Raw genomic sequence first — 53975 nt, forward strand, 5'->3', positions numbered from 1 at the left:
CGACCACGCGCATATCGGCGTGCTCAATCGCCCGGGCATCGAGGTGGAATGGTCGATGGAGCTGACGCTGGAAATTCTTCCGCGTCGCGTCGACGATCCCAAGCTTTTACACCAATTGCCGGCAGGCAAGGTGATCGAGCTGTCGGTGACGCCGCTGGAAATTTCCGCTACGCGTATTCGCGAGTTGCTGGCGGAAGGTCGTGACCCGCGCTATCTGTTGCCCTGCGGCTTGTTTGACGACCCTTCCGTGCTCGCTCCCTACCGCAGCAAACCGTCACTGTAGGGGCGCACTTGTGCGCGACCGCAGGCTGGCAGTCTGACGTAATGCAGGGTTGTCGCGCATAAGTGCGCTCCTACAGGTCTGTCTTGTTCACGATCTGCGCGACTTCATGATATGACCTCACGGCCGGCTTCTTTGTGGGAGCCCACCCTGTGGGCGACAGCCCCATGATCGCTCCATGGCCTCGTTTGCCAGTCGCGCACAGGGTGCGCTCCCACGAAGGGACTCGTTCGTCCAAGCGGCTTATGTTCTTGGCACAAACCGCAATGCCACTGAATTCATGCAATAGCGCAATCCCGTCGGTGGCGGGCCATCGTCGAATACATGGCCAAGATGTCCATCGCAGCCGGCACAACTGACAGCCGTTCGTTCCCAACCAAAACTCGAGTCACGCGTCTCGATCACATTCGGCTTGGCGATGGGTTGCCAGAAGCTGGGCCAGCCAGTTCCCGAATCAAACTGCGTGGCCGCATCGAACAGCGCGGTATCGCAGGCAGGACAACGATAAAGGCCCGGTACCGCCGGCTTCTCGTGCGCACCACTGAAAGCCCGTTCGGTGCCGGCGCGGCGCATGACGTAATACGCATCGTCACTCAGCCGCTGATGCCATTGCGCATCGTTGAGCACGAGCTTGCGCACATGGCATGGGCCAAGTCGGCGAACATCGTCGGCAAAGCATTCCAGCAACACGTCGGCACCTTGCGTGGCGGGTGTGGCGGCCATCGCGGTGCTGATTGCCGGACCATGGCCAAACAGCCTCGGCCACAACCAACCACCCGTCACCACCACGGCGCTACCCGTAAGTAGCGCGCGCAGGAAGCGTCGACGGTCTTGAATCACAATGTCCTGCGTACGGGACATGGCAACCTCCATCACGTCCGAAGTCGCGAATCAACCGAAGGTGAAAGCGTAGGCCTGCACGCCCGGATCGAGGAAAGTGATCTCGAAAGTACGTTCGCCCGAGCCATGCGCTTGGCGAACCAGTTGATAGAGGCGCTGCGATGTCACCGTGCCGTTACCGCCGACGTCGGTATCCATGCCGTGATCGTCGCCAGGCGCTTTGCCGTCTACGGTGACGCGGAAGCGCACCGGCTTACCGTCATGGCCCGGGCCCAGCACAAGATGCAGGTCGCGGCCCCGAAAACGGTAGACGATGCTGCCATGGGCGCTATTCAGTCGGGCGTTCTCGTCGCCCACTGTCCAGCGACCGTTGAGGGCCCATTGATTGGTCGTCAGGATGTTGGGCGCGCGATAGGTCCAGGCATCGTCGTGGGCAACCTGGCCGCCGGCAAAGTTCTCGGCGCGTGCGTAACCCACATACGTCTCTGGCGAGCGCGTGCCATCGCCTGTCATGGCCGCTTCGGCACCCTGCGCGTTCGGCTGTACATAGCCACCCGGCAGATCCTTCTGGCCGGCCTCGGTCAGTAGCTGGCGGATCACATCCTCGCTCTGCTCGTACTCACCCTCGCCGAAGTGATGGTGACGGATGCGACCCTGGGTATCGATGAAGTAATGCGCCGGCCAGTATTCGTTGTTGAAGCCTTTCCATATCGCGTACTCATTGTCGAGCGCGACGGGATAGTGGATGCCAAACGCATTCACCGCCTTGATGACGTTCTGCGGCTCTTTCTCGAAAGCGAACTCCGGCGCGTGGACGCCAATCACCACTAGGCCGTGATCCTTGTACTTGTCAGCCCAGGCGCTCACGTAGGGCAGGCTACGAATGCAGTTGATGCAGGAGTAGGTCCAGAAATCCACCAGCACCACCTTGCCGCGCAGCGACGGTGCCGAGAGTGGCGGCGTGTTGAGCCATTGCGTGGCACCGGTGAGGGACGGCAACTGACCTTCCACGGGCAGCGCCTCGCCCGCTTTCACCTTGGCTTGCGGGGGTGGGGCAGGGCGTACGGCATCGATCAACCGCTGCTCAATGCCGCCCGTGCTGGCAAGCGACACCCGCGTAAGCACACCCGTGTCCAGGCCGAGCGCAATCATGGCAACACCCACCAAAACCAGCGCGCCGAGCGCGCGACGCACCCACTCGCCAGCGCCCAGGGAGCGCTTCATCAGTGCGAATACGCGCCCACCAATGGCTAACGCCAAGGCCAACGATGTAGCCGCACCCGCCGCGTAAGTGAGCAACAAAAGCGTGGTCTGTACGCTGGCGCCATTGAGGGCCGCGCCGGTAAGCAGCAAGCCGAGTATCGGGCCCGCGCAGGGCGCCCACAGCAAGCCCGTGGCCACGCCCAGCCCCGCCGCCGACCAGACGGAATCACCCTCCGCGTCCGACTTCTGTGACAGCTTGTTACCCAGGGCTACGAATGGTCGACTGATCCATTCGGCGAGATGGCTGGAGAGCAGGGTGATGCCAAGGATAGCCAGCACCGCCATGGCGATGATGCGGCCGTACTGGTTGGCGCGAATGGCCCAACTCCCTCCCACGGCGGCCAGCGTTGCCACCAGTGCGAAGGTCAGCGCCATGCCGAGCAGCATGGGTAGACCGTTGCGCACGAAAGGCCGATCTGCGCGGGCAAAGACGAACGGCAACACTGGAAGAATGCATGGGCTGAGGATGGTCAGCACGCCGCCGAGGTAGGCGAGGATCAGCACAAGCATGGTCACGTGCTCCTTTGGGGATTCAGCAACCTATTCGGCGCAATACTCATATAGGTTACCTCCGGCGGTGTGCCGCGCCTAAGTGATGGTTCTATCGCGCATTTTCTTCGAGCTTGCGCGGGCGAGCCGGCGCCTGCCAAAGGGGGGGCGGTCCCCGTACCGGGATGGCAGGGACGCGGCTCTGGTGAGCCATCTACCCGTTGTCAGGCACCTTCGCCTACGGGGCAAGTCAAAAAAGCCCGGCATAGCCGGGCTTCTTCTTACTTGCAGGTGAGGTTGGTGCTGCTTAGAGGTTACCTGGCATACCCTCAACACTCGGATTACTCCAGCCTCCTGCAGGCGTGGGCTCAGAAGCGATATTCCGCACCCAGGGACAACAGGCTGGCATGGTCGTGGCCGCCATTAAAGCCAATACGATAGTAGTCGTAGCTCAGGTTTAGGCCGAAGTTACGCGTGAAGTCGTAGCCCACGCCAGCGCCCCAATACCAGCTGGTGTTGGAGGAGCTCTGGTGATTGCTGTACGTGCGGTTATTGGCGGTCACGTCGATGTTGAGGCGGGTGCTGCTGAACAACACGCCGGTACGTGCTTGCACATTCCAGTTGTCGTTGAACTGGAAAAGGTAGTTGCCGCCCAGGGACCAGCCGTGGCTGGCGGCCTTGCCGCCGACATCGGCATTCACACCGAACTGGTCGCGTATCAGATTCTTGTTGGGGTTGGCCTGGCCGAGGTCGACATAACCTCCGTCGATACCCCAGTTGCCGGACGGTGTTGCCCAGCGATAGCCCAGGCCCATGCTCCAGCCGGTGTCGGTGTTGCTGGAAAAATAGTCGCTGGAGACACGATAGTCGGACTGGCCGATGGCGCCGCGAACGAACCAGCCGCCATCGTTCTGATCAGCGAGCGCAACCGTAAGAGGAGACGCGAGGGCTGCCGCCAAACCGATGGTCGAAATCAATTTCTTCATGTTGTTTTTCCTTAGGGGAGGGCAGACGCGATCAAGCACTACCGTGGCCAAGTGGGTGTCGCAGGCGTTTAATGTGGAGCCGCCGTGCTTCCGTTGGCTTGGAATGCAATTCGTTGAATACGCGCCATGACTCATTGAGCCAGAGGTGAGAACGGCGAATCTATCGGGGGAACCAGAGGATCGTGGTAAGCGGTCTCTGCCTACCCGAAGGGTTTGGACGACTTCGGAGTCGCAATTGCGAGGCAGCGATCATGAACTCGAGATGGGTCGCTATTTCCTGATCGTGCCCCCTGGCCCGTTCATCATTGGCCTGCGGACTCGAGGCAGGTTTCATTGCCCATGGGAGAGGACAAAACCCGAGGCAAGTACCGTTGAAGGCATACGCGCTCGCTGGAGTCGGCACTTGCCTGAGCCTGAAGGGGAGGCTGGCCTCAGATCAGAAGCTTGCGCGCAGACCGACGTTGACTGTGTCTGTGCTGTTGTTGATGCGAAGGCCATCTTCTACTGCCCACATCGGGGTGAAGCTGTAGACCAGGCCAAACTGGCCGAAGATGTTTCCATCTGGTGCTGCGCTAACGCCATGGTCGTATCCGACATAGGCATTGGCAGTCAGCTTATCGGTCACACGGCCCATGACGCCGGTGTTGATGGCCCAGACGTTGTCGCTGTTATTGAAACGAACGCAGTAGTCGTTCAGACAAACATGGTTGCTGGTCTTTTTGTGCTGGTAAGACACCTGGGTTACCCAGTCGGCGCGGCTCCCGATGCTGGCGGCGTAGCTGAAGCCCAGAGACCAGGGCTTGACCTTGGGATTCCGGTAGATATGACCAAGGATCCGATCGTTTTCGGACACCTTGTTGAAGTTCAGAACACCGTAACTGCCAAACATCTGGAAATTGTCGGCGAAGCCATAGGAGCCGCTCAGCATGACGCCTTGTGCAACACCGGCATGGCCTGACTGGGTGATGTTGACGTAATCCAGTTGCAGGTAGGTGTAATCGATGCCGCTGGCGTGCGTGGCGACAGGGGCGCAGGCGACCAGCGCCAGTGCCAGCAGCTTCTTCATCATGCGGTGTTCCCTCGAAATGTGAAACCAAACCCGGTTGGGCTGGGCGGCATTCACCTGCCGAGGAAAGGCCTTCCCATGAGACTTTTCTGAAAAACACGGAATTTTTACAAGCCGTGATTGGTACCGGCGAAGGCGGCCAGGGATATCTGCCTTTCGCTGACGTAACACCGGACTGTCGCCCGCCGAAATATGAGGTATGCCTCACAGCGACCGCTTGCCGATGACAGCCGGCTTGACCACCACAGGTGCCATGGTTCTAGATAGCGGCCTTCCCGCCTGGGCCAGGATCGATCCTGCCGTGAGTGCCGACGCCAAAACAGCCAGCGACACGCCGGAGCGACAGCGCGCCGCGTGGATGGCTGCGGCGCAAGATGGTGATCGGCGAGCCTACGAGCGTGTGCTGGCAGCCTCGGTGCCGGTGATCCGCGCCGCGGCACGGCGGCAGGGCGTTGCGGTGGATCAGATTGACGATGTCGTGCAGGAAACCTTGATCACTATCCATCGGGTGCGTCATACCTACGACCCCGCCCGTTCGTATGACGCCTGGCTGAGTGCTATTGCCAGTCGGCGCGCAGTGGATGCCTTGCGCAGTCACGGCCGGCGTGACCGGCGCGAGCTGCACGATGAGCATCTGCTGGATACGCGTGCGGATACCGATGACGCTACCGTCGCCACTGAGCGTGAGCAGGAGGCGAAGCGTCTGCGTGATGCCATCGCGACCTTGCCGCCGGGGCAGCGTCAGGCCGTGGAGCAACTTGGCCTCAAGGAGCGCTCGCTGGCCGAGGCGGCGGCCCATACCGGGCGTCAGGAGGGCGCGCTGAAAGTAAATCTGCATCGCGCTATCAAGGCATTGCGTGACCGTTTCCACGGAGGACCCTGAGCACCATGGTTGAACCGCGCCTCACTGAGTCACTGATCCAGTCACTGGGCGACGATCTCGCCCCGGTGCGGCGCCTGCCGCCGCCCTGGGTGCGCACGTTGCTGTGGATGGTGGTGGTGATGGCGATGGCGGGCGGCCTGCTGATGCATTACGGCGCGGAGCACATGCTGCAGCGTTGGGCAGCCGAGCCGGACATCGCGGTGGCCGGACTGGGCGCGGTGATAACGGCGATATCAGCGGCTTGGGCCGCGTTTACGCTTGGTGTGCCGGGACGCTCCGGGCGATGGGCGTGGCTGCCGTTGCCCGGCTTGCTGTTATGGATAGGAGCCAGCGGACTCGGCTGCCTGCGCGGTTGGGTGGTGCCCACCATGCACGTTGCAAACGCGCATCAAGCGGGCGACTGCTTGGTCTTTATCGTCACCTTCGCGGTGCCGTTGTCGGCGCTGCTGGTATGGCTGTTGCGTCGCGCGTGTCCGTTGCGCCCCGTGCTGACAGCGGTGCTGATTGGCCTGGCGAGTGCGGCCGCATCAGCGGCATTGCTTGAGATCTGTCATGGCTTTGCGGTGGCAGCCACCGATTTGCTGATGCATGCGCTGGCCGTTGTCATTGTGGTAGTGGCCAACGCCGCCATGGGTGGCCGGCTCTTGCAGCCATCGTTGAAGTAGCCCGTGGGCCCTTGCCGTGATTGCGGGCCATACCCTGAGAGGGGAATCGTGATGGCAAAGCGGGCTTGCATGCCATGAAAGTGAATGCTGCCTTGCAGCATTTCGGTTCGGCGCGCTCGGATCACGGAAACCTTGCCCGTGCCACCGCGAAGTCCGGTGGCGAGTGAGACAGCTGTGGGGCCAAGAAGCATCATCGGACGCTCCAGCGCAGGGTGAGCACCGCAGCAATGGCCGTGATGGTTCCGTGACCTCTCGATATTGATGCTGAACAGCCAGTTCCGCAGGCCACATTCCGTCATCGCCCATGGGTATACGCTTGGGCCCTGAAGGGGCGCGGACAGGAGGCAGGTGTCCGTCGAAGTGGCTTCTCGGGCCAGGGATGGGCCGATCGCATCTGGCGGGACCGCTGATGCGGCGTGGCCGGAACCGACCCACGGCCGGTGCCGGGTTGCCGAGGTCGTCCGGGATGGGCGGCAACGGTTGTTCCACAGGAAGTGCGGCTTGGCCGCACGGTTACCTCACTGCTCCAGGAGATACGCACCCATGAAAGTTTCCCGTTACGCCGTACTCGCCCTTGCGACCGCCGTCGTCTTCGGTCTTGCCATGTCGCCTGTCATGGCGCAGCAGAGCACGACCCCGACGCAGGCCGCCCAGGACGCCAGCAAGGACGCGATGAAATCCAGCTCGGATGCCATGAAGTCCGCCAGTTCGGACGCGATGAAGTCCAGCAGTGATGCGATGAAGAGCGAAACCACCAAGAGCGAAACGACTAAGAGCAGCTCGCATCACAAGAAGAGCAAATCCAAGAAGAGTAGCGAACCCGCAGCCGCTTCCACCGCTGGTCACTGATACTTTTGTTCCTGACAAAGCCCTCCTCATGTGGGGAGGGCTTTGATTTTGAGGTGTGCTGTAATACGCCGCGGTGCGTTGCAGAGCGAGCCTCCCATGCCTTCCTCTTTTCTGCAGCGTCTGGGAGTTACCCAGCCGCTGGTTCTCGCCCCCATGTCCGGTGCGTCGACACCGGCGCTGGTCGCAGCGGTATCGCAGGCCGGTGGTCTCGGCTCGCATGGCGCGGGTTATCTGTCGCCACAAACGATCCTCGATGATGCTGCGAAGATTCGCGCACTGACGGATCGACCGTTCGCGCTCAACCTCTTTGTATTGCCCGATGAGTTCGAGGTGGACGAGCCGGCCATCGACTTCGCGCGCGCCAAGCTCGATGAGCTGATGGAACGCGAGGGGCTCGCGATACGAACGACTCGACCCGAGCGCTGGGCACCGCGATTTTCCGAACAGTTTGCTGCACTGTGCGAGGCGCGTCCCGCCGTCGCCAGTTTCACCTTCAACCTGCTGACTCCCTCGCAGTTGGCGGAATTGAAGCGGCGCGATATCACCATCATTGGGAACGCCACCACCGTGGCTGAGGCCCGCGCCTGGGCGGAGCTTGGCGTGGATGCGGTGAGCTTGCAGGCCATGGAAGCGGGCGGTCACCGCGGCAGTTTCCTGCACGCGCCCGAGGACGCGATGATTGGCCTGTTCGCGCTGCTGCCATTGGTCGCACACGCCGTGAAGCTGCCGCTGATCGCTGGTGGCGGCATCATGGATGGCCGCGCCATGCTGGCGGCTGAGCTGCTTGGCGCGGCGGTGTGCCAGCTGGGCACGGCCTTCCTTGGCTGTCCGGAATCCAACGCCGCCGTCGCCTGGAAGCAGGATCTGGCGCAGGCGGAAGACGCCAACGTCACCACCATCCGCAGCTTCTCAGGCCGCGCGGCCCGGGGCTTGCGCAATACCTATGTGAAAGCGATGGAGCCCCATGCTGCGCGGTTCCCGAGCTATCCGGTGATGAACGCCCTGACATCCCCGTTGCGTAAGGCGGCTGGTGCGGCAGGGCGGGGAGATCTGGTCTCGGAGTGGTGCAGCCAGGCGGCCAGCCTGTCCCGGCCCATGCCCGCTGCGACGCTGGTGGCCACCTTGCTGGCGGAGTATGTGGAAGCCCGTAAAAGCCTTGCTTGACGCGGGCTTCAGGGCGGTCCGTTATACTGTGGCCGCGCCATCCCGCGCATCGATCATGCATCGAGGCAACCGCACTTGAGTCAGACCTCCCATCGCAGCACCAAAGCCGCCACCACGGCGGTCGTTCGCCAGCAAGTTCTCAACGCGCTGGATGAATTGAAGGCCAAGGACATTCGTGAGATCGACGTCCGCGGCAAAACCTCCATCGCCGATCTGCTGGTCATCGCTTCCGGCACCTCCGCGCGCCATGTGAAATCCATCGCCGATGAAGTCGTCAAGTTCGCCAAACAGGCGGGCGTGATGCCGCTCGGCGTGGAAGGCGAGCAGGAAGCCGAGTGGGTATTGGTGGATCTGGGTGACGTGATCGTTCACGTCATGCTGCCGCGTATCCGCGAGTTCTACGGTCTGGAACGTCTCTGGACCGTGGGCGATCGCGAGATCGACGCCGAAGTCGCCAGCGTGGGCTAAAGCCCACGCCATGGCGGCATGCGCCGCGCGCATGTCGATGCGCGTGGTGATCCCGTTTGTTTCCCTCATGTCTGGCAGTGAACCATGCGTGCCCGCCTGATTGCCGTTGGTGAACGCATGCCCGCCTGGGTGGCGGAAGGCTTTGCCGAATATCGCAAGCGGCTGTCGCACGAGCTGCCGCTGGAATTGATTGAACTGAAGCCCGGCGTGCGCGGCAAAGGGCGCGACGACGCGCGCGCGATTCAGGACGAGGGGGCGGCGATACTCGCGGCCTTGCCTCGCGATATCCATGTCGTTGCGCTCGATGGCCGCGGCAAGACCTGGTCCAGTGAAGAGCTCGCAGCGCAACTGGCGAAGTGGCGCATGTCGGGTCGCGATCTGGCGTTTCTCATCGGTGGGCCCGACGGTCATGCGCCGGATGTGCTGGCGCGCGCCGACCAGAGTTGGTCACTGGGGCCGCTCACGTTGCCGCACATGTTGGTGCGACTGGTGCTTGCCGAACAGCTGTATCGCGCCACCACTTTGCTCTCGGGGCATCCTTACCACCGCGCTTGATCAGCCCGATCCTGTAGGAGCGCACCTTGTGCGCGACAGCAGAACTTCGGTGTACCGCGCCGCACGTGCCCAGTGAAACGGGAGGTCGTGCACCGAGTGCGCTTCACAACAGCGTCAAGTGGATGCGGTTTCGAAGGAAAGTGGTCATAGGCGAGTTGTGCAAGCGCGACGCATACTCCATCCACCTTCTTCAAATGCAAGGCACGGGGTTATGTCCATCACGGTGCGTCAGGCCACCATCCACGATCTCGAGCTTATTGCGCCGCTGTTTGACGCCTACCGCCAGTTCTATGAGCAGCCGGCCGATCTGGAACGTGCCCGGCAATTCCTGCGCGAGCGTTTTGCGCACCACGAGTCCGTGGTGCTGCTGGCGCTCGACGAGAAGGGAGAAGGCGTGGGCTTCGTGCAGCTTTACCCCCTGTTTTCCTCCGTGCGTGCCGAGCGAATCTACCTGCTCAACGATCTCTTTGTCGCACCCGATGCGCGCCGCCGCGGTGTGGCTGTGGCACTGATGCACGAGGCCACCGCCTTCGCCCGGGCCATAGGTGCGGTGGGCATGTCGTTGACCACTGCACACACCAATGAGCCCGCACAACGCCTTTATGAGTCACTGGGCTGGACGCGGGAAGGGAAATTCCGCGAGTACAACGTCGCTTTCTGAGAGGATTCCTACATCCGACCATCGTCTAGCTTGCCAATCGTTTGACGTAAGGCCGCGTTACCATGGGCGAATTGCAGCTCAGGAGTCTTCAACGTGGACAAGCGCATTCGCCATGCGGGATTGGCCAGCAAGGTCATGACGTCGGCCCAGGCCGCGGAATTGATCGATCACGGCATGACCATCGGCATGAGTGGCTTCACGGGCGCGGGTTACCCCAAGTCGGTCCCGCAAGCCTTGGCTGATCGAATGACCGCCACGCATGGCACCGGCAACCCGTTCCGCGTGCGCGTGCTTACCGGGGCGTCCACCGCGCCAGAGCTGGACGGTGCATTGGCCCGTGCCGATGGCATTGATCTGCGACTGCCGTACCAGTCTGACCCGGAGCTGCGTGCGCGCATCAATCGCGGCGAGATGAACTATCTCGATATCCATCTCAGCCATGTGGCGCAGTACGCCTGGTTCGGCTTCTTTGGCAAGATCGATCTGGCCATTATCGAGGCCACGGCCATCATGCCCGACGGCAGCCTGCTGCCTTCCTCGTCGGTGGGTAACAACAAAACGTGGCTCGATCTCGCCGACAAGGTCATCGTCGAGGTCAATCACTGGCAGCCGATGGAAATGGACGGCATGCACGATGTCTATTACGGCACGGCATTGCCACCGAATCGCAAGCCGATTCCGTTGTTGAAACCCGACGATCGCATCGGTCAGCCCTACCTGAAGCTCGACCCGGACAAGGTCATCGCAGTGGTGGAAACCAACGCGCCGGATCGCAACAGTGCGTTTGCGCCGCCGGATGAAACCTCGCGCCAGATCGCCGGCCATCTCATCGACTTCTTCCGTCACGAGATCGCCCATGGCCGCCTCGGGCCGCAGCTGCTGCCGCTGCAGTCGGGCGTCGGGAATATTGCCAATGCAGTGCTGGCGGGCCTGCGCGACGGCGGCTTCAAGGGGCTGACCGCGTTCACCGAAGTGATTCAGGACGGCATGCTGGATCTGCTCGCCAACGATGTGTTGTCGGTGGCGTCGGCAACGTCGTTCTCGTTGAGCCCGGCCGGCATTGAGCGTTTCCTCGAAAACATCGATTTCTTCCGCAAGCGCATCATTCTGCGCACACAGGAAATCTCCAATCATCCCGAACTGGTACGCCGACTCGGCTGCATCGCCATGAACGGCATGGTGGAAGCCGACATCTACGGCAACATCAACTCCACGCACGTGGCCGGCACCAGCATCATCAACGGCATTGGTGGCTCGGGCGACTTTGCGCGCAACGGATTCATGTCGTGCTTCCTTACGCCCAGCACCGCCAAGAACGGCGCGATTTCGTGCATCGTGCCAATGGTCAGCCACGTCGATCACACCGAGCATGATGTGGCGGTGGTGGTCACGGAGCAGGGCCTCGCCGACCTACGTGGCCTTTCGCCGCGCCAACGCGCCAAGGTCATCATTGAGCGCTGTGCCCACCCGAGCTACCGCCCGATGTTGCAGGACTATTTCGATCGCGCGCTGCACGACAGCCGCGGCAAGCACACGCCGCACTTGTTGAACGAAGCGCTTTCATGGCACCAGCGTTTCCTTGAAACCGGGGATATGCGACCGTAAGCATCCCTGACGACATCGAATACGCCTGCCATGCTCTATCTTGCTTCACAGTCGCCGCGTCGCCGTCAGCTGCTCGAGCAGATTGGCGCGACCTTTCGCATCGTCGATGTCGATGTGCCTGAGCAGCGTGCACTGGCGGAGTCGCCACGTGAGTACGTGAGTCGCGTGGCGCGCGAAAAGGCTCGTGCGGGTCTGGCCGCACTCGAGGATCCGCGCGCCGCGGTGCTGGGCGCGGATACCGAAGTGGTGCTCGATGACGAAGTGTTCGGCAAGCCGGCGGATGCCGTTGACGCGGCCGCCATGTTGCGACGTCTGTCAGGGCGAGTGCACGAAGTCATCTCTACCGTGTGGCTGGTAAGCCACGCCGGCGAGTGGAGCGATACCAGCCTGTCTCGCGTACGCATCACCGAGCTGAATGACGCGGCGGTGGCCACCTATATCGCCACTGGCGAGCCTTTCGGCAAGGCGGGCGCTTATGCCATTCAAGGGCATGGCGCCAAGCTGATCGAGCATCTCGACGGCAGCCACTCCGGCGTGATGGGTTTACCGGTGTTTGAAACCGCACGCTTGCTGCGCGCCCATTCGCTGATTACGGCCTAAGTAGTATCCCTGTAGGAGCGCACTTGTGCGCGACCGCGCCGCTCAATTTCACAGCCACGTGACAGGCTGCGGTCGCGCACAAGTGCGCTCCTACATGTGAAATGAAACGTGGCCAGTGAAATGGAACGTGGCTAGCCACTCACCATGAACCAGGACACCACGGCGAGCAGGTTGTTCATGCCGTGCGCGATCACCGCCGGCCAGATGGAACCCGACCGCACGCGCAACCAGCCGAGCACCAGGCCGAGCAACGCCAGATTGGGCAGCGCGTACCAGAGGAAGGACAGGTCCGGCAGATGCACGCAGGCGAACAGCAGGCCGGTCAGAGCGACGGCCCAGCCGTTGCCTACGTGGCGCGCCACCGCCGAAAGCAGTACCCCGCGAAACAGCAGCTCTTCCACCGCTGGCCCCACACTCACCACAAGCAGTGCCAGCGGCAGGCGCAGCAGTAGTGGCGTGTTCGCCCCGAGCTGCTTGATGTCCTGGCTGACCTGATGGCCTTGCGCCAGCCATTGCGTAAGCATGCCGCCCACGAAGGGCATCGCTGCGCCGACAACGATGGCCACGAGATAGATGGCGACATGATTCGAAGAGGTGAAGCCGAATCCGGGCAATTCACTTTGCGACCATAGCGCTGGCCACCAGCGATGCGCCTGGCGGAAGACCACTACCGCAGACGCCAACAGGGTCACCATGACGGCGATGGCGCTCGTGTCGGAATGGCCGAGCCAATGACGTCCTTGCGTGACGATGGCTTTGGCGCCACCGCCGTGCTGCAGCACCTCAATCAGGCCCGCCGTCAGGCTGATCAGACCGCCGACCGCCAGCTGCAGCGCAAAGTACAGCGCAATCAAGCCGAAAGCCTGCCACAGCGTCGGCGCCTGCGATGTTAGGAAGGAGGGCGAAACGTGAGGAATTTTCTGGCGGTTCGCATCCATCAAAACGGTCCAGCAGGCGCGCGCGCAAGGGGAGGTCTGTCAGCACGCATCGCGCTCGCCGGCTGACGTAAGCACGCTAGTCCCTGCCGTCGCGCTGGCGCAATCCTGTCCTTTGGCACGGGCGCGTTGAGCTTTCGAGGCTTTCACGCACGCTGCCTGTATAGTGACCAGACGATCCAAGGAGGAAGACGGCGCTACGGTGCCGACTCATGTTCGCATTCGACTGGCTGGCCGACCCGACGGCGTGGGCCGGTCTCCTCACCCTCGTGGTGCTGGAGATCGTGCTCGGTATCGACAATCTCGTCTTCATCGCGATTCTTGCCGACAAGCTTCCGGCAAGGGAGCGCGACCAGGCCCGCGTGCTCGGCCTGTCGCTCGCACTCATCATGCGACTGGTCCTGCTGGCGGCCATGTCGTGGATGGTAAAGCTCACCGCGCCCATCCTCATCCTAGGCACGGTGTCGTTCTCCTGGCGCGACATCATTCTGCTGCTCGGCGGCGCGTTCCTGTTGTTCAAGGCTACGGTGGAGCTGCATGAGCGGCTGGAAGCCGACGACGACCCCGACGCTGCCAAACGGGCACCTGCACGCTTCTGGTTGGTCGTGGCGCAAATCGTGGCGCTGGACGCGGTGTTCTCGCTCGACTCGGTGGTCACCGCGGTAGGCATGGTCGATCACTTGTCGGTGATGATGGTCGCCGTGGTGATCGCGATGATCCTGATGATCAGCGCTAGCAAGCCGCTGACGAATTTCGTCAATGCACGGCCGACGGTGGTGATCCTGTGCTTGTCGTTCCTGTTGATGATCGGCTTTAGCCTGATGGCGGAAGGCTTCGGCTTTCATATTCCGAAGGGCTATCTGTACGCGGCCATCGGTTTCTCGATCATGATCGAGGCCTTCAACCAGACCATGCGCCACAACCGGCGGCGCAGCCTGTTCAGCAGTGCGCGTACGATGCGCGACCGCACTGCCATGGCGGTGCTGAACTTGTTGGGTGGCGCGGGCAGCGAGGAAGAAGCTGACACGGCCAAAACGGCGGCAGCCAGCACCGATGGGGGCATGGCCGTGTTCGGTAAGGACGAGCTGGCGATGGTGCGTGGCGTGTTGGATCTGGCGCACCGCCCGGTGCGCTCGATCATGACGCCGCGCCCCGAAATCAACTGGATCGATCCGCGCGAAAGCGCCGAGCAGTTGCGCGCGGAAGTCAGTGCGTCGAGCCATGCATGGCTGCCGGTGGCGGGCGACGACCTGGACCAGCTGGTGGGCGTGGCGTCCTCGCGCGATCTGCTGGAGAGCCTGCTGGAGCACGGTCGCATTGACGTTGAGCGCGTGGTGCGAAAGCCGCTCACCGTGTTGGAGTCGTTGAGCGTGCTGCGGCTGATCGAAGAGTTCCGTCGTTCGCCGTTGCAGGTGGCGCTGGTGGTTGATGAGTACGGCAGCGTGCTCGGGCTGGTGACGCCGACCGATGTGCTCGAGGTGATCGCCGGTGAATTCCCCGACGAGGACAGTAGCGATCCTTCCGCGTTGCAGGAGAGCGATGGCAGCTGGCTGCTCGACGCCAGTCTCGACTTGCGTCGCGTCGAACATCTGCTGGGCTTCCACCTGAGCGGTGACGACAGTTTCTCGACGTTGGCTGGCTACGTGCTGCAGCAACTGGGTCGCTTGCCGGGCGTGGGCGATGCGTTTGTCAGCGAAGGCTTGCGTTTTGAGGTCGTGGCGATGGACGGTGCGCGCATCGAGCGGCTGAAGGTTAAGCCGATCGAGTGAAGGGTGGGTCGCGCACAAGTGCGCTCCTACAGGAAGCAAATGTCGATATGGTAGGGGCGCACTTGTGCGCGCCCCGGACTCCCTCAGCCCATCACCAAGGCACGAACCAGCCCCACCACACCAAGCGCCAAGGTTGCGAACCAACCGGCCGAGGACACCATGAAACCCGGGCCACGCTTGGCCGGATCCTTCAGGTAGGCCACCGCGTACCACACGCGACCCACCACCCACACCAGGCCGGCCACGCCGCCCCAGAACGCGAACCCGTACTGCGCTGCCAGCCATAGCGAAGGCAGAAACATGACGGTGGATTCCAGCGTGTTCATCTGCACGCGCCAGGCCCGCTCAAATCCGGGATGGCCGCTGATGGCCGGCGCCTTGATGCCGTATTTCTCGCGCGCATGACCCGTGGCCCAGACTGTGCCGAACTGCAGCAGGATGGTGAGCAGGACGACAATGGCGGGCAGGTGCTGTGTCATGACGGACTCTCGCGAAAAAGGTGGCTCACTGTAGCCATCAGCGAGGCGTGGCGGGAGGGGGCTATAGGGTTTATCGTTTCAGGGTCCCCGGTGCGTCGTGAGTGAGGATTGACCTATGGATTGGCAGAAGGGCGAGCGCAGTCAAAACGTCGAAGTCGACAGCGGCGATGGTGGTGGTCCACGCTTCGGCGGTGGGCGCGGCCTTGGGCTGGGCGGCATCGTCATTCTTGCCATCCTGGGTCTGGTGTTCTTCAAAGACCCGACGGCCCTGTTCAGCCAGGTTGATAACGGCGGGCAGTCGCAGGTGGCCGCACCGAGTGCCCACCAGGCAGAGGTCGATCCGCAGACCAAGGATTTCGTCAGCGCGATCCTTGGTTCCACCGAAAAAACCTGGGGCGATATTTTCGCCGCGCATGGCCGGCAGTATGTCGACCCTAAGCTGGATCTATTCACCGGTGGGGTAAACACCGCCTGTGGCGCCGCCTCAACGGCGGTGGGGCCGTTCTACTGCCCGGGCGATCAGAAGGTGTACCTGGATGTGGCGTTTTTCCAGGAGCTAGCCAACCGCTTTCACGAGTCGGGCGACTTCGCCCGTGCGTATGTGATTGCGCATGAGGTGGGTCATCACGTGCAGAACCTGCTGGGCGTCTTCGACCAGGTGGAACAGGCCCGCCGTCGTGGCGCTCGTATGGAAGGCGCCGACGGTCTTTCGGTGCGACAGGAGCTTCAGGCTGATTGTTTTGCCGGTGTGTGGGCCAATCACAGCCAGCAACGGCTGCAATGGCTGCAGCCGGGTGATATCGAGTCAGCGCTCAACGCGGCCAGCAAGATCGGCGACGACGCCTTGCAGCAACAGGCGCAGGGACGAGTGGTGCCCGACTCGTTCACACACGGTACGTCGGCACAGCGCGTGAAGTGGTTCCGTGCCGGCTTCGAGAGTGGCGATATCGCGAGCTGCAATACGTTTGCAGGGACCCCATAAGACGGGTACTGGCAATATCAGCCGCAGGCCAGCTGCACGCAGGATTCTGCCGCTTTAGAATGTCGGTTCTGCGCACACGGGTGCGCTCATCGACGGTCTGCATGCTGCATCCCTGCCTAAGTTGCGGTGCCTGTTGTGCTTATTTTCGCGTGGCCTTCCATTGGTCGGAGGCGGACGCGTCTCTAGGCGGTGTGGTGCCGCCCGAACTCACCGAAACGCTCGACCCGCATCGTCTTGTCATGCGTGGGACGCAGGCTTCCAGGCCCCGTTGCGTGGCCCTGCAGGGCACGGTGGGTCAAGCGGCTCATTGCGGCATCTACGAGCAACGCCCTTCGGTGTGCCGCGAAGTGGAACCCTCCTGGGAATTCGGCCGGCCCAGCGCTCAATGTGACAAGGCCCGCCTTGGGCACGGTCTGCCGCCATTGACGCCGGCAGACTGGCAAGACGCTTCCGCGGCCTGAAGCTTTGCCTCAGTGCACCGTTGGCGCCGCGGCCTCATTCTGAAACGCGAGCACGAACTGCTTCAGATCGCCCTCGTTGACGTCGGAGATGGCGACGTAGCGCATGCCATCGCTGCCCCAACGGATAACGGTGTAGCCGTGCTCCTGCGTTACCGTCTGTGCTGATGCCGCCGCCTCTGTGGGCCACTGGTAAAGGTTGATCACGTGCAGACGGCGTTTGTAGACCAGCGCGGCAACGCTGTGACCGTCGATGGCGTCCAGCCGCCCACCGATCAGCGGAAAACCCTCGCTCGCCAGATCCTTCACGCGCGGTGAAAAATCGAGCTTGCCTTCGAACCAGGGTTTGACCGTGTGCTGATCGGTCGACACCACATCCATCAAATGCTGTTCCTGCAACGAACGCACGTGGCCGGAAATCACCTGAGCCACGATGGGGTCGGGCATGGCGCGCGAGTGCAATAGCATCCATGTGGGGCCAGAAAGCAGCATGGCGCCCACGAAACCCGCTGCCACAGCCAACACGATAGGTTTTCTGGGGCGAGTCAAAACGAGCGGCGAGGCATGGGGCGTTGGTGAAGTGCTCCAATGCTGACGTAGCGCGGCGGGCGCGCGGTGATACAGCGACGGCTGAGCCAATGCCTTGTGCAACGTGGCATAGGTGTCATAGCGCGCCTTGCATCCGGCGCAAGTGTCGAGGTGACGAGCCATCGCCGCGCTGTTGGCGGCATCGAGTTCGTCGTCGAGATAGGCGTGCAAAAGCAGCCCGGCGTCATCGCACATCATGGCGACGTACCTCCTTGGGCCGGCAGGTGAGTTCGGTTCTGAGGCGCTCGCGTGCACGCGCAAGGCGAGACATCACGGTGCCGACTTTCTGTCCGATGATGGTGGCGATCTCCTTGTACGAGCATTCCTCAAGCTCGCGCAGCACGATGATTTCGCGCAGCGGCGGCGGCAGGTGCTCCAACGCGGTCTGCAAGGCGCTGACATCCACCGCAATCAGGGTCAGCGCTTCAGGGGAGGGGCCTTCATCCACCAGGGGATGTGCCTCGTCATCCAACTCGTCGTACGGTGTTTCGTGTGGTGTGCGACTGCGCATGGTGTAGTAGGTGTTACGCACGATAGCCAGCAGCCACACACGCGCGTCACCGCCGTGAAAACTTTCGAAATAACGTAGCGCGCGCAGCATGGCTTCCTGCACGAGGTCCTGTGCATCGGCGGGGTTGCGCGCGAGCCAGAACGCCAGGTTGTAGGCCGCATCAAGGTACGGCAGCACCTGCGCTTCGAAACGCGCGCGTCGTGGTGTGTCGTCTCTCGGGCTGGCGTTGGGATCGGTCGGCATAAGAGGGGATACCTCGTTTCACGCCACTTTATTCCAGCGTCGGTGAGCGATGTGTGGCAGAACCGCTTCGCACTCCCGTAAGGCCTGGTCGTTGCCTCATGGTCGTCCCCGCGAAGGCGGGAGGCGCTTTTCAACACCCGAATGGCTGGTCATCCAGTGCCGTTGGGTGCTGAGGTGAACCGAAAGTCGCCGGATGACCAGCTTCGCTGTTGTAAAGCGCCTCCCGCCTACGCGGGGATGCTCGAAGCGCGACAACAGGTTCTTAGCGCGAGGTCGGGAATAGAGCGGCGGCCGGGGCGGTAATGAGGGTAGGGGCAACGGGTGCGGTACCCGCTGCCGATATCCGGAGCTTCCGATTATGCGCGACAACGATGAACAACCGATCGACGGCCGCCGCCAGTTTCTCAAGTGCATGGCATGGGCCGGGGCCGGCACGCTATGGGTGATGAATGGAGGCGTCTTGCGCGCCCAGCCATTGTCATCGGAAGGCAGTGCCGCCGCGTCCGACGCCACCTTCAGCTTCGTGCAGATCAGCGATTCGCATATCGGCTTTCACAAGGCGCCGAACATGGATGTGGCTTCCACCCTGCGAGCCTCGCTGGCGATGGTAAAGGCGCAACCGAAGCAGCCGGATTTCCTGCTGCATACCGGCGACCTGACTCATCTTTCAAAGCCCGAGGAATTCGACACGCTGACCGGCATCATGCAGGACGCGCATTCGGGCAAGGTGTTCTACGTGCCTGGCGAGCACGATGTGATTGGCGACAACGGTGCCGAGTACTTTCGCCGCTTCGGCGAGCGTCAACAAAGCGGAGGCTGGTACAGCTTCGATCATCGCGGCGTGCATTTCGTGGGCTTGATCAATGTGCTCAACCTCAAGGCTGGCGGCCTGGGGTCGTTGGGCAGTGATCAATTGGCATGGTTGAAGAAGGATCTCGCGGGCCTATCCGCCGACGCGCCATTGGTGGTGTTCGCGCATATGCCGCTATGGTCGCTGTATCCGCAATGGGGCTGGGGCACGGATGACGGCGATGAAGCGGTGAGCTACTTGCGCCGCTTCGGTTCGGTAAGTGTGTTGAACGGACATATCCACCAGATCCAGCAGAAGGTGGACGGCACGGTCACGTTCTATACGGCGCGCTCCACCGCTTACCCGCAGCCAGCCCCTGGCGTTGGGCCGGCGCCGGGCCCGATGAAAGACGTGGCGCCTTCGGATCTACATCGCTATCTGGGCATTCGCGATGTGCGCCACGTGCGGGGTAATCACGTATTGGCCGTCACCGATGAGGCCATGTCATGAGCACGCGACGAGTGATGTCATGGTTGTTGCTGGCGGTGGCCTTGAGCGTCATGGCACCCATTGCCTTCGCGGCGAATGCGCCGCCCAAGCCGTACGCGGTGGATATTCGCAACTTTGCCTTCTCGCCACGCACGCTCACCGTGCCTGCCGGGGCGCGCGTGGTGTGGACCAATCGCGATGACGAACCCCACGTCGTCACGAGCGCCGGTGGCCAGTTCGCGACTTCGAAAGCGCTCGATACCAGTGACAGTTATGCCGTCACCTTTGCCCACGCAGGTACGTACGCATACTTCTGCTCCATCCATCCCATGATGGTGGGCACCATCATTGTGCAGTGACGGTGTGGTCGAAGCGGTAGATGTCCATGGCCAGAAGGCCATGGTCGATGCCAGCATCGATGCGCTGGGCGCGCCAATCATCGCCTGCCGCGCCCAGTGCTACGAACAGCGGTAACAGGTGTTCGTCGGAAGGGTGTGCGCGTTCGGCGAAAGGTGCCTGGCGTCGGTAGTCGAGCAGGGCAGCCACGTCGCCCTCGGCGAGTTTGCGTTCGATCCATTCGATAAAGGGGCGCACGTACGGTGCTTCACGCTCCTCACTGTAGCCGGCGCGGAAATCGTGCAGGTTGTGCGTGATGCTGCCGGAGCCGATCACCAACACGCCTTCATCCCGCAGCGGCGCGAGCGCACGACCTACGGTGTACTGATGCGTGGGTCCGAGTTGCGGCTGGATCGACAGCGGTACGACTGGAATATCGGCGTTGGGGTAGAGCAGGCGCAGCGGCACCCAGGCACCGTGGTCGAGTCCTTGGGTGGGATCGAGCGTGGTGGGCAGGCCCGCCTTGTCCAGCAGTTCGGTGACACGTGCCGCCAGTGCGGGGTCGCCCTTGGCGGGGTATTGGATGTCGAACAGCGCCTGCGGGAAGCCGTAGAAGTCGTGGATGGTTTCGGGTCGTTGTGCACCACCGACGTGCGGCTGGCGTGCAAGCCAGTGTGCTGTGGCGATCACGATGGCCTTGGGGCGCGGCAGTTGTTGCGCCAGCTCGGCCAGACGTTCGCCTACGCGCCCGGGCTGGATGGCCGTCATGGGCGATCCGTGGGAGATGTAGAGGCTGGGCAGGGTGGTCATGGCAGTTACCTTGGGGTACTGCCATAGGTTAGGCGTTTCGCGCGGGATTGCAGCGTTCGTGGGGTGAACGATGAGTCGCTGGAGTGGAACGATGACGGGGCGCTGTATGCCGGGCCACGCTCACGTTAACGCCTTATCTTTGCCGTCATCCCTGCGAAAGCAGGAGGCGCTCTTCAACAGCCGAATGGCTGGTCATCCAGCGACTTGCTCTTGGCCTTAAATGTGGCGCTACCGCCAGCGTGCCGCCTGCGCGGCGGGCGTTTCGATCGTCTGCCGACGACGCAAAGCTAGTCCCCGTGGGACGCTCGAGTCACTTTTCTTTTGCTGGCCCACGCACGCGCAGGAGCGCGTGCGAACGGCGAAGCCGGCCCGAAGGGCGGAGGGCAGGATGCCCGGAGTCAAAGTCCCACGGGGATTAGCTTCGCGTCAAAAGTAACCCAAAGAAAACGGCCTCAAGAGCGGGGTTGCCGTAGCGTCGTGATTAATCCAGACCTTGGCGCAGACGAAGCCCGGATCGTCACGATCGCCCGACACGCGGTATGGCTACTCCGCAACGCGCCGAGGCGAATAGGACTTAAAGCCGCGACTGACTCAGCGACACCGCGCACGGCTTTTCTGTAGGAGCGCACTTGTGCGCGACCGCAACGTTGCATTCTTGCCTAGCGGTAGGGGCATGCCAGAACCGACCAAGGAGGCGTCGACAACGCCCTGCGGTCGCGCGCAAGCGCGCTCCTACAAGGTGACGTTGGTTCTTGGCCTTTTACTCCCCGTCCCCGTGCGGTGACCCGAAGGTAGTCCCTGCGGGGGAGAGGGCTGGGGAGAGGGGCGGGTGCTCGCCTCAACGCCGCATCAAAGCAGTCATCCCGGCATGAGCCGGGATGACGAGTGCAATGCAGTTACTTCCCGCGACGCGGCGGCTTGCTGCCGCCGTGGCCGCCATGCGGGCGCGGCTTGCCGCCACCGTGCTTCTTGAAGCCACCACCACCCGGGCGGTAACCGCCGCCGCCTTGACGACGCGGCGGTGCCTCGCTGGCGCCGCTGTCATTGCCGTCCCATTCCTTGATGCGCAGTTGGTGCTGGCTCACCCACACCTTCTGCAGGTGCTGGAACACCTCCGACGGCATGCCATCGGGCAGGTCGATCAGGCTGTACTCGCCGCGAATGCTCAGTCGGCCGATGTGCCCGCTTTCCAGCCCCGCTTCATTGGCGATGGCGCCGATGATGTTGCCTGGCTTTACGCCGTGCTCGTGGCCCACTTCGACGCGGTAGGTGCGCTTGCCTTCCTCGGTGTGATGGGGACGCACGGGGCGCGGTGTGAAGTCACGCGGTGCGCCATCGCGGTCGTGGTCACGATGCTTGCGCTCGTAGGTGCGACCTTCGTGCTCACCATGCTCGCGACCGCGCTCACGGCCTTGTTCGCGGGGCGTGAATTCACGCTTCGGCGGCGGCGTCAGCAGCAACGGCTGGCTGCCTTGCGCAATGTGAGCGAGCGCGGCGGCCACTTCGATAGCGGGAATGTTGTGTTCCTGCTCGTACTGCTCAATCAGCTGTTGGAACAGATCGAGCCCACCCAGCGCCAGCGTGTCGCTGATGCGTTGCTTGAACTTGGCAATGCGCTGGTCGTTGACGGCTTCCACCGTCGGCAGCTTCATTTCTTCGATGGGCTGGCGGGTGGCGCGCTCGATGGCGCGCAGCATGCCCTTTTCACGTGGCGTGACGAACAGGATGGCTTCGCCGCTGCGACCCGCACGGCCGGTGCGGCCGATGCGGTGCACGTAGCTTTCCGTGTCGTACGGAATGTCGTAGTTCATGACGTGGCTGATGCGCTCCACGTCGAGGCCGCGGGCGGCCACGTCGGTGGCCACGAGAATATCGAGCTTGCCGTCCTTCAATTGCTGGATCACGCGCTCACGTTGCGGCTGTGCAATGTCGCCATTGATCGCAGCGGCAGCGAGGCCGCGCGCCTGCAGCTTTTCGGCGAGTTCCTCGGTCGCCTGCTTGGTGCGGGCGAAGATGATCATCGCGTCGAACGGCTCGGCTTCGAGAATGCGCGTCATCGCGTCGAGCTTGTGCAGGCCGCTGACAAACCAGTAACGCTGGCGGATGTTGGCAGCCGTCGTCGTGGCGGCCTTGATGGTGACCTCCACCGGACTCTTCAGATGCTGCTGCGCGATCTTGCGGATCGGCGGCGGCATAGTGGCGGAGAACAGGGCCACCTGGCGTGTCGGCGGCGTGGCCTCCAGCACCTTTTCCACATCGTCGATGAAGCCCATGCGCAGCATTTCGTCGGCTTCGTCGAGCACCAGGAATTTCAGCTCGGACAGGTCGAGCGTGCCGCGATCCAGATGGTCGATGACGCGACCGGGCGTACCCACCACGATATGCACGCCACGCTTGAGCGAGTGCAGCTGCGGGCCGTAGCTCTGGCCGCCGTAGATCGGCAGCACCTGCAGGCCCGGCAGATGGGCGGCGTAACGCTGGAACGCTTCAGCCACCTGGATGGCCAGTTCGCGCGTGGGCGCCAGCACCAGCGCCTGCGGCTTGCCGGGCTTCAGGTCGAGGCGCGAAAGAATCGGCAGCGCGAACGCGGCGGTTTTGCCGGTACCGGTCTGCGCCTGGCCGAGCACATCGCGGCCTTCGAGCAGCGGCGGAATGGTGGCCGCCTGAATAGGTGACGGCGATTCATAGCCGACGTCGGAAAGCGCGCGCAGCACCTCTGGCTGAAGGCCAAGCGCAGAGAAGCCGACGGCTGCCGGCTGGGAATCGGAAGACGGGGAGGACATGGGGAACCTCGACATGGCATGCACGGCGGCATGCGGGAGAATGGCGCTATTGTAGCAGGCTGACCCGCTTGAACCGGGGCTTTTGTGCCGCCTCATCGCGAATTTACTGAGGAAATGTCATGTCTGGACGTCTTGATGGTCGTGTGGCGCTGGTGACGGGCGCTTCATCGGGTATTGGCGAGGCCACCGCGCTGGCGCTGGCCGAGGCCGGCGCCAAGGTCGCCATTGCGGCGCGCCGACGCGACCGGCTCGAAGCGTTGGCCGCGAAACTGGCGGCGCTAGGCGCTGAGCCGACCGTATTGGAGGCCGATCTGAGCTTGGAAGACGAGGCCAAACGCATCGTTGTCGAGACAGAGGCACGTTACGGCCGCCTGGACATTCTCGTGAATAACGCTGGCGTGATGTACCTCGAGCCGGTCGAAGAGGCGGATCTTGGGCGCTGGCGGCGCATGCTGGAGCTCAATGTGCTCGGCCTTATCGCCTCCACGCAGGCCGCGCTGCCCGGCATGCGCCAGCGGCGTGATGGCCATATCGTCAATATTTCCTCGACCGCCGGGCGCGTTGCGAACCCTAATGCAGCGGCCTATTCAGCCACCAAGTTCGGCGTGGTGGCGTTTTCCGAAGCGCTGCGCCGCGAGGTGTACCAGCACAATATTCGCGTCACTGTGATCGAGCCTGGCGTGGTGGAGACCGAGCTGCGTGATCACATCGGGCACGCCAACACCAAGGACGCCCTCAATGCATGGGCCGGCAGCATGCGCCAGCTGCAATCGGTGGATGTGGCTGACGCCATCGTGTTCTGCGTGTCGCGTCCTTCGCACGTCAACATCAACGAAGTGCTGATGCGTCCCACCGATCAGGAGCGCTAAGGGCAGTCCGCTATCATGGCGGCTTGCGTCCTGACAGGGAGAACGACGATGACAGGGATTGAAACCATCTCCGAGCAACGCTGCCACGGTGGCGTGCAGGGTTTTTATCGTCACCACTCGGAAAGTTGCGGTGGGCCGATGCGGTTTGCGCTTTATCAGCCGCCGCAGGCTGCGAATGAAATCTGTCCGGTGCTTTATTTTCTCGCGGGGCTTACTTGCACCGAAGAAACGGCCACGATCAAGGCGGGCGCGCAGCGCATGGCTGCGGAGCTGGGTCTGATTCTGGTGATGCCTGATACCAGCCCGCGCCAGACCGGGTTTGATGGCGCCACTGGTGACTGGGAGTTTGGCGAAGGCGCGGGTTTCTACGTCGATGCCACGCAGTCGCCGTGGTCGTCGCGTTTTCGCATGCACAGCTACGTCGTCGATGAATTGCCGTCCTTGCTCGCCCGCCATTTCCCAGTCGATACCGGGCACAGCGGCATTACCGGGCATTCGATGGGCGGCCATGGCGCGTTGACCATCGCCTTGCGTCATCCGCAGCGCTATCGCTCGGTATCCGCATTTGCCCCCATCGTGGCGCCGAGTCACGTGCCGTGGGGGCAGAAGGCGTTTTCGCGTTATCTCGGCGAGGATCCTGCCGGCTGGACCCGCTATGACGCATGCGAACTGGTGCGCCATCAGACTTTCAACGGCTCGATCCTGATTGATCAGGGCGAAGCGGATGCCTTTCTTGCTACGCAGCTGAAGCCTGAATTGTTCGACCAGGCCTGTGCCGAGGGTGGGCAGTCGTTGCTGCTGCGTCGGCACGCAGGCTACGACCACAGCTACTACTTCATCACCAGCTTCATTGACGATCATCTGCGCCATCACGCCAGGGCGCTGGGCCGGTTGTGAGCCTGCTGCATCCCATCACTACACCTCGCGCGGTCATTCGGCTGGCTGAGGCGGGTGATGCGTCGCGGTTGCTGCATTATCGCGTGCAGAACCGCGAGCATTTGGCGCCGTGGGAGCCGCTGCGCGAAACCGTCTACTACACGCTGGACCATTGCGCGCAGACGCTGGCTGAGTCGCGCGAAGCGGCGCGCCTTGATCGCGCCTATCCGTTTCTCGCACTGGACTTGGCTGGCAGGGAGATCCTTGCCATCTTCACCTTCTCCAATGTGGTGCGCGGTGCGTTTCAGGCCTGCCATCTCGGCTACAGCATCGCTGCCCGCAGGCAAGGGCAGGGCTTGATGCATGAAGTGCTCGAAGCGGCGTTGCCTTGGGCTTTCCATCAACTCGACATGCATCGCGTGATGGCCAGTTACATGCCACGAAACGAGCGCAGCGGCCGTTTACTGGAGCGTCTTGGGTTTGAGCGCGAGGGCTATGCCAAGGGCTACCTGCAAATCGCCGGAGTGTGGGAAGACCATGTGCTGACATCACGCATCCGCGAGGCGTGAGGTTCACCCGATGATCTACAGCTCAAAAGCGTGTGGCTCAGCTCTTGGTGGTTGCTGCCGGCGCTGGCGCAGCAGGTGACAGCGCGGCGGGGCGCGCGCAACGCGGCGGCATCCATTGGGGATTGCCGGCTATCAGGTCGCAACTCCAGATCAGTGGCGAGCCACTCGCGCCGGCGCTGTTGTCCAGCGGCGTGAGAAGAAACACGGGATCCGGCAACGCGCCGGTGTCCTTGGTAGTGATGGTGATGCGGCCGCTCTCGGAAATATCGACCCGGGATGCGTAGGGGTTCAAAGCCGACTGGGCGTTGAAGGTGAGGTCGCCGGGCTTGAGCTGATTGAGGCCGCCACGTGTGGTCACGGCCTCCATCACCACCAACTTGGCGGCTTCTCCAGCTTGGAGTGCTTCGTCCAGGCGTTCGGATATGCGGCTATTGCGCCACGCGGGGATCGCGATGGCGGCGATCACCGCGACGATGGCGAGCAAGGCAAGGGCGCTGATAAGCGGTACGGACTTTGGGCGCTGCATGCCGGGTCTCCGCAGGGGCGTAGTGATAGCCCTTAATCTTGCGCCGCGCAGATGAGCGTCCGGTTAACGCGGCCTTGCGGCCGCGCGTGTTCCGGAAAACTGCCCGTCAGGCCTTGCTGGCGGCAGGGCGACGGCGGCGTTGGCGCTTGCGGTTGCCTTCGGCGGGGCGTTCGCTGCCACCGTGCCCATGGTTGCCGTTATGCGGACGGTGCGAACCCTGCGGGCGTCCCGGGCGCGGCTGGCGCTGGCCCTGCGCCGGGCGCGGCGCACCGGCATCCAGGCGCAGCGGGTGCGAAGGCTCGAAACCCGGTACATCGCTGATGGCGATGTCCTGCTTGAGCAGCCTGCGGATGTCGCGCAGCAGGCCCGATTCCTCGTGGCTCACCAGCGATACGGCCATACCGTCGGCGCCGGCACGGCCCGTGCGGCCGATGCGGTGCACGTAATCCTCGGCGACCATCGGCAGGTCGTAGTTGATGACGATGGGCAGCTGGTCGATGTCGATGCCGCGGGCAGCGATGTCGGTGGCGACCAGGACCGTGATGCGACCGGTCTTGAAGTCGCTGAGTGCACGCGTGCGCGCGTTCTGGCTCTTGTTGCCGTGGATGGCAGCGGCACGCAGGCCGGCGCCTTCCAGGTAACGCACCAGCTTGTCGGCGCCATGCTTGGTGCGGCTGAACACCAGCGTCTGGCGGCGGCTGTCCTGCGACAGCACATGCAGCAACAGATCACGCTTGTTGGCGGCGTCCACCGGATGCACATGGTGCGTCACCGTGGTGGCGACCGAATTGGGCGGCGTCACCGAGACTTCGCGCGGCTGGTGCATGAACTGCAGCGCGAGCGCCTTGATCGGCGGCGCAAACGTGGCCGAGAACAGCAGTGTCTGGCGCTGGCGCGGCAGGGCGGAGAGGATGCGCTTGAGCGCCGGCAGGAAGCCCATGTCGAGCATGCGGTCGGCTTCGTCCAGCACCAGCACTTCCACGCCCGACAGGTCGAGCGAACGCTGCTGCATGTGGTCGATCAGGCGGCCTGGCGTGGCAATCACGATGTCAACGCCACGACGCAGCGCCTGCATCTGAGGTCCCATGCTCACGCCACCGAAAATGGTGGTGCTGCTGATGCGCAGATGCTTGCCGTAGGCACGCAGGTTGTCGTGCACCTGTGCGGCCAGCTCACGCGTTGGCGTGAGCACCAGCGCGCGCGGGCGACGTGTCATGGTGGCAGGGCCAGTGGATAGGTGCTGCAGCAGCGGCAGCGAAAACGCCGCTGTTTTGCCGGTGCCGGTTTGGGCGGCAGCCAGGAGGTCGCCGCCTTCAAGCACAGCCGGAATGGCAGCAGCCTGAATAGGGGTGGGTTCTGCGTAGCCCTGTTCGGAAAGCGCACGCAACAACGCGGGCGCGAGGCCCAGCGATTCGAAAGACATGAAAATGCTCCAGAGCAACTCGGAGCGTTCGTCGAACCGCGTTGCGATAACTAAAAGGGGAGGGCGGTAGTGAACCGCGCCGAGCAGTATAGCCGAAAGGGCGGCGCTTTGCTGGGGAGGAGTGAATGCAGAGGAGTGAGACGTGGGAGAAAAGCTCCTCGGAGGTACTCTCATTCCTCACTTTTTCCCCTGTTTTCTCGCTTTTCCGCCACGATCAGGTAGCAATCGAAGGGTGTATTGCCATGCAATGAACGGACACTGACTCTGAGGCCGGCGGCCTCCAGCGGTGCGCGCAACTCATCGAGGCTGGGATAGTGTTGTGCCCCCACACGCATCCAGCCGCTCAGGCTGAGAAAGAACTCAGACACCCGCGTGAAGGCGTAGCGCCAACTGCGCTCACGCAAAACGGTGCGCGCCATCAGCAGGCCGCCGGGAGGCAGGTGGGCCATAGCGTTTTCCAGCATGGCGCGCTGACCCGTGGCGGGCAGGTAGTGCAGTACATCGAGCAGGGCGACATGGCCCTGTAGGGGCTGCCGGATGAGACCGTCGACCTGACGCAAGGGCAGCGCTTGTTCCAGCCCGGCGAGGCGAATGGCTCGCTGGCCCGCCTCAATCTTGCGCGGATCATTGTCGATGCCGAGATAGCCGGTGATAACGCCGCGCGCATGCAGGTATTGCCCGAGCAAGCCTATGCCACAACCGATATCGAGCAAGGGCATGGGTCGGCTTTCGATCAGTTCGGCGGTCGCTGCGTAGGCGGGGTCGGTGGACAACTTGCCTTTGGCATAGCGGCGCTGGAACCAGTGATCGTACGAATCGGCGATGCGGTATAGCGCGGAGTCATCCATGGGGGACATGTCAGGCGAATCCGTGACTGCTTATCGTGAAGATCAGTGTGCACTCGTGTGGGTGCCGGCGCCATATCCTGCGATATCTGCTCTTGCGCTGGCTCAAACATGATGGTTCGCTTGGCGCCCTGCGTGCCGCAAGGGGGCGGCGCGATCATCCTGTGGGAGTTGCCATGTCGTTGTTCGCACCGCTGCGAGAGCTCACCACTACCCAGCGCCACACGGTGCTTGCCAGCTTTCTCGGCTGGACACTGGATGCATTCGACTACTTTCTGCTCACGTTTGTGATCCTTGCCATCGCGAAGGAATTCAACGTCGGTAAGGAAGAAGTCACTTTCGGTTTGTTCCTCACCCTGGCCGCGCGACCACTGGGTGCCTTGCTGTTTGGACGGCTGGCTGACCGCTACGGCAGGCGCCCGATCCTGATGCTCGACGTCATTCTCTTCTCGTTGTTCGAGCTGGCGACGGCGTTTTCCACCTCACTCACCATGTTGCTGGTGTTGCGATTCTTTTTCGGCATTGCGATGGGTGGCGAGTGGGGCATCGGTGCCTCGTTGGCCATGGAGTCGATTCCGCCGAAGGCGCGAGGCCTGGTGTCGGGACTGCTGCAGAGTGGGTATCCCTGCGGCTTCTTTCTCGGCGCACTGGTGAACTGGTTGCTGGTGGACCACATCGGCTGGCGTGGCCTGTTCGTGGTCGGCGCACTGCCTGCGCTTCTCGTGCTCTATATCCGCCGCACCGTGCCCGAGTCCGAAGTGTGGCAACAAGGGCAGAAGGCAGCGGTGAAGAAGGGGTTGCTCGAATCCATGCGCGGACGCTGGAAGCTGGCCATTTATCTGATGCTGCTGATGATGGCGTTCAACATGTTCAGCCATGGCTCGCAGGACCTGTACCACACCTTCGAAGAGGAGAGCCTGCATCTGCCCACCGGGTCGGGCGCCGCGTTCATGCTGGTAGCCATGCTCAATCTTGGGGCGCTGGTGGGCGGCTTGTTCTTCGGTGCGGCGTCGGAGCGCATGGGGCGCCGTCGCGCCATCATCACCGCCGCACTGCTGGCGATCCCGGTGGTTCCGTTGTGGACCCACGGTGGCTCGCTGTGGGCGCTGGCGCTGGGTGCCTTCCTGGTCCAGGTGATGGTGCAGGGCGCCTGGGGCGTGGTGCCCACCCACCTGAACGAGCTGTCGCCCGACGAAGTGCGCGGCACCCTGCCGGGCTTTGCCTACCAGACTGGCAACCTCTTGGCGGCGGTAACCGCCAACGCTCAGCTGTGGATCGCCAAGTGGCACGGGGGCGACCTGGCTTTCGCCATGTCGACCTGGATCGCCGGCGTTGCACTGTTGCTGGCCCTGCTGGCCTGGCTGGGGCCGGAAGCCCATGGGGTGCGCTTTGGCAAACTCCGGGCCAGCACGGGCGGGCAACCCGACAGGCTGCTAGAATCCTAGGTTTGATCCATCACGAGACATGCAATGAAGGCTGGCAAGGACAAGGTCATCTCGCTCCACTACACGCTGACGGTGGACGGTGAAAAGGTCGAGAGCTCCCTCGATCGCAACGAACCGCTGTGGGTGCTGCTGGGCCATGGCCAGCTGATCCCCGGCCTGGAGAAGGCGCTGGAAGGTCACGAGGCCGGTGAAAAGCTGCAGGCCGAAATCATTCCGACGGAAGGCTACGGCGAGCGTCAGGATGGCATGACCCAGCGCGTGCCGAAGAAGTACTTCCAGCAGGCTGCCAAGCTGAAGCCGGGCATGACCACCGTGCTGGCGCTGAAGGAAGGCGGCCACCGCGTTGTGGTGGTGCACAAGGTGGGTATGTCCACGGTCGACGTGGATCTGAACCATCCGATGGCAGGCAAAACGCTGACGTTTGATGTGACGGTCAATGAAGTGCGTGACGGTACCGAGGAAGAGATTGCGCACGGTCATGCGCATCCGCCGGGTGCTGAGGCGCATTGATCGTTTGCCCTCACTTTGTTGAGGGGGATGATTGAGAAGCCGCTCCGTTTGGGGCGGCTTTTTTCTTTGGGGGCGGTTCTTGTTCTGGAGATGGCAGGGGGCAGTGCGTGACGTGCTTTTGCTCCCTCGCCCCTTCGGAGGGGCAGAGTCTCGGTACTTGGTTGTCGCGATAAGGAGACCGTGCTCGCCTGCGGCGGGCTTCCGAACCGCTTGCGCGGTCCGGGTCACTTTTCCTGAGTGGCCAGAGAGAAGTAACCAAAAGAGAGGCCACCCTGCGGGCTATTCCTCCACCCGCCCGCCGTGCCATAGGGGCCCGGACGTCAAGAGCGAAAAGCAAAGGGCAAAAGCCGCCCTGTAGGAGCGCACTCGTGCGCGACCGCAGAGCGTTGTCGTTACCTCATGGGTTGTCTTTCGCGTGTACCTATCACCGGGCAAGCCCCCTACGCTGCGGTCGCGCACGAGTGCGCTCCTACAGAAAAGCCAAAGTAACTCGTACTTCAGAAACAACAGCGGCGCCCAAAGAGCGCCGCTGCCGTTTCTAACTGACGTCAGCCATCACACCAACGTAATCTGCACATCCACATTCCCACGCGTCGCATGCGAGTACGGGCAAATATCGCGATGCGCCACATCCACCAACTCCTGCGCCACCGCACGGTCGATACCAGGCAAGCTCACATCCAACTTCACCGCGATGCCAAAACCAGTCGGCTCACGCGGACCAATACCCACATGTGCCGTCACCGAAGCGCTCTTCAGCGCGACATTCTGCTGGCGAGCCACAAAACGCACCGCGCCCTCAAAGCAAGCCGCATAGCCCGCGGCAAAGAGTTGCTCCGGATTGCTGCCGGCGCCGCCCGGGCCACCCAGGCCCTTGGGCACAACCAACTGCAGGTCCAGCACGCCATCGTCGCTCTTGGCGTGACCTTCGCGGCCGCCGGTCACGGTGGCATTGGCGGTGTAGAGAATCTTGCTGATGTTCATGGGTCAGTCCTCAGTGGGGGAGAGTTGCCGAGTGAGTTGCTTCAGTTCATCGCGCAGCGTTTGCATCTGATCGAGTGACAGCTGCAGGCACTGCGCCATGCATTTCGGTACATCCTCAGCCTGGTCGCGCAGGGCCAGACCGGCTTCGGTGAGGCGGATGTCCACTTCGCGTTCGTCTTCCTTGCGGCGTTGCCGGCTGACCAAACCTGCAGCCTGCAAGCGCTTGAGCAGCGGCGTCAGCGTCCCCGAATCCAGCTGCAGGCGCTGGCCCAGTTCGCGGACGGTGAGGCCGTCCTGCTCCCAAAGCACCAGCATCACCAGGTATTGCGGGTAGGTCAGCCCCAGGGGCTCCAGCAGTGGCCGGTACAGGCCGGTGACAGAGCGCGAGGCGGCATACAGCGCAAAGCAGAGTTGCTGGTCCAGCAGCAGGTGGTCGGGGGTGGGCTTCCGTTTCATGGGGTAAATCGTAAGTGCAAAATTAGATTGTGTACAATTCAATTTTTCGATGGAAGCCATAGGCGGCGCCTAAAGGCGACGGGGCAGGGGCCATTCGTTGCCCGGAAGGATGCGGAGCATGTGCCGGGATGGGTGAAACCCCGGTCGTCACCTTGCCGATGTAGGAGCGCACTTGTGCGACCGGGCCTCCAGCGTGGCGGAGACCCTGACTGCCCCGGTCGCGCGCAAGCGCGCTCCTACAGAAGAAGGAGGCAGGTAGCGGGGGTACGGTGGAGCTCTTAGTCGAGCAGACGCTTGCCGTAGGCGAAGTGATCGCGCCAGTAGGGGCCGTCGATATCGTCGAGGCGCACGGTGCCGCCGCTGTTGGGGGCGTGTACGAAGCGGCCCTTGCCCACATAGACGCCGACGTGGCTGATGCCGCCGCCACCGCCAAAGAACACCAGGTCGCCGCTCACCAGGTCACTCATCTGGCGCACTTGCTCGCCGCTCAGCTGGGACATTTCGCGGGAGCTGTGGGGCAGGGTCAGGCCGGCGGCGTTGCGATAGATGTAATCGACCAGCCCGCTGCAATCGAAGCCGCTATCAGGTGTATTGCCACCCCAGCGATAGGGCGTGCCCACCAGGGCGATGGCGCGGAACAGCACGTCGTTGGCCGTGCCAGTGGCGCCCGATGGCCCCCGGGCCGGCAGGTTGGCAAGGGAGGAGCGGGAGTCTTTGTAAGTGGCCTCCGGCCGGCGTGCGTTGCTCGCGCAAGCCGCCAATAGCAGGATCGCCGCCCCCAATAACGCGCATCGTGCCACCCGCCAGGGTGTAGCCAAGCGCAAGCGTGGTTCGGCGGGGTCCAGGCACATCACGCATCCCCTCGGGCATGAGACGCGCTCGAGGTTAGCAAATCAATGGCTTGGAAGATAGTTTTAAGTGCTTACTGGAGCAGGGCTCAGCCTTCATGAGCCTGGCTTATCCACCGTGAGGGTGCGCTGGCTGACCTTGCGCCCATCTCGGTCCCAGGCGGTGATCTTGTAGTCGCCGGGCCACAGATACAGCGTGTTGATGCTGTTGTCGGTGAGGAACACGTAGCGGTCGGCCGGTATGGCGTCGTCGCTTTCGTTGGCAAAGCGCGCCTCGACTACGCAGGGCAGCTGCCGCTGGCACATTTCGCTGGAGATCACGCGAGTCTCTCGGGCGCCGCCCAGGCTCAGCCAATGGGGGCGCCGCTGGTGGCCGGAGGGCGGCAGGATGACATCGACATCGTGTCGAACCGGATCGGAGGCCCACACGCTGCCGGTCTGGCGACTGATCAGCACTGACGGGCCCTGCACGGGAAAGAGGGCGGAGAGCTGGTTGTAGAGATCCGTCTTGGGCATGGGGCCGATGTCGCGCCAGCGGGTCTGGTCGATGGACAACGGATCGAACCCCGTCAGCAGTTTGAGCTGCATGGCCATCGGCTTGATGGTGCCGCCAAGGTTGCCTGGCGCTTTGTCGATATGGGCATAGCCGGCATGCACGAACAGACGTGCCTTCGGGTCGTTGGCAAACACCTGGCGATAAAGCAGGTTGGCCTGGCCTGCTTCACGGTCCGCCAGTGCGTCGGCGTCTGATTCATAACCCACGACCTTGAAGCCGAGCCGTAAGGCCTCGCGAATGATCTGACCATAGAGCGGTTCGTGCAGGTATTCGCTGCCGGTGGTGTTGATGGCGTAGCCGCGCTTCATTAACTCCTTGTCGGTGTTGCCCAGCGCTTCGGCGGCAAAGTAGGTGAAGCCCTCCGCGCGCAGCTTGGGCAGTAGCGCCAGTGTCAATTCGCGCGTGTGAGCATCGTGGTGCGCCTCGTTGATCATCACAATCCGCCGATCGGTCGCGAGCTTGGCGATTTCGTCCGCGGCGTTGGCCATCTGCCAGTCGGCGGGATTGGGCAACGTAATAGGCGTTTGTACGCGGTTATCAAATGGAAAATCGTTGATGGCCTCGTCGTAAAGGCCGAGTTCGTCTTCGACGGTCGACATGAGCTGCTGGTCGATCAGGCGATCTTCCTTGGTCAGCTGCGTCATAACATCACGCAGGTACCAGTAGCGCGCCAGGTCGTTCTTGATGTGCGCAGTTTCGGAGAACAGATCTCGCGATACTTTGGTGCCGGACGATGCGGTGGCCGGTGCTTCCTGCGGCGGTTGTTGTGTAGCTTGCTGCTTTTGCTGTTGATCCCCCGCGAGCAGCGGCGGCGCGAAAGCGATGGCTGCCGCGACCAGGGTCGCGTAACGCCATACGAGCATCATCCTGTTGCCGGACTTCACTTCTGACGTATCCATCGCTCAGATCCCACGGGGTTAGGGTCGGGCAATTGCGACGCTACAATAACCGGATGGATGCTTCACGCAGCGATGTGTTGATTCTCGGCGGCGGCGTTGTCGGCCTGGCCTGTGCGTACTATCTGCTGAAGTCCGGGGTTACCGTGCGAATTTTGGAGCAGGGTACCCCGGGTTGCGGCAGTTCGCACGGGAATTGTGGAACGATCACCCCCAGCCATGCCGCCCCCCTGACCATGCCGGGCACGCTGGGCGTGGCCTTGCGCTCGATACTTCGCGCCGACGCCCCGCTTTACCTCAACCCCCGCTTCGATGGCCCGCGTCTGCGCTGGCTGCTCGGCTTTGCGCGGCATTGCAATTGGCGAGACTTTGAGCGCGCGGCACAGGCTCGTTCGGCCATCCTGCAACGGTCGCGGGCACTACTGGCGACGCTGGTGCATGACGAACAGTTCGACTGCGAGTTTGGGCAGGAGGGCGAGCTGTATGTCTATCGCACCGAGCAGGCCCTGAAAGCCGATGAAGTCCATCACGCGCAGGTTCTCGACAGCCTTGGCGTGGTGGTGGAGCGACTGCGTGGCGAGGAGGTGGAAGCGCGCGAGCCGGCATTGAAGCCGGGCGTGGCGGGCGGGCTGTTTCACCCGGGCGATGCACGCCTTCGGCCAGATCGTTACGTCGCCGAGTTGGCTCGTCGTGTCACCGAACTGGGTGGTGTCATCGAAACGGGTGCGCGCATCGAGCAGTTCGGCACACAGCATGGACGCATTGATCATGTGCGCACCACGCGTGGTGTGTTCCATGCCGATCGTGTAGTGATGGCGCTGGGCGCCTGGTCACCGCTGACCGCGTCGTTGTTGGATATTCGTTTGCCCATGCAGCCAGGCAAGGGTTACTCGCTGACCTATACGCGCCCGTCGCTGGTGCCGCGACATGCGCTGGTACTGCGCGAGGCGGCGGTGTGCGTGACGACTTGGGAAAGCGGGTTCCGCCTGGGCAGCACCATGGAGTTTTCCGGTTATGCCGAAGGACTCAATCGCACCCGTCTCGACGCGCTGCGTCGTGGCGCGGCCGAAGGCTTACATGTAGCTGAAGGGCCGCAGTTATTGGAGGAGTGGTGGGGCTGGCGGCCGATGAGCGTGGATGAGGTGCCGATCATCGGTCCGAGTACGCGCTGGTCCAACCTGACCTTGGCCACAGCACACGGCATGCTGGGAGTCAGCATGTCGGCGGCGACGGGCGAACTGGTGGCATCCCTGTTGAGTGACACCACGCCGGCTATCGATCCAGCACCTTACGCACCAGCGCGCTTTGGCGCGTGATCTTTATGCGGCCTGCTCAGCCATTTACTTAATGTGGCGGGCAGAGATAGGAGATGTGCATGGCTGAAAGCTTCGATCTGATCGTGCTGGGCGGTGGTTCCGGTGGATTGGCCACGGCGTTTCGCGCGGCGCGCCACGGTGCGCGTGTCGCGCTGCTTGAACCTGGAGCCATGGGTGGCACCTGCGTGAACGTAGGTTGCGTGCCCAAGAAAGCGCTGTGGTTTGCAGCGCAGCTGGCACAGCAGCAGAGCCTGGCGCTCGATTACGGGTTTGCTTCCACGCCCGGATCGCTGGACTGGGAGCACTTTCGCCAGCTACGCCAAAACTATATTGACGGCATCCGCCAGCGCTACGACACACGCTTGTCCGATGCAGGCATCCAGGTGTTTGCCGAAACGGGTCGGTTTGTCTCCGCAGATACCATCGCCACTTCCTGTGGCGACGAGCTGCGCGCTACCCAGATCGTCATCGCCACAGGCGGACGTCCGCGCCGCATCGACGTACCCGGCTTCGAGCTGGGGATGGTGTCCGACGACATCTTTGCTTTGCGAAGCTTGCCTCGCCGCATCGCGGTGATCGGCGGCAGCTACATTGCGGTGGAGTTCGCGGGGCTGTTGAACGCGCTGGGTAGCGATGTGACCCTGCATGTACGCAGTCACCTGCTTACCGGCTTCGATGCCGAGCTGGTGAATGAGCTGGAAATGCACATGCAGGAGCAGGGCATTGAAGTGCGTCATGGACTACAGGTGAGCGGGCTGCGACGCGAAGGCGACGCCGTCATGATCGACGATGCCGTACAAGGGGCGTATGGCCCTTACGATGCGGTGCTGTGGGCCATTGGCCGCGTACCCAATAGCGATCGTCTGGATCTGGATGCCGCCGGTGTCGCGGTAGACGGCGAAGGACACGTGATCTCCGACGGCTCGCAGAACAGCAACGTACCTGGCATCTGTGCCGTGGGTGATGTCACCGGGCGCGTCGAACTGACGCCCGTGGCGGTCGCTGCTGGTCGTCGACTGGCGGACCGGTTGTTTGGTGGGCAACCGGATAGTCGACTCGATTACAGCAACATCCCCAGCGTAGTCTTTGCCGAACCACCACTGGCGACGGTGGGGCTTACTGAAGCCCAGGCTCGCGAAATCCACGGTGATCAGCTGCGCATCTATCGCAGCCGCTTCAAGCCGCTGCAGTACGCGGTGGCGGGCAAGACATCGAAGACCCTGATGAAAGTGCTCTGTGTCGGCGACGACGAGCGCGTGGTCGGCATGCATGTGCTGGGCCCCGGGGCGGACGAGATGCTGCAGGGCTTTGCGGTTGCGATGACGATGGGCTTGCGCAAGCGCGACCTCGAAGCCACCGTCGCCATTCATCCCACCTCGGCCGAGGAGCTGGTGCTGATCGGCTGATGCGAGGAGGCAAAAGCTAGAAGTGAGTGAAGAGGAGTGAGAAGTGAGAGAAAAGCGGGGCGCCAGCTCTCTCTCGCTTCTCACTCCTCTTTACTCACTCCTGCTCTAAACTCAGCGCATGACTTCGCCCTTTACACTCCATCGCGGCACTGCGCCGCTGCTGATCAGCCTGCCGCATGACGGCAGCCACATCCCTGATGACATCGCTGCGCGCATGCAGCCGAATGCGCGGCGTTCGGTCGATACCGACTGGCATGTGGCCCGCTTGTACGAGCCTTTGGCCAAGGCACTGGGTGCGAGCGTGATCCGGCCGGTGGCGTCGCGTTATGTGGTCGACCTCAATCGCCCAGCGGATGGTCAGGCTTTGTATCCGGGACGTCGCGAAACCGGCCTCGTCTCCACCATCGGTTTCGATGGCGAGCCACTTTACCTGGATGGCCATGAGCCTTCGGTGGAGGAAATTCAACGCCGAGTGAATGAGTTCTGGCGGCCGTATCACGAGGCGTTGTCGCAAGAACTTGAACGTGTGCGAGCGGCGCATGGTCACGTAGTGCTGTGGGAAGGTCACTCCATCCGCAGTCACGTGCCGATGCTGTTCGAAGGCCAGCTGCCCGATATCAATGTCGGCACGGCTGATGGCGACAGTTGCACACCGGCGTTGCAGATGGCGCTGCAGGCGGAGCTGGAAGGCCAGTCGCGATACAGCTTTGTGATCAATGGGCGCTTCAAGGGCGGCTATATCACCCGTCACTACGGGCAGCCGGAATCAGGTGTGCAAGCGGTGCAGCTGGAGCTGGCGCAGCTGAACTACATGGACGAAGACAGCTTTGCCTACGACGACGCGAAGGCGACGCAGCTGCAGGGAACGATCAACCGCCTGCTGCAGTTGTGCGTGGCCTGATCGCAAAAAGCTTCGAGCGTTGTTAGGGAGTTGCAATGTCAAGATCTGCGTCGCCGGAATCTTGCATGCAAGCATGAAAATTCCAGTTCCGGCGCGCATGGAAACATGCCATGTTGTTGCCGTCGCGCCGCTCGTGTCGCCGGGTTCCCGGCAGGGTCCGCGACCTATGATTTCGAGGTCTATCACCATGCGTAAGTTCGCGATCGCTTCCCTGCTTGTGGCGGGTGTGGCTCTCTCCGGTTCCGTGCTGGCCCAGAATGCTGCCCCGCAGGCGGCGCCCGCGACTCCGTCGGCGGCTGCCGCCCAGCCGGCCAGCTCTTCTTCGCATCACCACAAGAAGAACAAGTCGAGCAGCACCGGCCAGCCGAAGCAGAAGGGCAGCAAGTCCGCCAAGCGCACGGCCAAGTCCACGCTGCCGCAGACCGAAGCCAGCCACTAAGGCGTTGCTCACAACAAAAGGCCCCGGCGATCACTCGCCGGGGCTTTTTTGTGGAGAAGTGAGTGAAGAGGAGTGAGAAGTGAGAGGGAGCTCGCTTTCGCTTTTCTCCCACTTCCCACTTCCCACTTCTCACTCCTCCCCACTCACTCCTTGAAGTGAGCGACGCACTTCAGTTCGATCGCAATGGGCGTGGGCAGGGCGGTGATGCCCAGAGTCGTGCGGCAGGCGTCCACGCCCTTGAAGTACTCGGCGTAGAGCTTGTTGTAGGCAGGGAAGTCACGCGCCATGTCGGTGAGGAACACGGTGACGTCGACAAGATCTTCCCAGTGCGCGCCGCTGGCTTCGAGCACGGCGCGTACATTGGCGAATACCTGACGGCACTGCGCTTCGATGTCATAGGCGGTCAACGCGCCGCTGCCGTCGTACACGTTGCCGGGAATGGTGTTGCTCCCCGGAGTACGCGGGCCAACTCCTGATAGAAACAGCAGGTTGCCCACGCGCCGCGCATGCGGGTACGCACCTACCGGCGCCGGTGCCTGCTCGGTGCGGATGACATCGCTCATCGATTGAACTCGGGGATGGTGCCCAGGCGCTGCAGAGCGTACTCGTAGGCGGGCTTGAGCTCCTCGCGCGAACTCACATGCATGCCGAGGTCATTCACGTGGCCATCGAACAGGCTGTAGCACCACGCATGCACGGACAGCTTCTGGCCGCGTTCCCAGGCGTCCATCACCATGGTGGTGTGGCAGACATTGACCACCTGTTCCATCGCGTTGAGCTCGCACAGGCGCGCGTTGCGCAGGTTCATCAGGTCGATGGAGGTGAGCAGGGTCGAGTGCTTCTGCGCGACGTCACCGACGTGGCGCAGCCAGTTGTCCACCAGACCGAGGCGACGGTCATCGAGCACTGCCTGCACACCGCCGCAACCGTAGTGTCCGACCACAAGGATGTGTTCGACCTTGAGCACATCGACCGCGAACTGGATGGTGCTGAGGCAGTTGAGGTCGGTGTGCGACACCACGTTGGCGACGTTGCGCTGCACGAAGATGTCGCCGGGCGGCAGATCCACGATCTGCGTGGCGGGCACCCGTGAGTCGGAGCAGCCGATCCACAGGTATTTGGGCGCTTGCTGTTGCGCCAGGCGTTCAAAGAACCGCGGGTCCTGAGCGCGAACGGAGTCGGACCACACACGATTGCTGTCGAGCAGGTTCTGAAGAGGGCTTTTCACGACGACCTTCCCATCAATAACGAATGCAGATGTTCTTGGGCTCGGTGAAGAAGCGCAGCGCCTCAGCGCCACCTTCGCGGCCGAGCCCGGATTGCTTGGTGCCGCCAAAGGGCGTGCGCAGGTCGCGCAGCAGCCAGCAGTTGGTCCACACAATGCCGAAATCCAATTGGGCGCCGAAGCGATGGGCGCGACCCAGGTCGCGCGTCCATACCGAAGCTGCCAGGCCGTAGCCTGTCCCGTTGGCGATGGCCAGTGCGTCGGCTTCGTCCTCGAAGGGAATCAGCGTCACTACGGGCCCGAAAATTTCGTGCTGGTTGGTGAGCGCGTCGCTACCCAATCCCTCGATCACAGTGGGCGCAACGAACCAGCCTTCGGCGCATCGCCCGTCGACGGTGATCGCTTCACCACCACAAAGCACGCGCCCACCTTCGTCGCGCGCTTGCTCGATGCAACCCATGACTTTGTCGAAGTGTTCTTGTGAGACCAGCGCACCGAGGTCGCTGCCGTTCTCGTTCGGGTCACCCACGCGCAAGGCGTTGACGCGTGCCAGATAGCGCGCACGGAAAGCGTCATAGATGGATCGCTGCACCAGCAGGCGTGAGCCGCACAGGCAGATCTCACCCTGGTTGGCGAAGCCTGAGCGCACGATGGTGTCGAGATGGGCATCGCTCAGATCAGCGTCTTCGAACACCACGGCGGGGTTCTTGCCACCCAACTCCAGCGACACCTTTTTGAACTGCAGCGCAGCCACGGCAGCGATGTGCGCGCCGGTGCGGGTGCTGCCGGTGAACGACACCGCTTTCACCGCCTTGTGTTCGACGATGGCCTGGCCCACCGTGGGGCCGCGACCCTGCACGATGTTCAGCACGCCAGGCGGAAATCCCGCCTCGACGCTTAGCTCACCGAGCAGGGCGGCGCTGCATGGTGTGATCTCCGACGGTTTGGCCACCACCGTATTGCCGGCAGCCAGCGCGGGCGCGATCTTCCAGGTGAACAGGTACAGCGGCAGATTCCACGGACTGATACAACCGACGACGCCGAGTGGCTGGCGCAGCGTGTAGTTGATCGCGCCGGTTTCCATCGCATGCGATTCGCTGCTCCAGCCCATGATGGCGGCCGCAAAGAAACGCAGGTTGGAGATGGCGCGAGGAATATCAAGGTTGCGCGCCAGAGCCAACGGCTTGCCACTGTCGCGCGATTCGAGCGCGACGAACTCTTCCATTCGCGCTTCGATCAAGTCGCCCAGCTTGTGCAGCAGTTGGGCGCGACGCTCAGTGGGTGTGGACGCCCAGGCGGAAGCCGCGCGCTGGGCGGCTGCCACGGCATCGGCAACGTCATCAGCGGAGGAGTCGGGGCAGTGTGCGAAGACCTGGCCGGTAGCCGGTTCGAACACATCCAGCCAGCGATCGTTGCGTGGCGCCTGAAGGCGGCCGTCGATCAGGTTGGCGAGGCGCAGGTTTGGCATCGGTGCAAGCTTAAGCCCTGCGAGCCTCAATTGCACCGGACGCAAGCGTATGCATCATGTGACGACACCGGTCCCTTCATGTAGGAGCGCACTTGTGCGCGACCGGCACCTTGGCGATCGCGAGGCCGGTCGGTGGTCGCGATAAACGTGCTCAATGTAGGCCCGATACGCCGCGGTCGCGCACAAGTGCGCTCCTACAGTAGGCCGCGGACTTAGCTGAGCGAGCGCGTGCGCCCGCCATCCACCGCGATGCTGACGCCATTCACATAGGCGGCCGCCGGCGTACACAGGAACGCCACGACCGATGCCACTTCAGCCGCCTCGCCGAAGCGCCGCGCCGGCACGGTGGCCAGCATGCCTTGTGCAATCTCTTCCTCGCTGCGGCCACTGCTACGGGCTTGTGCGGTGAGTAGACCGTCCAGTCGTGCGGTGCGGGTATAACCAGGCAGCACGTTGTTGACCGTGATGCCGTCAGCGGCCACCTCGCCGGCAAGCGTCTTGGCCCAGCTGGCCACCGCGGCGCGCACCGTGTTTGAAACGCCCAGGCCGGCGATGGGTTCTTTTACCGAGGTGGATATGACATTGACGATGCGGCCGTAGCCGCTGGCGCGCATGCCAGGCAGCAACGCCTGCACCAGCGTCTGGCCTGCCAGCAGGTGCTGGCGGAACGCCGCCTCGAAGGCATCCGCAGTTGCCGTATGCGCAGGGCCGCCCGGCGGGCCGCCGGTGTTGTTGACCAGGATCTCGAGCGGATGATCGGCGACGATGTCGACCAAGGCTTCCCGCAACAGCTCGGTCTGCGACATGTCGACCGCGAACCACCGGTGTTGCTGACCGTGGTTGCGGGGCAGGGTGTCGGCAACGGCCTTGAGTGCATCGGCCGAGCGGGATAGCAGGGTAACGCTGGCGCCCAGCGCGGCCAGCTCCGTGGCGCTGGCGCGTCCGATGCCTTGCGAGGCACCACAAACCAGGGCGTGACGTCCGCTCAAATCCAGCTGCATGTCGAGCTCCTTGAAGTGGAATCAGCGCGCGCTGAACTGGATACCCAAGGCGGCAAACCAGCAAAGCCACGCGGCCCAAAGACTGTAGCGCCAGGCCAGGCGCCAGCGGGTGATGGCGTTGTCTTCCAGCGCAGGCAGCACGGGTGAACGCAGCGCCAGCTGCAGGCGCATCCAGGTGCGTACCAGGTTGGTCGGGCGACCGTCCGCTTCGGCAATGATCTGCCATTGTTGCGGGTGCTTGCGCTGCAGTAGCGAGGCAATGCGGTACTGCGCGCCGAAATGCAGCAGGAAGCAGGCGACGCCGGCCATCAATAGCGATAGATAGAGCTGAATCATGCGTGCCTGTCTTTGCTTCTCACAGATGAAAGCGCGTTCATTCCTTGGCGGCGCCGTTGGCTGACGGTGTAGCACCATTGTTGGTGGCGTTGCCAGCTGGTGAAGTGGTCGTGCCCGACTTGCTGCTTTCGCCGATGGTGGGCAGCGGGATCGCATCGCGCAGCGTGTTGAGCACGCCATCGCCTTGCGCCGGCTTGGCGCAGATCGCGTTGTCGACGGCGGACTGATAGGTCTTGTCCATCATGCCGAGCCACACGGTGCCGTCCGGGCCGTGAGGCACCTTGAATGTACCGGTGGTAGCCATCTTCACCGGGGCCTCGGCCGAGAATGCCGCGGGCGACTGCTCCCAGTAGGTGCTGCCGGACTGCTGCTTGGCCGAGCTGTACAGCACGAGATAGCGCGCGCGCTTGTCGGTGATTTCGACGCTGCCGAATGCGCCGGTGCTTTCGTCAGTCCAGCCCATGTGCTCGCACAGGCTAACGTCTTGTGAGGTGATGGGCTGGAACGCATCGTCCAGGATCACCACCGTGGGAGCAAACAGATAACTGGCGCGCAGCCATCGCCCGCTCAGCGCCGACTTGAAAGCGATGCGATAGGGAAACGTCGCCTCGCGCGGCAGGCTGAAGCTCAGGAAGTAGCTGCGATCGCCATTGATGCTGGCCACCATGCTGCCGGGACCCAGTTCGAACTTCTTGGGTTTCCACGGCAGGGTGTTCTGGAACGAGAGGTCAGCAAAGGTGCTGCAGCACGGCGTGGCCTGCTGCAGCGCCTGCTTGGCCTGATCGAGGCTGCTGCGATTGTCTTCCGGTGCCCGCAGGTTGGGTGGCACCAGCGCTTTTGCGCTGTGGCAGCCAGCCGTCAAGGCGGCGGAAATGAAAAGTGCAGTAGCAACGATCAGGCGATAACGCATTTAGTGAACCGTCGATCAGAATTCAGCCGTGCCGGCGGCACGCGGATAGGGGATGGCATCGCGAATGTTGGCGAGGCCGCACACATAGACCAGCAGGCGTTCGAAGCCCAGGCCAAAGCCAGCGTGCGGCACGGTGCCGTAACGGCGCAGGTCGCGGTACCAGCCATAGGTGGCGGGATCGAGGCCGAACTGGACCATGCGACGGTCCAGATAATCCAGGCGCTCTTCGCGCTGCGCGCCACCGATGATTTCGCCAATGCCCGGCGCCAGCACGTCCATGGCGGCGACGGTTTTGCCGTCGTCGTTCAGGCGCATGTAGAAGGCCTTGATCTGCTCGGGGTAGTTCATCACCACCACCGGACGGCCGACGTGCTTCTCGGCGAGGTAGCGCTCGTGCTCAGTCTGCAAGTCGATACCCCAGGCCACCGGGTACTCGAACTTCTGTCCCGACTTCTTGAGGATCTCGATGGCGTCGGTGTAGTCGATGCGGGCGAACGGTTCGGCAATAAAGGCTTCCAGACGGCTGATCGCATCCGGCTGCACGCGCTCGGCGAAGAACGCCATATCGTCCGCGCGCTCTTCCAGCACGGCCTTGAAGATGGCCTTGAGGAAGCCCTCGGCGCAGTCGGCGTTGTCGTTGAGGTCGGCGAACGCGATCTCCGGCTCCACCATCCAGAACTCGGCGAGGTGGCGCGCGGTGTTGGAGTTCTCGGCGCGGAAGGTCGGGCCGAAGGTGTACACCTTGCTCATCGCCAGGCAGTAGGCCTCGACGTTGAGCTGGCCGGACACCGTCAGGAAGGCCTCGCGGCCGAAGAAATCCTTGCGGAAATCGATCTTGCCATCCGGCGTGCGCGGCAGGTTGGCCAGGTCCAGTGTGGACAGGCGGAACATGTCGCCCGCGCCTTCGGCATCCGACGTGGTGATGATCGGCGTGTTGATCCAGAAGAAACCCTGCTCGGTGAGCCAGCGGTGGATCGCCATCATCATGGTGTGGCGCACGCGCGTCACCGCGCCGAACAGATTGGTGCGCGGGCGCAGATGGGCGACTTCGCGCAGGAACTCCATGGTGTGCGGCTTGGGCTGGATCGGGTACGTCAGCGGATCATCGACAAAGCCGGTGACCTCGACCTTCTCAGCCTGGATCTCGAAGCGCTGACCCTTGCCCTGCGAAGGCACCAGCGTACCGGTAACGATCAGGCCGGCACCGGTGGTGAGGTGCTTCACCTCGTTCTCGACATTGGCCACTTTGTCGGTGACCACGGCCTGGATCGGGTCGAAGCAGGAACCATCGGTGACATTGACGAAGGACAGACCGCCCTTCGAGTCGCGGATCGTGCGCACCCAACCGCGCACCGTGACGACACTGCCGGCTTCGATATCACCGGAAAGGGCCTGCTTGACGCTTACCACCGTCATGGATTGAAACTCCTGCTGGGCGCCGCATATCGGACGCGTAAGTAGAATAGGGATGCCCGAATCGCTTTAGCAAAGGTGGCATGTCGCCCAGAACGCACACAGGGTGTGAGGCGCGGCGCCGTGCAGGCTGGCCGCCTGGTCAAGCCGTGCGTCACGGCCTGTGTGCGTTCTGGGCGACACCCGAAGGGCCGCTTCTGTTTGCCCGCAGCTCCGCGCCGCGCCAGCTTGACAGGCAACCAGCCTGCCGGCGCTGGCGCAGCACGCATCTGCGGGCAAACAGAAACGGTGACACCTTTGCTAATGCGATTCGGGCATCCCTAGCATGATAATGTACGTTTCATTCAGGTAGCGACCCTTCGCGCCCCTTTTCCGACCATCGAAGCATCCACGTCGTCCAGTACCGTCCATGACCATCACCATCACTCCCGCTGCCAGCGAACGCATGCGCTCTTTCCTTGCCGGTACGCCCGGCGCCGCAGGGGTGCGCTTTGGCGTCAAGAAGACCGGTTGCTCGGGTTTCGGCTATGTGGTCGATCTCGCACAGTCGGTAGGCGAGGGTGACGAGATGCTGAATGTGGACGGCGTGCCGCTGATCGTCGACGGCAAGAGTCTGCCCCTGATCGATGGCACCGTGATCGATTTCCAGCGCCAGGGCCTCAACGCCAGCTTCGTGTTCCACAACCCCAACGCCACCGGCGAGTGCGGCTGTGGCGAGAGTTTCACCGTAGGCTGAGACGCCTGACGGTAGGGCTGGCTGTCATCTGCTTGCCCCAAACCGCTGAATTCCCTTACACTTCCGCTTCTGTCCACGCCCAACAGGCTTGGATGGAACCTTGCCTCACCGCATAGGGCGGGAGGCTGCGAGGCCATAACGGCCGCATCCACAAGGAGTTACCCCAAGATGTCCCTGCGACATTACGAAGTTGTGTTTCTGGTCCACCCTGACCAGAGCGAGCAGGTCCCGGCGATGATCGAGCGCTACAAGGCGCTGATCGAAACCGACGGCGGCAAGATCCACCGCCTGGAAGACTGGGGCCGCCGCCAGCTGGCCTACCCGATTGTGAACCTGGCCAAGGCTCACTACGTCATGCTCAACATCGAAGTCAGCCAGAACGCGCTGAACGAGCTGGAGTCGGGCTTCCGCTTCAACGACGCCGTGCTGCGTCACCTGGTGATTCGTCGCGACGAGGCTGACATTGAGCAGTCCTTCATCCTGAAGTCCAAGGAAAAGGATGACGCCAAGTCCTCGCGTCGCCGCGATGACGACAGCGACGGTGAAGAGCGCGGCAACCGCCGTGACCGCGACGACCGCGACAACGATCGCGACAGCGACGACTGATCAGGAGCCTAAGCCATGTCCAAGTTCTTCCGCCGCCGCAAGTTCTGCCGCTTCACCGCTGAAAAGGTGAAGGAGATCGACTACAAGGATCTCAACACGCTGCGCCAGTACGTCACCGAGAACGGCAAGATCGTTCCGTCGCGCATCACCGGCACCAAGGCTCGCTACCAGCGTCAGCTGGCGACCGCCATCAAGCGCGCTCGCTTCCTGGCTCTGCTGCCGTACACCGACAACCACGACGTCTGATCGTGGGGCGCGCCGGGTGGCAACACCTGGCGCGCCGTCGAACTCTTCGGACAACCGTCCACGGCTGCGCCGGGCCCATCCGGTGCTAACGAAAAGGAACCATCATGCAACTGATTCTTCTTGAGAAAGTCCGCAACCTCGGCAACCTTGGCGACAAGGTCAATGTGAAGCCGGGTTACGGCCGTAACTACCTCCTGCCGCAGGGCAAGGCCGTGCCGGTCAACGCCGCCAACCTCGAAGCTTTCGAGAAGCGCCGCGCTGAGTACGAAGCCAAGGCTGCTTCGCAGCTGTCCGGTGCTGAAGGCCGCAAGGCCAAGCTGGAAGGCGCTTCGGTGACCATCACCGTCAACGCCAGCCCGGAAGGCAAGCTGTACGGCTCGGTCGGCCCGCGCGAAATCGCCGAGGCCCTCGAAGCCGCTGGTCTCGAAGTGCACAAGAACGAAGTGATCCAGGGCGAAGGCCCGATCCGCCACACCGGCGAGTTCGAAGCCGTGATCGCGCTGCACGCCGACGTGCAGACCCAGATCAAGGTGATCGTGGTCGGCGAGAAGTAAGCCGCCCGATCGCTCGCGATACCCAGACGGGCGCCTTCCGGCGCCCGTTTGCTTTTGCAGGTTCGTACCGGATTTATCCACAACGAACCACAGCTTATCCACAGAGTTATTGTCTCGTCGCCTGAGATGGCGCCGCGTATGCTCTGTACCCAACGTCACGCCGCCGGCAAGCACCGGCCTGCTGCGAGGAATCGCGATGTCCTTCGTTTCCGATCCTTCCGACCGTTCCGAGCGCTCCGAGCGTCGGGGACGCGGTGGGCGTTCCGAGCGCAAGCCCGCGCCTTCGTTCGATGCGCTGCGCGTGCCGCCAAATTCAATCGATGCCGAGCAGGCGGTGCTGGGCGGCCTCATGCTGTCTCCCGACTCGCTGGACAAGGTGGCCGATCGCCTGAGCGAGCAGGACTTCTATCGCAAGGACCATCGGCTGATCTGGCGCGCCATCACCGAGCTTGCCGCCAAGGGCATGCCGTGCGACGCGGTGACCTTGGGTGACTGGTTCGAGGCCAACGGCCTGGCGGAAATGGTGGGTGGTGCTGCCTACCTGATCGAGCTGGCGAATACGACGCCCAGCGCGGCGAATATTGCGGCGTACGCCGAAATCGTCCGTGAGAAGTCGGTGCTGCGCATGCTCATCGACGCGGGCACCGGCATTACCGAAGACGGTTATCAGCCCGAAGGCAAAACCGTGCAGGAAGTGCTTGAACGCGCTGAGCAGGCGGTGTTCAAGATTGCCGAGTCGGGTGCACGTGGCAAGAAAGATACCGTGTCGATGCGCGAGGCCGTCAAGGACGCCTTCCGCATTCTGTCCGAACGCTTCGAAAACAAGGGCCAGCTAACGGGCGTTTCCACCGGCTTTTCGGATCTGGACGAGCTCACCTCGGGTCTGCAGCCTTCCGACTTGATCATCGTCGCGGCGCGCCCGTCGATGGGTAAGACCGCGTTCTCGGTGAACATGGCTGAAGCAGTGGCCATGCGAGGCAAGAAGGCCGTGGCCATCTTCTCGATGGAAATGTCGGCCTCGCAGCTGGCCTTCCGTATGATTTCCTCAGTGGGCCGCATCCATGCGCAGCACCTGCGCAATGGTGACCTCGCCGAGGAAGACTGGCCGCGCGTCACCAACGCTATCGCGTTGCTGTCCGAAGCCAAGATCTTCATCGACGATACGCCCAGCCTCTCTCCCGTGGAGATGCGCTCACGTTCCCGTCGACTGCATCGCGAGCACGGCGGCCTCGGCTTGATCGTGATCGACTACCTGCAGCTGATGCAGGTGCCGGGCATGAAGGAAAACCGTGCAACGGAAATCTCCGAGATTTCGCGCTCGCTGAAAGGCCTGGCGAAAGAACTCAATTGCCCGGTGATCGCGCTGTCGCAGTTGAATCGCTCGTTGGAACAGCGCGCCGACAAGCGACCGATGATGTCCGACCTTCGCGAATCCGGCGCTATCGAGCAGGACGCGGACGTGATCATGTTCATCTACCGCGACGAGTACTACAACAAGGAATCGCCCGATAAGGGTCTGGCCGAAATCATTATCGGCAAGCAGCGTAACGGCCCGACCGATACAGTGAAGCTCACCTTCCTTGGTCACTACACCAAGTTTGAGAACTATGCGCCGGATTCGTTTGTCGGCGCGTTCGAGTAGTGTGATTCCGCGCGACACGGATGCATGACGTGATCGTGATCTAGCGAAACCGTCGCTGTATGGCTGGCGGCTGCATACACGTGACATCGGTGAGGTTCATGCTCACCGGCGCACGCTTCGGGTACGTGTTCACTCGCAAGCCTTGTGCGTGGCTGCCATGAACGGACTACTACCTGCTTTGACATTGGGTTGCTGCATGCTCCTCGCGGGCTGCGGCGGTGGCCCGCGCGTGGTGCAGAACAACAACGAGTCATGCGGCAAGCAGATGACCGACTTGCAGGAAGCGCTGGATTCCGGCGCGATGACCCAACACGAATATGACAAGGCCCGACGAGTCGCTCTGAAACGCTGCGATACGCGCTGATGGAGGGATGCCCATCGGCGTAGCAGAGCGGCGCAGATTGCCCTGAGAATGCCATGTGAGTGGCCCAGGGGCGCCGTGCTGGAGGGGTAAGGTATGTGCAACGAGGCGACCAGTGCCGGCAGGGACTGTTAAGCTCTGTCACGCTTTGGGCTGGTCAGCCCGCACTCCCATCCACTTCTATCGCGTCGTTGCCACGACGCCAAGCAGGCATGAGTCGCACCACTGTCGCCACCATTCATCTGGGCGCGCTGCGCCACAATCTGGCCCGCATCAAGGCGATGGCTGCACCCGCCAAGGTGATGGCGGTGGTCAAGGCCGATGCTTATGGGCATGGCCTTGAGCGCGTGGCGCGTGCGCTGGATGGTGACGCGGACGCCTTTGCAGTGGCTGCGCTGGGCGACGGGTTGCGCCTGCGGGCGGCGGGACATCGCCAGCGTATCGTGGTGTTGTCAGGCCCCGACCGCGCCAGCGATATCGCCGAGATGCAACGCCTGAATCTCGATGCGGCGATTCATCACGAAGACCAGCTGCAATGGCTGCGTGAGGCATCGCCTGCGCGCGGCCTGTTGCGCGTATGGCTGAAGGTGGATAGCGGCATGCATCGTCTGGGCTTTGCGCCCGAAGCGGTGTCGTTTGTGCATGCACAGTTGGCCGCGATGTCGGGCATCGATCCGGAAATTGGCCTGCTGACGCATTTCGCGGAATCCGAAGTATTCGACGGCACGCAGACGCCAGCGCAAATACTGCGCTTTGCCGAGGCAACGCAGGGCTTGCATGGACCTCGCTCGCTGTCCAACTCGGCGGCTGTGCTTGGCTGGGCGGATGCGCGTGGCGACTGGGTGCGTACGGGCGGCCTGCTTTATGGCCTGTCGGTGGTGGACGGTAAGACCGGAGCGGACTTTGGTTTCCGTCCGGCCATGACGCTGAGCACTCGCCTGATTGCCATCAATCGGATCGGCAAGGGCGAGCGCATTGGTTACAACGGCACCTGGAGTTGCCCGGAAGATATGCCGGTAGGTGTCGCCGCCGTCGGTTATGGCGATGGTTATCCGCGTAGCGCGGTAGCGGGCACGCCCGTGCTGGTGGGCGATCAGCAGGTGCCGCTGATCGGCAGGGTGTCGATGGACCTGATCACGCTGGATCTCCGCGACGCACCGCATGCGAAGGTCGGCGATCGCGTGACGCTGTGGGGGCCGGGGTTGCCGGTTGAGATCATCGCCACCCAGGCGGGCACGATCTCCTATGATCTGACTTGCGGCATGACCAAGCGGGTGTTGTTCGTCGAGGACGAAAACTGAGCGCCTTCAGGCATCCGTTTTTCCGGCCTTGCTTTTGGCCTTGGCGACCTCGTCCGGATCGAACCCCCAGTCACCTTGCTCGAGCCAGTCGTCACCGAGCATTTCGATAGGGTGCGGTGTGCGGCCCGAGCCATTGCCGCAGGCCAGGGAGTCAGCGGCGCAGTACTTGTCGCAGCCCCAGCAGATACGCTCGGGGTGCTTGGGAAACAGTGCGATTTTCTTTGCCATGTCCGGGCCGAAAGGTGAGGCACCGGTCATGGAAAGTAGCAAGTTGGCGATGATCCGCTCGTGATCTAGGGCAAAAGCGCCTCATTTTGTGGTCATCCGCTGGCGTCTCGCCGATTGCGATGGCGCCCGGCTAAGCTTGGCGCTACTCGCGACATCATCAGGAAACATGCATGGCCAAAGCCAAAACCGCCTATGTCTGCGCCGACTGCGGCGCGGAGCATTCCAAGTGGCAAGGCCAGTGCCTGGAATGCAATGCGTGGAACACCCTGAGTGAAATCGTGCTCCAGCCAGCCGTGAAGTCGGCGGGCGCAGCACGCAGCACGACTGGCTATGCAGGTGCTGCAGGCGGCTCACCCAAGGTCACGCCGCTGACTGCCGTGGCGTTGAACGCGGAAACACGCACGCTTACCGGCATCGGTGAGCTGGATCGCGTGCTCGGTGGCGGCCTGGTGGATGGTTCGGTGGTACTGATCGGCGGCGATCCGGGCATCGGCAAATCCACCCTGTTGTTGCAGATGCTCGGCACGCTGGGCGTCCAGATGAGCAGCGTCTATGTCACCGGCGAAGAGTCGCTGGCCCAAGTCGCCGCGCGTGCGCAACGCCTGGATCTGCCGCTGGCGCCGCTGCATGCGCTGGCGGAGACCTGCATCGAGCGCATCATCGAGCAGGCGCTGAGCACTCGCCCGCGCGTGTTGGTGATTGACTCCATCCAGACCATCTGGACTGAATTGCTGACCGCTGCGCCGGGCTCCGTGAGTCAGGTGCGCGAATCGGCCGCCAAGCTCACCCGTTTTGCCAAGGAAACCGGTACCTCGGTATTCCTGGTGGGTCACGTGACGAAGGAAGGAGGCATCGCCGGTCCGCGCGTGCTCGAGCACATGGTGGATGCCGTGCTGTATTTCGAAGGCGAGTCCGGTAGTCGCTTCCGTGTGCTTCGCGCCTTCAAGAACCGCTTCGGCGCGGTCAACGAGCTAGGCGTGTTCGCCATGTCGGAGAAGGGGCTGCGCGAAGTGCCCAATCCGTCGGCGATCTTCCTTTCCGCACACAGCGGTCCGACCTCGGGCAGTGCCGTGATGGTGACGCGTGAAGGCACGCGCCCATTGTTGGTAGAGGTGCAGGCGCTGGTGGATCAGTCCTCGCTGGGCAATCCGCGTCGCGTGGCGTTGGGTCTTGAGCAGAATCGTCTGGCAATGCTGCTGGCAGTGCTGCACCGGCACGGTGGTGTCGCCGCGTATGACCAGGATGTGTTCGTCAACGTCGTGGGTGGCATTCGTGTGCAGGAGACTGCGGCAGATCTGCCGGTGTTGTTGTCGGTGCTGTCCAGTCTGCGTGACCGGCCATTGCCGGAGAAAACCATCGCGTTTGGTGAGGTGGGTTTGTCGGGGGAGATTCGGCCGGTGCCGAATGGTGAGGAGCGCTTGAAGGAAGCGGCGCACCATGGGTTCCAGAAGGCCATCGTGCCCAAGGCGAATGCGCCGAAGAAGGGGAAGGTCGGGGAGATGGAGGTGGTAGCGGTGGAGAGGTTGTCGCAGGCGATCGATGCGTGCCGCTAGTTAGCTCTATTCCCTCTCCCCTCGGGGGAGAGGGTTGGGGTGAGCCCCGGAAAGGGGATAAAGGTCGAGTCCTTGCGAAAACGCATATTCCCCTCACCGTCATCCCAGCGGAGGCTGGGATCCAGTGACTTTGCTTTTGGCTTTGGTTAAGTGTTCCCGCCAGCGTGCCGCCTACGCGGCGGGCGTTTCGATCGCCTGCCGGCGCTCGAGTCACTTTTCTTTTGCTGGCCCAAAAGAAAAGTAACCCAAAGAAAACGGCCTTAAAAGCGGGGCTGCCTTAGCGTCGTGATTAATAAGAGCCTTGCAGTCCGCGAAGCCCGGATCGTCACGATCGCCCGGCACGCGGTACGGCTACGCCGCAACGCGCTACAACGCAGAGGACTTAAAGCGGTGCAATGCTCCGTGCTCCGTGCTCCGTGCACCCTCTCCCCTATTGGGAGAGGGTTGGGGAGAGGGGGCCATCTAGCCCCACCGTTTCATCCTTGCCGTCACCCCGGCGTAGGCCGGGGTCCAGTAGCTCCAGTTTCCGGTTTTAGCGATATTGCGAACGCGTCACTCGCGACGCGAATCTCCAGAGCAATTACGTCGCCGGCAACGCCACAAAATCCGGATGCTTCTCCGCATACTGCGAGAACGCCACCAAGCGCGGATACGCCTTCGCATCAATCACGTCCGCCGTTACCAATTGCGTAAAGCCCCACGCGACAGCGATGGAGATATCCGCCTGGCTCGGCTCGTTACCGAACAACCAGCCTTCAACACCTTCCAGCTCACGCTCGAGAATGTCGTAGGCCGCTCGCAGCTGCCCTTGCACGCGCGCCATCCAGCCGGCGTCGCGCTTGTCTTCATCGCGCTTGTGCTCGTAAACGATCTGCACGCTCTTTTCGCTGGCTGCCAACGCAACGCCGGTGAGGCGCAATGCACGTAGACGCGCTTGCGGTTCGTTTGGCGTGAGGCTCGGGCGGTCGCTGATGGACTCGGCCCAGTCAATAATCAGCCCGGACTCGGTCAGTAGCGTGCCATCGCCCAGCACCAGCGTCGGTGCTTTGACCAGTGGATTGAGCTGGCGGAATTCGTCGTAGTTGCGGAACACCGACCACGCGCGGTGGGTAAACGGGACACCCAGCAACCGCAGCGAAATCGCTGCACGGCGGACATAGGGTGAGTCGAGCATGCCGATCAGTTCCACGAATGCCTCCAGGTTACGAATGGAAAACCACGGTCTTGCCGCCGTTGAGCAGCACGCGGTCGTCGAGATAAAGCCTCAGCGTGCGGGCGAGCACGCGGCGTTCGATATCGCGGCCGATACGGATGAGGTCGTCCGGTGTATCGGCATGCGTGACGCGCTCGATGTCCTGTTCGATGATCGGGCCTTCATCGAGGTCGGCGGTGACGAAGTGGGCGGTGGCGCCAATCAGTTTGACGCCGCGGCGGTGCGCCTGGTGGTACGGGCGGGCACCTTTGAACCCTGGCAGGAACGAGTGGTGGATGTTGATGCAGCGGCCTGCCAGTCGCGTGGCGACATCGGGCGATAGGACCTGCATGTAGCGTGCTAGTACCACTAGATCGACCTTGCTCTGTTCGATCAGCGACCAGAGTGCGGTTTCCTGTGCTGCTTTCCGATCTCTGCGCACGGGCAGGTAGTGGAAGGGAATCGCATCAAAATCCAGATGACGATACGTCTCGATCGGGTGGTTGGCGACGATGCCCGCGATCTCCATCGGCAACTCGCCAATGCGCCAGCGATAGAGGATGTCTGCCAGGCAGTGGTCAAACTTCGATACCAGCAACATCACTCGTCGACGCTGCGCGCGATCGCGCAGCGTCCATTGCATGGCGAGTGAGGGGGCGAAAGTCTCGAGGCCGCTGCTCAGTTCCCCAAATGAAAGCGCTGCACTCTCAAACACCAGCCGCATGAAGAAGCGGCCCGTTTCGGCGTCGCCGAACTGTTGCGCTTCGAGAATGTTGCAGCGATGCGAGGCC

Annotated in this window: 59 protein-coding genes (2 of these 59 running past the window's edge); 32 read left to right on the plus strand and 27 right to left on the minus strand. The window is 62.7% G+C overall.

Going from position 1 to position 53975, the window contains the following annotated elements; all coding sequences use genetic code 11:
• A protein-coding gene (gene nadD, locus AC0GUR_RS00980) for a nicotinate-nucleotide adenylyltransferase (RefSeq protein WP_472875592.1) crosses the window boundary here: on the plus strand, window positions 1-283 show its end. The gene continues 362 nt to the left of window position 1, outside the view; 283 of the gene's 645 nt are visible here — the last part of the coding sequence; its start codon lies beyond the left edge, outside the window; the stop codon is at window positions 281-283.
• 240 nt (window positions 284-523) lie between these two features.
• On the opposite strand, the gene msrB is transcribed toward nadD, so the two are convergent.
• The 4 genes from msrB to AC0GUR_RS01000 all read right to left on the minus strand — a co-directional run bounded on the left by msrB (window position 524) and on the right by AC0GUR_RS01000 (window position 4927).
• Window positions 524-1141, minus strand: a complete 618-nt coding sequence (msrB, locus tag AC0GUR_RS00985; RefSeq protein WP_472875593.1) for a peptide-methionine (R)-S-oxide reductase MsrB — start codon at window positions 1139-1141, stop codon at window positions 524-526.
• A gap of 30 nt (window positions 1142-1171) precedes the next feature.
• Window positions 1172-2893, minus strand: a complete 1722-nt coding sequence (locus tag AC0GUR_RS00990) for a cytochrome c biogenesis protein DipZ (RefSeq protein WP_472875594.1) — start codon at window positions 2891-2893, stop codon at window positions 1172-1174.
• 347 nt (window positions 2894-3240) lie between these two features.
• A complete protein-coding gene (locus AC0GUR_RS00995; RefSeq protein ID WP_472875595.1) occupies window positions 3241-3858 on the minus strand; it encodes a porin family protein in 618 nt (205 codons plus the stop codon).
• 436 nt (window positions 3859-4294) lie between these two features.
• Complete coding sequence (locus AC0GUR_RS01000) at window positions 4295-4927, minus strand: autotransporter outer membrane beta-barrel domain-containing protein (RefSeq protein WP_472875596.1); 633 nt, start codon at window positions 4925-4927, stop codon at window positions 4295-4297.
• A 355-nt stretch (window positions 4928-5282) separates the two neighbouring features.
• On the opposite strand from AC0GUR_RS01000, the gene AC0GUR_RS01005 reads away from it, so the two are divergent.
• From AC0GUR_RS01005 to AC0GUR_RS01045, 9 genes are all read left to right on the plus strand, one after another.
• Entirely contained in the window at window positions 5283-5807 is a 525-nt protein-coding gene (locus AC0GUR_RS01005; protein WP_472876277.1) for a sigma-70 family RNA polymerase sigma factor, read from the plus strand.
• A gap of 5 nt (window positions 5808-5812) precedes the next feature.
• Entirely contained in the window at window positions 5813-6472 is a 660-nt protein-coding gene (locus AC0GUR_RS01010) for an NrsF family protein (RefSeq protein ID WP_472875597.1), read from the plus strand.
• Window positions 6473-7015: 543 nt separating this feature from the next.
• On the plus strand, window positions 7016-7321 hold the full coding sequence (locus tag AC0GUR_RS01015) for a hypothetical protein (protein ID WP_472875598.1): 306 nt from the start codon (window positions 7016-7018) through the stop codon (window positions 7319-7321).
• A 96-nt stretch (window positions 7322-7417) separates the two neighbouring features.
• Entirely contained in the window at window positions 7418-8485 is a 1068-nt protein-coding gene (locus AC0GUR_RS01020; RefSeq protein ID WP_472875599.1) for an NAD(P)H-dependent flavin oxidoreductase, read from the plus strand.
• A gap of 75 nt (window positions 8486-8560) precedes the next feature.
• Window positions 8561-8953, plus strand: coding sequence for a ribosome silencing factor (rsfS, locus tag AC0GUR_RS01025; protein WP_472875600.1), 393 nt, complete (start codon window positions 8561-8563; stop codon window positions 8951-8953).
• 84 nt (window positions 8954-9037) lie between these two features.
• Window positions 9038-9508 carry a 23S rRNA (pseudouridine(1915)-N(3))-methyltransferase RlmH gene (gene rlmH / locus AC0GUR_RS01030; RefSeq protein ID WP_472875601.1) on the plus strand — a complete coding sequence of 157 codons (471 nt, stop codon included), beginning with the start codon at window positions 9038-9040 and terminating at the stop codon, window positions 9506-9508.
• Between the two features lie 211 nt (window positions 9509-9719).
• Complete coding sequence (locus AC0GUR_RS01035) at window positions 9720-10169, plus strand: GNAT family N-acetyltransferase (RefSeq protein WP_472875602.1); 450 nt, start codon at window positions 9720-9722, stop codon at window positions 10167-10169.
• Window positions 10170-10262: 93 nt separating this feature from the next.
• Window positions 10263-11774, plus strand: a complete 1512-nt coding sequence (locus tag AC0GUR_RS01040) for an acetyl-CoA hydrolase/transferase family protein (protein WP_472875603.1) — start codon at window positions 10263-10265, stop codon at window positions 11772-11774.
• Between the two features lie 30 nt (window positions 11775-11804).
• On the plus strand, window positions 11805-12374 hold the full coding sequence (locus tag AC0GUR_RS01045) for a Maf family protein (RefSeq protein ID WP_472875604.1): 570 nt from the start codon (window positions 11805-11807) through the stop codon (window positions 12372-12374).
• A 131-nt stretch (window positions 12375-12505) separates the two neighbouring features.
• Here AC0GUR_RS01045 and AC0GUR_RS01050 read toward each other — a convergent pair whose 3' ends face one another.
• Window positions 12506-13312 (minus strand): lysostaphin resistance A-like protein, encoded by an 807-nt coding sequence (locus tag AC0GUR_RS01050; protein ID WP_472875605.1) that lies wholly within the window; start codon window positions 13310-13312, stop codon window positions 12506-12508.
• A 209-nt stretch (window positions 13313-13521) separates the two neighbouring features.
• Between AC0GUR_RS01050 and AC0GUR_RS01055 the strand changes: the two genes are divergently transcribed.
• Window positions 13522-15078: a TerC family protein gene (locus AC0GUR_RS01055; protein ID WP_472875606.1), complete on the plus strand. Its 1557-nt coding sequence runs from the start codon at window positions 13522-13524 to the stop codon at window positions 15076-15078.
• An 83-nt stretch (window positions 15079-15161) separates the two neighbouring features.
• Here AC0GUR_RS01055 and AC0GUR_RS01060 read toward each other — a convergent pair whose 3' ends face one another.
• A complete protein-coding gene (locus tag AC0GUR_RS01060) occupies window positions 15162-15557 on the minus strand; it encodes an MAPEG family protein (protein WP_472875607.1) in 396 nt (131 codons plus the stop codon).
• Window positions 15558-15672: 115 nt separating this feature from the next.
• Between AC0GUR_RS01060 and ypfJ the strand changes: the two genes are divergently transcribed.
• Together ypfJ and AC0GUR_RS01070 are read left to right on the plus strand one after the other, a co-directional pair.
• Window positions 15673-16539, plus strand: a complete 867-nt coding sequence (gene ypfJ / locus AC0GUR_RS01065; RefSeq protein WP_472875608.1) for a KPN_02809 family neutral zinc metallopeptidase — start codon at window positions 15673-15675, stop codon at window positions 16537-16539.
• Window positions 16540-16640: 101 nt separating this feature from the next.
• On the plus strand, window positions 16641-17000 hold the full coding sequence (locus AC0GUR_RS01070) for a YkgJ family cysteine cluster protein (protein WP_472875609.1): 360 nt from the start codon (window positions 16641-16643) through the stop codon (window positions 16998-17000).
• 9 nt (window positions 17001-17009) lie between these two features.
• On the opposite strand, the gene AC0GUR_RS01075 is transcribed toward AC0GUR_RS01070, so the two are convergent.
• Window positions 17010-17783: an anti-sigma factor family protein gene (locus AC0GUR_RS01075; RefSeq protein WP_472875610.1), complete on the minus strand. Its 774-nt coding sequence runs from the start codon at window positions 17781-17783 to the stop codon at window positions 17010-17012.
• Window positions 17770-18339: a sigma-70 family RNA polymerase sigma factor gene (locus tag AC0GUR_RS01080; protein WP_472875611.1), complete on the minus strand. Its 570-nt coding sequence runs from the start codon at window positions 18337-18339 to the stop codon at window positions 17770-17772. Before AC0GUR_RS01080 ends, AC0GUR_RS01075 begins: the two co-directional genes overlap by 14 nt.
• 358 nt (window positions 18340-18697) lie before the next feature.
• Between AC0GUR_RS01080 and AC0GUR_RS01085 the strand changes: the two genes are divergently transcribed.
• Together AC0GUR_RS01085 and AC0GUR_RS01090 are read left to right on the plus strand one after the other, a co-directional pair.
• A complete protein-coding gene (locus AC0GUR_RS01085) occupies window positions 18698-19639 on the plus strand; it encodes a metallophosphoesterase family protein (RefSeq protein WP_472875612.1) in 942 nt (313 codons plus the stop codon).
• Complete coding sequence (locus AC0GUR_RS01090) at window positions 19636-19977, plus strand: cupredoxin domain-containing protein (protein ID WP_472875613.1); 342 nt, start codon at window positions 19636-19638, stop codon at window positions 19975-19977. The genes AC0GUR_RS01085 and AC0GUR_RS01090 overlap by 4 nt, the downstream gene beginning before the upstream one ends.
• On the opposite strand, the gene AC0GUR_RS01095 is transcribed toward AC0GUR_RS01090, so the two are convergent.
• Both AC0GUR_RS01095 and AC0GUR_RS01100 read right to left on the minus strand, forming a co-directional pair.
• Entirely contained in the window at window positions 19964-20764 is an 801-nt protein-coding gene (locus AC0GUR_RS01095; protein ID WP_472875614.1) for a dioxygenase family protein, read from the minus strand. The two genes, AC0GUR_RS01090 and AC0GUR_RS01095, sit on opposite strands and share 14 nt — an antisense overlap.
• An 896-nt stretch (window positions 20765-21660) precedes the next feature.
• Window positions 21661-23547 (minus strand): DEAD/DEAH box helicase, encoded by a 1887-nt coding sequence (locus AC0GUR_RS01100; protein ID WP_472875615.1) that lies wholly within the window; start codon window positions 23545-23547, stop codon window positions 21661-21663.
• Window positions 23548-23666: 119 nt separating this feature from the next.
• On the opposite strand from AC0GUR_RS01100, the gene AC0GUR_RS01105 reads away from it, so the two are divergent.
• From AC0GUR_RS01105 to rimJ, 3 genes are read left to right on the plus strand one after another with little or no spacing between them, the layout of a single operon-like run.
• A complete protein-coding gene (locus tag AC0GUR_RS01105; protein ID WP_472875616.1) occupies window positions 23667-24416 on the plus strand; it encodes an SDR family NAD(P)-dependent oxidoreductase in 750 nt (249 codons plus the stop codon).
• Between the two features lie 48 nt (window positions 24417-24464).
• Window positions 24465-25313 carry an S-formylglutathione hydrolase gene (fghA, locus tag AC0GUR_RS01110; protein WP_472875617.1) on the plus strand — a complete coding sequence of 283 codons (849 nt, stop codon included), beginning with the start codon at window positions 24465-24467 and terminating at the stop codon, window positions 25311-25313.
• Entirely contained in the window at window positions 25310-25861 is a 552-nt protein-coding gene (rimJ, locus tag AC0GUR_RS01115) for a ribosomal protein S5-alanine N-acetyltransferase (protein WP_472875618.1), read from the plus strand. Before fghA ends, rimJ begins: the two co-directional genes overlap by 4 nt.
• A gap of 37 nt (window positions 25862-25898) precedes the next feature.
• Here rimJ and AC0GUR_RS01120 read toward each other — a convergent pair whose 3' ends face one another.
• From AC0GUR_RS01120 to AC0GUR_RS01130, 3 genes are all read right to left on the minus strand, one after another.
• A complete protein-coding gene (locus AC0GUR_RS01120) occupies window positions 25899-26387 on the minus strand; it encodes a hypothetical protein (RefSeq protein WP_472875619.1) in 489 nt (162 codons plus the stop codon).
• A gap of 106 nt (window positions 26388-26493) precedes the next feature.
• Entirely contained in the window at window positions 26494-27810 is a 1317-nt protein-coding gene (locus tag AC0GUR_RS01125; RefSeq protein WP_472875620.1) for a DEAD/DEAH box helicase, read from the minus strand.
• 170 nt (window positions 27811-27980) lie between these two features.
• Entirely contained in the window at window positions 27981-28667 is a 687-nt protein-coding gene (locus AC0GUR_RS01130; RefSeq protein WP_472875621.1) for a methyltransferase domain-containing protein, read from the minus strand.
• A 164-nt stretch (window positions 28668-28831) separates the two neighbouring features.
• On the opposite strand from AC0GUR_RS01130, the gene AC0GUR_RS01135 reads away from it, so the two are divergent.
• Together AC0GUR_RS01135 and AC0GUR_RS01140 are read left to right on the plus strand one after the other, a co-directional pair.
• On the plus strand, window positions 28832-30100 hold the full coding sequence (locus AC0GUR_RS01135; RefSeq protein WP_472875622.1) for an MFS transporter: 1269 nt from the start codon (window positions 28832-28834) through the stop codon (window positions 30098-30100).
• A gap of 24 nt (window positions 30101-30124) precedes the next feature.
• Entirely contained in the window at window positions 30125-30610 is a 486-nt protein-coding gene (locus tag AC0GUR_RS01140; protein ID WP_472875623.1) for an FKBP-type peptidyl-prolyl cis-trans isomerase, read from the plus strand.
• Window positions 30611-31165: 555 nt separating this feature from the next.
• Here AC0GUR_RS01140 and AC0GUR_RS01145 read toward each other — a convergent pair.
• From AC0GUR_RS01145 to AC0GUR_RS01160, 4 genes are all read right to left on the minus strand, one after another.
• Entirely contained in the window at window positions 31166-31594 is a 429-nt protein-coding gene (locus AC0GUR_RS01145) for an organic hydroperoxide resistance protein (RefSeq protein ID WP_472875624.1), read from the minus strand.
• 3 nt (window positions 31595-31597) lie between these two features.
• A complete protein-coding gene (locus tag AC0GUR_RS01150) occupies window positions 31598-32050 on the minus strand; it encodes a MarR family winged helix-turn-helix transcriptional regulator (RefSeq protein WP_472875625.1) in 453 nt (150 codons plus the stop codon).
• Window positions 32051-32328: 278 nt separating this feature from the next.
• Complete coding sequence (locus tag AC0GUR_RS01155; RefSeq protein WP_472875626.1) at window positions 32329-32901, minus strand: C40 family peptidase; 573 nt, start codon at window positions 32899-32901, stop codon at window positions 32329-32331.
• A gap of 93 nt (window positions 32902-32994) precedes the next feature.
• A complete protein-coding gene (locus AC0GUR_RS01160; protein ID WP_472875627.1) occupies window positions 32995-34353 on the minus strand; it encodes a hypothetical protein in 1359 nt (452 codons plus the stop codon).
• 53 nt (window positions 34354-34406) lie between these two features.
• On the opposite strand from AC0GUR_RS01160, the gene AC0GUR_RS01165 reads away from it, so the two are divergent.
• From AC0GUR_RS01165 to AC0GUR_RS01180, 4 genes are all read left to right on the plus strand, one after another.
• Window positions 34407-35666: an NAD(P)/FAD-dependent oxidoreductase gene (locus AC0GUR_RS01165; protein ID WP_472875628.1), complete on the plus strand. Its 1260-nt coding sequence runs from the start codon at window positions 34407-34409 to the stop codon at window positions 35664-35666.
• Window positions 35667-35725: 59 nt separating this feature from the next.
• On the plus strand, window positions 35726-37072 hold the full coding sequence (gorA, locus tag AC0GUR_RS01170) for a glutathione-disulfide reductase (protein ID WP_472875629.1): 1347 nt from the start codon (window positions 35726-35728) through the stop codon (window positions 37070-37072).
• Between the two features lie 118 nt (window positions 37073-37190).
• Entirely contained in the window at window positions 37191-37973 is a 783-nt protein-coding gene (gene hutG, locus AC0GUR_RS01175; RefSeq protein ID WP_472875630.1) for an N-formylglutamate deformylase, read from the plus strand.
• Window positions 37974-38160: 187 nt separating this feature from the next.
• Entirely contained in the window at window positions 38161-38412 is a 252-nt protein-coding gene (locus tag AC0GUR_RS01180) for a hypothetical protein (RefSeq protein ID WP_472875631.1), read from the plus strand.
• A gap of 143 nt (window positions 38413-38555) precedes the next feature.
• On the opposite strand, the gene AC0GUR_RS01185 is transcribed toward AC0GUR_RS01180, so the two are convergent.
• The 7 genes from AC0GUR_RS01185 to asnS all read right to left on the minus strand — a co-directional run bounded on the left by AC0GUR_RS01185 (window position 38556) and on the right by asnS (window position 44768).
• Complete coding sequence (locus AC0GUR_RS01185) at window positions 38556-38975, minus strand: RidA family protein (RefSeq protein WP_472875632.1); 420 nt, start codon at window positions 38973-38975, stop codon at window positions 38556-38558.
• Complete coding sequence (gene can / locus AC0GUR_RS01190; RefSeq protein WP_472875633.1) at window positions 38972-39640, minus strand: carbonate dehydratase; 669 nt, start codon at window positions 39638-39640, stop codon at window positions 38972-38974. Before can ends, AC0GUR_RS01185 begins: the two co-directional genes overlap by 4 nt.
• A 13-nt stretch (window positions 39641-39653) precedes the next feature.
• Window positions 39654-41105 carry an aldehyde dehydrogenase gene (locus AC0GUR_RS01195; RefSeq protein ID WP_472875634.1) on the minus strand — a complete coding sequence of 484 codons (1452 nt, stop codon included), beginning with the start codon at window positions 41103-41105 and terminating at the stop codon, window positions 39654-39656.
• Window positions 41106-41317: 212 nt separating this feature from the next.
• Window positions 41318-42106: an SDR family oxidoreductase gene (locus AC0GUR_RS01200; protein ID WP_472875635.1), complete on the minus strand. Its 789-nt coding sequence runs from the start codon at window positions 42104-42106 to the stop codon at window positions 41318-41320.
• A 21-nt stretch (window positions 42107-42127) separates the two neighbouring features.
• The gene (locus AC0GUR_RS01205) at window positions 42128-42442 is read right to left on the minus strand and encodes a hypothetical protein (RefSeq protein WP_472875636.1); all 315 of its coding nucleotides are present in this window, start codon (window positions 42440-42442) and stop codon (window positions 42128-42130) included.
• Window positions 42443-42479: 37 nt separating this feature from the next.
• A complete protein-coding gene (locus tag AC0GUR_RS01210) occupies window positions 42480-43352 on the minus strand; it encodes a hypothetical protein (protein WP_472875637.1) in 873 nt (290 codons plus the stop codon).
• A 15-nt stretch (window positions 43353-43367) separates the two neighbouring features.
• Window positions 43368-44768, minus strand: coding sequence for an asparagine--tRNA ligase (gene asnS / locus AC0GUR_RS01215; protein WP_472875638.1), 1401 nt, complete (start codon window positions 44766-44768; stop codon window positions 43368-43370).
• 406 nt (window positions 44769-45174) lie between these two features.
• Between asnS and AC0GUR_RS01220 the strand changes: the two genes are divergently transcribed.
• The 7 genes from AC0GUR_RS01220 (at window position 45175) to alr (ending at window position 50211) form a co-directional block, all read left to right on the plus strand.
• A complete protein-coding gene (locus AC0GUR_RS01220; RefSeq protein ID WP_472875639.1) occupies window positions 45175-45501 on the plus strand; it encodes a HesB/IscA family protein in 327 nt (108 codons plus the stop codon).
• A 168-nt stretch (window positions 45502-45669) separates the two neighbouring features.
• Window positions 45670-46107, plus strand: a complete 438-nt coding sequence (gene rpsF, locus AC0GUR_RS01225) for a 30S ribosomal protein S6 (RefSeq protein WP_472875640.1) — start codon at window positions 45670-45672, stop codon at window positions 46105-46107.
• Between the two features lie 15 nt (window positions 46108-46122).
• Window positions 46123-46353: a 30S ribosomal protein S18 gene (gene rpsR, locus AC0GUR_RS01230; RefSeq protein WP_017462785.1), complete on the plus strand. Its 231-nt coding sequence runs from the start codon at window positions 46123-46125 to the stop codon at window positions 46351-46353.
• 104 nt (window positions 46354-46457) lie between these two features.
• Window positions 46458-46907 (plus strand): 50S ribosomal protein L9, encoded by a 450-nt coding sequence (rplI, locus tag AC0GUR_RS01235; protein WP_472875641.1) that lies wholly within the window; start codon window positions 46458-46460, stop codon window positions 46905-46907.
• Between the two features lie 196 nt (window positions 46908-47103).
• Window positions 47104-48549, plus strand: a complete 1446-nt coding sequence (locus AC0GUR_RS01240) for a replicative DNA helicase (RefSeq protein WP_472875642.1) — start codon at window positions 47104-47106, stop codon at window positions 48547-48549.
• Between the two features lie 196 nt (window positions 48550-48745).
• A complete protein-coding gene (locus AC0GUR_RS01245; RefSeq protein WP_472875643.1) occupies window positions 48746-48913 on the plus strand; it encodes a hypothetical protein in 168 nt (55 codons plus the stop codon).
• A 209-nt stretch (window positions 48914-49122) separates the two neighbouring features.
• A complete protein-coding gene (alr, locus tag AC0GUR_RS01250) occupies window positions 49123-50211 on the plus strand; it encodes an alanine racemase (RefSeq protein WP_472875644.1) in 1089 nt (362 codons plus the stop codon).
• Window positions 50212-50217: 6 nt separating this feature from the next.
• On the opposite strand, the gene AC0GUR_RS01255 is transcribed toward alr, so the two are convergent.
• Window positions 50218-50439 carry a DUF3079 domain-containing protein gene (locus tag AC0GUR_RS01255; protein WP_472875645.1) on the minus strand — a complete coding sequence of 74 codons (222 nt, stop codon included), beginning with the start codon at window positions 50437-50439 and terminating at the stop codon, window positions 50218-50220.
• A 170-nt stretch (window positions 50440-50609) separates the two neighbouring features.
• Here AC0GUR_RS01255 and radA point away from each other — a divergent pair, with 170 nt between their 5' ends.
• The gene (radA, locus tag AC0GUR_RS01260) at window positions 50610-51992 is read left to right on the plus strand and encodes a DNA repair protein RadA (RefSeq protein ID WP_472875646.1); all 1383 of its coding nucleotides are present in this window, start codon (window positions 50610-50612) and stop codon (window positions 51990-51992) included.
• 580 nt (window positions 51993-52572) lie between these two features.
• Here radA and AC0GUR_RS01265 read toward each other — a convergent pair.
• Both AC0GUR_RS01265 and purU read right to left on the minus strand, forming a co-directional pair.
• Entirely contained in the window at window positions 52573-53181 is a 609-nt protein-coding gene (locus AC0GUR_RS01265; protein ID WP_472875647.1) for a glutathione S-transferase family protein, read from the minus strand.
• A 13-nt stretch (window positions 53182-53194) separates the two neighbouring features.
• Window positions 53195-53975: the 3' portion of a formyltetrahydrofolate deformylase gene (purU, locus tag AC0GUR_RS01270; protein WP_472875648.1), read on the minus strand. 80 nt of this gene lie beyond the right edge of the window; 781 of the gene's 861 nt are visible here — the last part of the coding sequence; its start codon lies beyond the right edge, outside the window — the gene reads right to left on this strand; its stop codon occupies window positions 53195-53197.

It is taken from the genome of Dyella sp. PARNA 12/25 (assembly GCF_055702865.1).

What these genes read in the sequence shown, in the direction of transcription:
- AC0GUR_RS01220 (WP_472875639.1), top strand. Translation starts at nt 45,175, where the DNA reads ATGACCATCACCATCACTCCCGCTGCCAGCGAACGCATGCGCTCTTTC.
- AC0GUR_RS01165 (WP_472875628.1), top strand. Translation starts at nt 34,407, where the DNA reads ATGGATGCTTCACGCAGCGATGTGTTGATTCTCGGCGGCGGCGTTGTC.
- AC0GUR_RS01105 (WP_472875616.1), top strand. Translation starts at nt 23,667, where the DNA reads ATGTCTGGACGTCTTGATGGTCGTGTGGCGCTGGTGACGGGCGCTTCA.
- AC0GUR_RS01020 (WP_472875599.1), top strand. Translation starts at nt 7,418, where the DNA reads ATGCCTTCCTCTTTTCTGCAGCGTCTGGGAGTTACCCAGCCGCTGGTT.
- AC0GUR_RS01240 (WP_472875642.1), top strand. Translation starts at nt 47,104, where the DNA reads ATGTCCTTCGTTTCCGATCCTTCCGACCGTTCCGAGCGCTCCGAGCGT.
- AC0GUR_RS01195 (WP_472875634.1), bottom strand. Translation starts at nt 41,105, where the DNA reads ATGCCAAACCTGCGCCTCGCCAACCTGATCGACGGCCGCCTTCAGGCG.
- AC0GUR_RS01090 (WP_472875613.1), top strand. Translation starts at nt 19,636, where the DNA reads ATGAGCACGCGACGAGTGATGTCATGGTTGTTGCTGGCGGTGGCCTTG.
- AC0GUR_RS01145 (WP_472875624.1), bottom strand. Translation starts at nt 31,594, where the DNA reads ATGAACATCAGCAAGATTCTCTACACCGCCAATGCCACCGTGACCGGC.
- AC0GUR_RS01075 (WP_472875610.1), bottom strand. Translation starts at nt 17,783, where the DNA reads ATGATGTGCGATGACGCCGGGCTGCTTTTGCACGCCTATCTCGACGAC.
- rpsR (WP_017462785.1), top strand. Translation starts at nt 46,123, where the DNA reads ATGTCCAAGTTCTTCCGCCGCCGCAAGTTCTGCCGCTTCACCGCTGAA.
- AC0GUR_RS01245 (WP_472875643.1), top strand. Translation starts at nt 48,746, where the DNA reads ATGCTCCTCGCGGGCTGCGGCGGTGGCCCGCGCGTGGTGCAGAACAAC.
- AC0GUR_RS01045 (WP_472875604.1), top strand. Translation starts at nt 11,805, where the DNA reads ATGCTCTATCTTGCTTCACAGTCGCCGCGTCGCCGTCAGCTGCTCGAG.
- AC0GUR_RS01155 (WP_472875626.1), bottom strand. Translation starts at nt 32,901, where the DNA reads ATGTGCCTGGACCCCGCCGAACCACGCTTGCGCTTGGCTACACCCTGG.
- AC0GUR_RS01135 (WP_472875622.1), top strand. Translation starts at nt 28,832, where the DNA reads ATGTCGTTGTTCGCACCGCTGCGAGAGCTCACCACTACCCAGCGCCAC.
- AC0GUR_RS01055 (WP_472875606.1), top strand. Translation starts at nt 13,522, where the DNA reads ATGTTCGCATTCGACTGGCTGGCCGACCCGACGGCGTGGGCCGGTCTC.
- AC0GUR_RS01050 (WP_472875605.1), bottom strand. Translation starts at nt 13,312, where the DNA reads ATGGATGCGAACCGCCAGAAAATTCCTCACGTTTCGCCCTCCTTCCTA.
- AC0GUR_RS01205 (WP_472875636.1), bottom strand. Translation starts at nt 42,442, where the DNA reads ATGATTCAGCTCTATCTATCGCTATTGATGGCCGGCGTCGCCTGCTTC.
- AC0GUR_RS01085 (WP_472875612.1), top strand. Translation starts at nt 18,698, where the DNA reads ATGCGCGACAACGATGAACAACCGATCGACGGCCGCCGCCAGTTTCTC.
- AC0GUR_RS00990 (WP_472875594.1), bottom strand. Translation starts at nt 2,893, where the DNA reads ATGCTTGTGCTGATCCTCGCCTACCTCGGCGGCGTGCTGACCATCCTC.
- AC0GUR_RS01095 (WP_472875614.1), bottom strand. Translation starts at nt 20,764, where the DNA reads ATGACCACCCTGCCCAGCCTCTACATCTCCCACGGATCGCCCATGACG.
- AC0GUR_RS01180 (WP_472875631.1), top strand. Translation starts at nt 38,161, where the DNA reads ATGCGTAAGTTCGCGATCGCTTCCCTGCTTGTGGCGGGTGTGGCTCTC.
- AC0GUR_RS01185 (WP_472875632.1), bottom strand. Translation starts at nt 38,975, where the DNA reads ATGAGCGATGTCATCCGCACCGAGCAGGCACCGGCGCCGGTAGGTGCG.
- AC0GUR_RS00995 (WP_472875595.1), bottom strand. Translation starts at nt 3,858, where the DNA reads ATGAAGAAATTGATTTCGACCATCGGTTTGGCGGCAGCCCTCGCGTCT.
- rlmH (WP_472875601.1), top strand. Translation starts at nt 9,038, where the DNA reads ATGCGTGCCCGCCTGATTGCCGTTGGTGAACGCATGCCCGCCTGGGTG.
- AC0GUR_RS01005 (WP_472876277.1), top strand. Translation starts at nt 5,283, where the DNA reads ATGGCTGCGGCGCAAGATGGTGATCGGCGAGCCTACGAGCGTGTGCTG.
- AC0GUR_RS01125 (WP_472875620.1), bottom strand. Translation starts at nt 27,810, where the DNA reads ATGTCTTTCGAATCGCTGGGCCTCGCGCCCGCGTTGTTGCGTGCGCTT.
- AC0GUR_RS01120 (WP_472875619.1), bottom strand. Translation starts at nt 26,387, where the DNA reads ATGCAGCGCCCAAAGTCCGTACCGCTTATCAGCGCCCTTGCCTTGCTC.
- hutG (WP_472875630.1), top strand. Translation starts at nt 37,191, where the DNA reads ATGACTTCGCCCTTTACACTCCATCGCGGCACTGCGCCGCTGCTGATC.
- AC0GUR_RS01100 (WP_472875615.1), bottom strand. Translation starts at nt 23,547, where the DNA reads ATGTCCTCCCCGTCTTCCGATTCCCAGCCGGCAGCCGTCGGCTTCTCT.
- AC0GUR_RS01200 (WP_472875635.1), bottom strand. Translation starts at nt 42,106, where the DNA reads ATGCAGCTGGATTTGAGCGGACGTCACGCCCTGGTTTGTGGTGCCTCG.
- AC0GUR_RS01080 (WP_472875611.1), bottom strand. Translation starts at nt 18,339, where the DNA reads ATGCCGACCGATCCCAACGCCAGCCCGAGAGACGACACACCACGACGC.
- AC0GUR_RS01210 (WP_472875637.1), bottom strand. Translation starts at nt 43,352, where the DNA reads ATGCGTTATCGCCTGATCGTTGCTACTGCACTTTTCATTTCCGCCGCC.
- AC0GUR_RS01000 (WP_472875596.1), bottom strand. Translation starts at nt 4,927, where the DNA reads ATGATGAAGAAGCTGCTGGCACTGGCGCTGGTCGCCTGCGCCCCTGTC.
- AC0GUR_RS01140 (WP_472875623.1), top strand. Translation starts at nt 30,125, where the DNA reads ATGAAGGCTGGCAAGGACAAGGTCATCTCGCTCCACTACACGCTGACG.
- ypfJ (WP_472875608.1), top strand. Translation starts at nt 15,673, where the DNA reads ATGGATTGGCAGAAGGGCGAGCGCAGTCAAAACGTCGAAGTCGACAGC.
- msrB (WP_472875593.1), bottom strand. Translation starts at nt 1,141, where the DNA reads ATGTCCCGTACGCAGGACATTGTGATTCAAGACCGTCGACGCTTCCTG.
- gorA (WP_472875629.1), top strand. Translation starts at nt 35,726, where the DNA reads ATGGCTGAAAGCTTCGATCTGATCGTGCTGGGCGGTGGTTCCGGTGGA.
- radA (WP_472875646.1), top strand. Translation starts at nt 50,610, where the DNA reads ATGGCCAAAGCCAAAACCGCCTATGTCTGCGCCGACTGCGGCGCGGAG.
- AC0GUR_RS01160 (WP_472875627.1), bottom strand. Translation starts at nt 34,353, where the DNA reads ATGGATACGTCAGAAGTGAAGTCCGGCAACAGGATGATGCTCGTATGG.
- AC0GUR_RS01150 (WP_472875625.1), bottom strand. Translation starts at nt 32,050, where the DNA reads ATGAAACGGAAGCCCACCCCCGACCACCTGCTGCTGGACCAGCAACTC.
- AC0GUR_RS01130 (WP_472875621.1), bottom strand. Translation starts at nt 28,667, where the DNA reads ATGTCCCCCATGGATGACTCCGCGCTATACCGCATCGCCGATTCGTAC.
- AC0GUR_RS01070 (WP_472875609.1), top strand. Translation starts at nt 16,641, where the DNA reads ATGCTGCATCCCTGCCTAAGTTGCGGTGCCTGTTGTGCTTATTTTCGC.
- rplI (WP_472875641.1), top strand. Translation starts at nt 46,458, where the DNA reads ATGCAACTGATTCTTCTTGAGAAAGTCCGCAACCTCGGCAACCTTGGC.
- alr (WP_472875644.1), top strand. Translation starts at nt 49,123, where the DNA reads ATGAGTCGCACCACTGTCGCCACCATTCATCTGGGCGCGCTGCGCCAC.
- AC0GUR_RS01015 (WP_472875598.1), top strand. Translation starts at nt 7,016, where the DNA reads ATGAAAGTTTCCCGTTACGCCGTACTCGCCCTTGCGACCGCCGTCGTC.
- fghA (WP_472875617.1), top strand. Translation starts at nt 24,465, where the DNA reads ATGACAGGGATTGAAACCATCTCCGAGCAACGCTGCCACGGTGGCGTG.
- AC0GUR_RS01255 (WP_472875645.1), bottom strand. Translation starts at nt 50,439, where the DNA reads ATGGCAAAGAAAATCGCACTGTTTCCCAAGCACCCCGAGCGTATCTGC.
- asnS (WP_472875638.1), bottom strand. Translation starts at nt 44,768, where the DNA reads ATGACGGTGGTAAGCGTCAAGCAGGCCCTTTCCGGTGATATCGAAGCC.
- AC0GUR_RS01010 (WP_472875597.1), top strand. Translation starts at nt 5,813, where the DNA reads ATGGTTGAACCGCGCCTCACTGAGTCACTGATCCAGTCACTGGGCGAC.
- AC0GUR_RS01060 (WP_472875607.1), bottom strand. Translation starts at nt 15,557, where the DNA reads ATGACACAGCACCTGCCCGCCATTGTCGTCCTGCTCACCATCCTGCTG.
- rpsF (WP_472875640.1), top strand. Translation starts at nt 45,670, where the DNA reads ATGTCCCTGCGACATTACGAAGTTGTGTTTCTGGTCCACCCTGACCAG.
- AC0GUR_RS01035 (WP_472875602.1), top strand. Translation starts at nt 9,720, where the DNA reads ATGTCCATCACGGTGCGTCAGGCCACCATCCACGATCTCGAGCTTATT.